General features: G+C 71.3%; 50 protein-coding genes and 1 pseudogene (1 of these 51 running past the window's edge). 23 read left to right on the forward strand and 28 right to left on the reverse strand.

Annotated features, from left to right (window positions below; all coding sequences use genetic code 11):
* Nucleotides 1–119 precede the first annotated feature (119 nt).
* Nucleotides 120–623 carry an FBP domain-containing protein gene (locus ABCR83_RS16815; protein WP_462695835.1) on the forward strand — a complete coding sequence of 168 codons (504 nt, stop codon included), beginning with the start codon at nt 120–122 and terminating at the stop codon, nt 621–623.
* 123 nt (nt 624–746) lie between these two features.
* On the forward strand, nt 747–1,328 hold the full coding sequence (locus tag ABCR83_RS16820; protein WP_462695836.1) for a hypothetical protein: 582 nt from the start codon (nt 747–749) through the stop codon (nt 1,326–1,328).
* Between the two features lie 132 nt (nt 1,329–1,460).
* On the opposite strand, the gene ABCR83_RS16825 is transcribed toward ABCR83_RS16820, so the two are convergent.
* Nucleotides 1,461–1,895, reverse strand: a complete 435-nt coding sequence (locus ABCR83_RS16825) for a hypothetical protein (protein WP_462695837.1) — start codon at nt 1,893–1,895, stop codon at nt 1,461–1,463.
* Nucleotides 1,895–3,034, reverse strand: a complete 1,140-nt coding sequence (locus ABCR83_RS16830) for a molybdopterin-dependent oxidoreductase (protein WP_462695838.1) — start codon at nt 3,032–3,034, stop codon at nt 1,895–1,897. The genes ABCR83_RS16825 and ABCR83_RS16830 overlap by 1 nt, the downstream gene beginning before the upstream one ends.
* A gap of 106 nt (nt 3,035–3,140) precedes the next feature.
* Between ABCR83_RS16830 and ABCR83_RS16835 the strand changes: the two genes are divergently transcribed.
* The 6 genes from ABCR83_RS16835 to ABCR83_RS16860 all read left to right on the forward strand — a co-directional run bounded on the left by ABCR83_RS16835 (nt 3,141) and on the right by ABCR83_RS16860 (nt 8,232).
* Nucleotides 3,141–4,712: a glycosyltransferase 87 family protein gene (locus tag ABCR83_RS16835; protein WP_462695839.1), complete on the forward strand. Its 1,572-nt coding sequence runs from the start codon at nt 3,141–3,143 to the stop codon at nt 4,710–4,712.
* Complete coding sequence (locus tag ABCR83_RS16840) at nt 4,651–4,818, forward strand: hypothetical protein (RefSeq protein ID WP_462695841.1); 168 nt, start codon at nt 4,651–4,653, stop codon at nt 4,816–4,818. Before ABCR83_RS16835 ends, ABCR83_RS16840 begins: the two co-directional genes overlap by 62 nt.
* Before the next feature lie 363 nt (nt 4,819–5,181).
* Entirely contained in the window at nt 5,182–6,033 is an 852-nt protein-coding gene (locus ABCR83_RS16845; RefSeq protein WP_462695842.1) for a helix-turn-helix domain-containing protein, read from the forward strand.
* A 60-nt stretch (nt 6,034–6,093) separates the two neighbouring features.
* On the forward strand, nt 6,094–6,366 hold the full coding sequence (locus tag ABCR83_RS16850; RefSeq protein WP_462695843.1) for a hypothetical protein: 273 nt from the start codon (nt 6,094–6,096) through the stop codon (nt 6,364–6,366).
* A 121-nt stretch (nt 6,367–6,487) separates the two neighbouring features.
* Complete coding sequence (locus tag ABCR83_RS16855) at nt 6,488–7,405, forward strand: radical SAM/SPASM domain-containing protein (RefSeq protein ID WP_462695844.1); 918 nt, start codon at nt 6,488–6,490, stop codon at nt 7,403–7,405.
* A 20-nt stretch (nt 7,406–7,425) separates the two neighbouring features.
* Nucleotides 7,426–8,232: a protein kinase gene (locus ABCR83_RS16860; protein ID WP_462695845.1), complete on the forward strand. Its 807-nt coding sequence runs from the start codon at nt 7,426–7,428 to the stop codon at nt 8,230–8,232.
* Between the two features lie 77 nt (nt 8,233–8,309).
* Here ABCR83_RS16860 and ABCR83_RS16865 read toward each other — a convergent pair whose 3' ends face one another.
* Nucleotides 8,310–9,758 (reverse strand): amino acid permease, encoded by a 1,449-nt coding sequence (locus ABCR83_RS16865; RefSeq protein WP_462695846.1) that lies wholly within the window; start codon nt 9,756–9,758, stop codon nt 8,310–8,312.
* 89 nt (nt 9,759–9,847) lie between these two features.
* Nucleotides 9,848–12,199, reverse strand: coding sequence for a GH92 family glycosyl hydrolase (locus tag ABCR83_RS16870; RefSeq protein WP_462695847.1), 2,352 nt, complete (start codon nt 12,197–12,199; stop codon nt 9,848–9,850).
* A 430-nt stretch (nt 12,200–12,629) separates the two neighbouring features.
* Here ABCR83_RS16870 and ABCR83_RS16875 point away from each other — a divergent pair, with 430 nt between their 5' ends.
* Together ABCR83_RS16875 and ABCR83_RS16880 are read left to right on the forward strand one after the other, a co-directional pair.
* Entirely contained in the window at nt 12,630–14,099 is a 1,470-nt protein-coding gene (locus ABCR83_RS16875; protein WP_462695848.1) for a prenyltransferase/squalene oxidase repeat-containing protein, read from the forward strand.
* 40 nt (nt 14,100–14,139) lie between these two features.
* Nucleotides 14,140–14,877, forward strand: coding sequence for a (2Fe-2S)-binding protein (locus ABCR83_RS16880; RefSeq protein ID WP_462695849.1), 738 nt, complete (start codon nt 14,140–14,142; stop codon nt 14,875–14,877).
* Nucleotides 14,878–14,959: 82 nt separating this feature from the next.
* On the opposite strand, the gene ABCR83_RS16885 is transcribed toward ABCR83_RS16880, so the two are convergent.
* Nucleotides 14,960–15,946 carry an ArsR/SmtB family transcription factor gene (locus ABCR83_RS16885; RefSeq protein ID WP_462695850.1) on the reverse strand — a complete coding sequence of 329 codons (987 nt, stop codon included), beginning with the start codon at nt 15,944–15,946 and terminating at the stop codon, nt 14,960–14,962.
* Between the two features lie 67 nt (nt 15,947–16,013).
* On the opposite strand from ABCR83_RS16885, the gene ABCR83_RS16890 reads away from it, so the two are divergent.
* A complete protein-coding gene (locus tag ABCR83_RS16890) occupies nt 16,014–17,261 on the forward strand; it encodes an MFS transporter (RefSeq protein ID WP_462695851.1) in 1,248 nt (415 codons plus the stop codon).
* On the opposite strand, the gene ABCR83_RS16895 is transcribed toward ABCR83_RS16890, so the two are convergent.
* Complete coding sequence (locus tag ABCR83_RS16895) at nt 17,237–19,222, reverse strand: transglycosylase domain-containing protein (RefSeq protein ID WP_462695852.1); 1,986 nt, start codon at nt 19,220–19,222, stop codon at nt 17,237–17,239. The two genes, ABCR83_RS16890 and ABCR83_RS16895, sit on opposite strands and share 25 nt — an antisense overlap.
* Before the next feature lie 378 nt (nt 19,223–19,600).
* On the opposite strand from ABCR83_RS16895, the gene ABCR83_RS16900 reads away from it, so the two are divergent.
* Nucleotides 19,601–20,035, forward strand: a complete 435-nt coding sequence (locus tag ABCR83_RS16900; protein WP_462695853.1) for a hypothetical protein — start codon at nt 19,601–19,603, stop codon at nt 20,033–20,035.
* Nucleotides 20,036–20,155: 120 nt separating this feature from the next.
* Here ABCR83_RS16900 and ABCR83_RS16905 read toward each other — a convergent pair whose 3' ends face one another.
* The 3 genes from ABCR83_RS16905 to ABCR83_RS16915 form a co-directional block, all read right to left on the reverse strand.
* On the reverse strand, nt 20,156–22,312 hold the full coding sequence (locus ABCR83_RS16905; RefSeq protein WP_462695854.1) for a zinc ribbon domain-containing protein: 2,157 nt from the start codon (nt 22,310–22,312) through the stop codon (nt 20,156–20,158).
* On the reverse strand, nt 22,309–22,944 hold the full coding sequence (locus ABCR83_RS16910) for an IS607 family transposase (RefSeq protein WP_462695855.1): 636 nt from the start codon (nt 22,942–22,944) through the stop codon (nt 22,309–22,311). The genes ABCR83_RS16905 and ABCR83_RS16910 overlap by 4 nt, the downstream gene beginning before the upstream one ends.
* A 221-nt stretch (nt 22,945–23,165) precedes the next feature.
* Nucleotides 23,166–24,233 (reverse strand): trypsin-like serine peptidase, encoded by a 1,068-nt coding sequence (locus tag ABCR83_RS16915; protein ID WP_462695856.1) that lies wholly within the window; start codon nt 24,231–24,233, stop codon nt 23,166–23,168.
* Between the two features lie 609 nt (nt 24,234–24,842).
* Between ABCR83_RS16915 and ABCR83_RS16920 the strand changes: the two genes are divergently transcribed.
* Both ABCR83_RS16920 and ABCR83_RS16925 read left to right on the forward strand, forming a co-directional pair.
* Nucleotides 24,843–28,886, forward strand: a complete 4,044-nt coding sequence (locus ABCR83_RS16920; RefSeq protein WP_462695857.1) for a Pls/PosA family non-ribosomal peptide synthetase — start codon at nt 24,843–24,845, stop codon at nt 28,884–28,886.
* Nucleotides 28,887–28,949: 63 nt separating this feature from the next.
* Entirely contained in the window at nt 28,950–30,338 is a 1,389-nt protein-coding gene (locus ABCR83_RS16925) for an aspartate aminotransferase family protein (protein WP_462695858.1), read from the forward strand.
* 2 nt (nt 30,339–30,340) lie between these two features.
* Here ABCR83_RS16925 and ABCR83_RS16930 read toward each other — a convergent pair whose 3' ends face one another.
* Nucleotides 30,341–31,150, reverse strand: a complete 810-nt coding sequence (locus ABCR83_RS16930; protein WP_462695859.1) for a class I SAM-dependent methyltransferase — start codon at nt 31,148–31,150, stop codon at nt 30,341–30,343.
* Nucleotides 31,151–31,470: 320 nt separating this feature from the next.
* Between ABCR83_RS16930 and ABCR83_RS16935 the strand changes: the two genes are divergently transcribed.
* Together ABCR83_RS16935 and ABCR83_RS16940 are read left to right on the forward strand one after the other, a co-directional pair.
* Nucleotides 31,471–32,106 (forward strand): hypothetical protein, encoded by a 636-nt coding sequence (locus ABCR83_RS16935; protein WP_462695860.1) that lies wholly within the window; start codon nt 31,471–31,473, stop codon nt 32,104–32,106.
* Nucleotides 32,061–32,336 (forward strand): annotated as a pseudogene (locus tag ABCR83_RS16940) (SixA phosphatase family protein); the annotation flags it as partial. The gene ABCR83_RS16935 and the pseudogene ABCR83_RS16940, both read left to right, overlap by 46 nt.
* Before the next feature lie 27 nt (nt 32,337–32,363).
* Here the strand turns inward: ABCR83_RS16940 and ABCR83_RS16945 are convergent.
* The 7 genes from ABCR83_RS16945 to egtA all read right to left on the reverse strand — a co-directional run bounded on the left by ABCR83_RS16945 (nt 32,364) and on the right by egtA (nt 38,221).
* A complete protein-coding gene (locus tag ABCR83_RS16945) occupies nt 32,364–32,579 on the reverse strand; it encodes a dodecin (RefSeq protein WP_462695861.1) in 216 nt (71 codons plus the stop codon).
* A gap of 121 nt (nt 32,580–32,700) precedes the next feature.
* Nucleotides 32,701–33,282 carry a DUF1707 domain-containing protein gene (locus ABCR83_RS16950; protein ID WP_462695862.1) on the reverse strand — a complete coding sequence of 194 codons (582 nt, stop codon included), beginning with the start codon at nt 33,280–33,282 and terminating at the stop codon, nt 32,701–32,703.
* Between the two features lie 71 nt (nt 33,283–33,353).
* Nucleotides 33,354–33,836: a universal stress protein gene (locus ABCR83_RS16955; protein WP_462695863.1), complete on the reverse strand. Its 483-nt coding sequence runs from the start codon at nt 33,834–33,836 to the stop codon at nt 33,354–33,356.
* Nucleotides 33,833–34,807: an L-histidine N(alpha)-methyltransferase gene (gene egtD / locus ABCR83_RS16960; RefSeq protein WP_462695864.1), complete on the reverse strand. Its 975-nt coding sequence runs from the start codon at nt 34,805–34,807 to the stop codon at nt 33,833–33,835. The genes ABCR83_RS16955 and egtD overlap by 4 nt, the downstream gene beginning before the upstream one ends.
* A gap of 50 nt (nt 34,808–34,857) precedes the next feature.
* On the reverse strand, nt 34,858–35,601 hold the full coding sequence (egtC, locus tag ABCR83_RS16965) for an ergothioneine biosynthesis protein EgtC (RefSeq protein ID WP_462695865.1): 744 nt from the start codon (nt 35,599–35,601) through the stop codon (nt 34,858–34,860).
* Nucleotides 35,601–36,929 carry an ergothioneine biosynthesis protein EgtB gene (gene egtB, locus ABCR83_RS16970; protein ID WP_462695905.1) on the reverse strand — a complete coding sequence of 443 codons (1,329 nt, stop codon included), beginning with the start codon at nt 36,927–36,929 and terminating at the stop codon, nt 35,601–35,603. Before egtB ends, egtC begins: the two co-directional genes overlap by 1 nt.
* On the reverse strand, nt 36,926–38,221 hold the full coding sequence (gene egtA, locus ABCR83_RS16975; RefSeq protein ID WP_462695866.1) for an ergothioneine biosynthesis glutamate--cysteine ligase EgtA: 1,296 nt from the start codon (nt 38,219–38,221) through the stop codon (nt 36,926–36,928). Before egtA ends, egtB begins: the two co-directional genes overlap by 4 nt.
* A gap of 170 nt (nt 38,222–38,391) precedes the next feature.
* Between egtA and ABCR83_RS16980 the strand changes: the two genes are divergently transcribed.
* Nucleotides 38,392–39,693, forward strand: a complete 1,302-nt coding sequence (locus ABCR83_RS16980; RefSeq protein ID WP_462695867.1) for a cytochrome P450 — start codon at nt 38,392–38,394, stop codon at nt 39,691–39,693.
* Here ABCR83_RS16980 and ABCR83_RS16985 read toward each other — a convergent pair.
* From ABCR83_RS16985 to ABCR83_RS16995, 3 genes are all read right to left on the reverse strand, one after another.
* Complete coding sequence (locus ABCR83_RS16985; RefSeq protein WP_462695868.1) at nt 39,671–40,426, reverse strand: bestrophin-like domain; 756 nt, start codon at nt 40,424–40,426, stop codon at nt 39,671–39,673. The genes ABCR83_RS16980 and ABCR83_RS16985 overlap by 23 nt on opposite strands.
* A gap of 37 nt (nt 40,427–40,463) precedes the next feature.
* A complete protein-coding gene (locus ABCR83_RS16990) occupies nt 40,464–41,093 on the reverse strand; it encodes a hypothetical protein (RefSeq protein ID WP_462695869.1) in 630 nt (209 codons plus the stop codon).
* A 95-nt stretch (nt 41,094–41,188) separates the two neighbouring features.
* Complete coding sequence (locus ABCR83_RS16995; protein WP_462695870.1) at nt 41,189–42,835, reverse strand: acyl-CoA dehydrogenase family protein; 1,647 nt, start codon at nt 42,833–42,835, stop codon at nt 41,189–41,191.
* Between the two features lie 168 nt (nt 42,836–43,003).
* On the opposite strand from ABCR83_RS16995, the gene ABCR83_RS17000 reads away from it, so the two are divergent.
* From ABCR83_RS17000 to ABCR83_RS17010, 3 genes are read left to right on the forward strand one after another with little or no spacing between them, the layout of a single operon-like run.
* Nucleotides 43,004–43,702, forward strand: a complete 699-nt coding sequence (locus ABCR83_RS17000; protein WP_462695871.1) for a response regulator — start codon at nt 43,004–43,006, stop codon at nt 43,700–43,702.
* Complete coding sequence (locus ABCR83_RS17005; protein WP_462695872.1) at nt 43,699–45,171, forward strand: ATP-binding protein; 1,473 nt, start codon at nt 43,699–43,701, stop codon at nt 45,169–45,171. The genes ABCR83_RS17000 and ABCR83_RS17005 overlap by 4 nt, the downstream gene beginning before the upstream one ends.
* A complete protein-coding gene (locus ABCR83_RS17010) occupies nt 45,168–45,689 on the forward strand; it encodes a hypothetical protein (RefSeq protein WP_462695873.1) in 522 nt (173 codons plus the stop codon). Before ABCR83_RS17005 ends, ABCR83_RS17010 begins: the two co-directional genes overlap by 4 nt.
* 70 nt (nt 45,690–45,759) lie before the next feature.
* Here ABCR83_RS17010 and ABCR83_RS17015 read toward each other — a convergent pair whose 3' ends face one another.
* The 4 genes from ABCR83_RS17015 to ABCR83_RS17030 form a co-directional block, all read right to left on the reverse strand.
* Nucleotides 45,760–48,030, reverse strand: coding sequence for a heavy metal translocating P-type ATPase (locus ABCR83_RS17015; protein WP_462695874.1), 2,271 nt, complete (start codon nt 48,028–48,030; stop codon nt 45,760–45,762).
* Between the two features lie 194 nt (nt 48,031–48,224).
* Entirely contained in the window at nt 48,225–49,229 is a 1,005-nt protein-coding gene (locus ABCR83_RS17020; protein WP_462695875.1) for an acyl-CoA dehydrogenase family protein, read from the reverse strand.
* Nucleotides 49,226–50,365 carry an acyl-CoA dehydrogenase family protein gene (locus ABCR83_RS17025; RefSeq protein ID WP_462695876.1) on the reverse strand — a complete coding sequence of 380 codons (1,140 nt, stop codon included), beginning with the start codon at nt 50,363–50,365 and terminating at the stop codon, nt 49,226–49,228. Before ABCR83_RS17025 ends, ABCR83_RS17020 begins: the two co-directional genes overlap by 4 nt.
* A 2-nt stretch (nt 50,366–50,367) precedes the next feature.
* Nucleotides 50,368–51,192 (reverse strand): enoyl-CoA hydratase, encoded by an 825-nt coding sequence (locus ABCR83_RS17030; protein ID WP_462695877.1) that lies wholly within the window; start codon nt 51,190–51,192, stop codon nt 50,368–50,370.
* Between the two features lie 45 nt (nt 51,193–51,237).
* On the opposite strand from ABCR83_RS17030, the gene ABCR83_RS17035 reads away from it, so the two are divergent.
* The 3 genes from ABCR83_RS17035 to ABCR83_RS17045 are packed head-to-tail and all read left to right on the forward strand — an operon-like array spanning nt 51,238 to nt 53,837.
* Nucleotides 51,238–52,044 carry an SDR family oxidoreductase gene (locus ABCR83_RS17035; RefSeq protein ID WP_462695878.1) on the forward strand — a complete coding sequence of 269 codons (807 nt, stop codon included), beginning with the start codon at nt 51,238–51,240 and terminating at the stop codon, nt 52,042–52,044.
* Between the two features lie 14 nt (nt 52,045–52,058).
* The gene (locus ABCR83_RS17040) at nt 52,059–52,667 is read left to right on the forward strand and encodes a TetR/AcrR family transcriptional regulator (RefSeq protein WP_462695906.1); all 609 of its coding nucleotides are present in this window, start codon (nt 52,059–52,061) and stop codon (nt 52,665–52,667) included.
* 9 nt (nt 52,668–52,676) lie between these two features.
* Nucleotides 52,677–53,837, forward strand: a complete 1,161-nt coding sequence (locus ABCR83_RS17045) for an acetyl-CoA C-acetyltransferase (RefSeq protein WP_462695879.1) — start codon at nt 52,677–52,679, stop codon at nt 53,835–53,837.
* Nucleotides 53,838–53,864: 27 nt separating this feature from the next.
* On the opposite strand, the gene ABCR83_RS17050 is transcribed toward ABCR83_RS17045, so the two are convergent.
* The 4 genes in view from ABCR83_RS17050 to ABCR83_RS17065 are tightly spaced (at most 24 nt apart) and all read right to left on the reverse strand, a layout consistent with a single transcriptional unit that may run on beyond the window.
* Entirely contained in the window at nt 53,865–54,719 is an 855-nt protein-coding gene (locus ABCR83_RS17050; protein WP_462695880.1) for an SCO6745 family protein, read from the reverse strand.
* A gap of 24 nt (nt 54,720–54,743) precedes the next feature.
* Nucleotides 54,744–55,799 (reverse strand): NAD(P)H-dependent flavin oxidoreductase, encoded by a 1,056-nt coding sequence (locus ABCR83_RS17055; protein WP_462695881.1) that lies wholly within the window; start codon nt 55,797–55,799, stop codon nt 54,744–54,746.
* Nucleotides 55,796–56,497: a CoA-transferase subunit beta gene (locus tag ABCR83_RS17060; RefSeq protein ID WP_462695882.1), complete on the reverse strand. Its 702-nt coding sequence runs from the start codon at nt 56,495–56,497 to the stop codon at nt 55,796–55,798. The genes ABCR83_RS17055 and ABCR83_RS17060 overlap by 4 nt, the downstream gene beginning before the upstream one ends.
* Nucleotides 56,494–57,263 carry the 3' portion of a CoA transferase subunit A gene (locus ABCR83_RS17065; RefSeq protein WP_462695907.1) on the reverse strand. The gene runs 79 nt beyond the window's last position, so 770 of the gene's 849 nt are visible here — the last part of the coding sequence; its start codon lies beyond the right edge, outside the window — the gene reads right to left on this strand; it ends in the stop codon at nt 56,494–56,496. Before ABCR83_RS17065 ends, ABCR83_RS17060 begins: the two co-directional genes overlap by 4 nt.

Raw genomic sequence — 57,263 nt, forward strand, 5'->3', positions numbered from 1 at the left:
GATGCACCGCACCAGACACCGCAGGGCCCGCACCGACCCATCGGACACCCCCTAACGGCACCGGGCGGCAGCCGATATTGAGATGCGGGCCGGCCGGGGCGGACCTAAGGTCAACCCTCGTGGAACCGCTCAATGAGAAACAGATCCGCTCATCCTTCGTAAACTGCACCAAGGGCGAAGCGGCGCGGCTGCGGCTGCCCATCGATTTCGCCGAACTGCCCTGGGAGGACCTGGACTTCCTGGGCTGGGTGGATCCCGGAGCGCCGTTGCGGGCGCATCTCGTGCTGCCCCGGGCGCAGGACCCGTTGGGTATCTCACTACGGGTGCCCTCCGCGAGACGCGTCAGTGCCGTGAAGTCCAGCATGTGCCAGATATGCCTGACAGCCCATGCCTCCACCGGGGTCACCTTGCTCGCCGCCCCCTTGGCGGGCGCCCGGGGCCGCGAGGGCAACACGGCCGGCATCTATATCTGCGCGGACCTCGCCTGCTCCCTGTATCTGCGGGGCAAGCGGCAGCCGAAGCTGCGTTCCGTGCCGTATGAGGAGTCCCTGACCCTGGATGAGCGCCTTGCGCGCATGTCGGGCAACCTGGATTCCTTCGTGGCCAAGATCACCGCAAAGTAAGCCTCCGCGCCGGAGGGTTGGACAGGGTCCCGGGGCCGCCGTCAAAGAAGTTTCGGGGGTCCGGCGGACTCCCTATCGTTGCCATGGCCAATCGGAACACCGACAACACCCGGAGAACCGGCCATGCGCAAAATACCCACTCTGTTCCGTCGCGACCCGGGCGACCGCCGGTATGTCCTGCCCGAGGTGACGCCCGGCTGCGCATGGGTGCTCGCCGGTGAAGGCGCACCCACCCGGAAGTACGACGGCACCTGCGTCATGCTCGACGAGTCCGGCCGGTGGTGGGCCCGGCGTGAGGTGAAACCCGGCAAGGCGGCCCCGGCCGACTACCGACCGGTGGAGACGGACGAGTTGACCGGCAAGACCGTCGGGTGGGAGCCGGTCGGCCAGTCGGGATTCGCGAGGTTCCATGCCGAGGCGCTGGCCGCGGCGGAGGAAGCCGGCACCCGGGGCCCCTGGCCGGCGGGGACGTATGAGCTGATCGGCCCGAAGATCAACGGCAACCCGGAGCGGAGTGCCGGGCACCGGCTGGTGCGACACCAGGACGCCGAGGTCCTCACCGTGCCCGGGCTGACCTTCGAGGGCATCCGGGAGGCCGTGCTGCTCCAGGCCCGGCATGGGGTGGAGGGCATCGTGTGGCACCGGAACCCGGGCGACCCGGACACCGAGATGGCGAAGATCAAGGCCAGGGACTTTCCCCGGTGAGCGCCTGGCCGACGGAGTCGGCGCCCCGGTCTTGAGGCGAGCCGGTCAGGTCTGCGGCCGCGCGGCGAGCGCGTTACCCCGCCAGTACGGTCGGTACGCCGTCGGCCTCGGTGGCCGATGCCGCGGCCGCGATCACCGTGGCCCGCGCCGTGGCCGGCTCCGTGCCCGCGGCATCGCCGCGCCGCGCCGCCACCACCGGCCCAGGCAGCCAATCGCCGTTCCCACCAGCACAGTTGTGCCCACCGCGATGGCCCAGTCGCGTGGATAGTCCAGCGGCAGCACCGACGGGTTCTGCACCGGCCCCGGCCGGAAGAGCACCGGATAGGCCACGGCCGTCAACGACGCCGCCACCAGCAGCGTCCCGCGCACCACCCGCCGTCCGGGCAGCCGGGCCACGGCCAGGCCCACCGCCAGCGTCAAGGGCGCAACCACCGCGTCATGCGCGATCAGGGCGCCGGCCAGCCAGCGCGCCACCGCCCAGGGATCCTGCGCGTCCTCGCCGAACAGCAGCACCCACCCGCCGAATCCCATCAGCCCGACCCCGGCCGCACCCAGGACCACCCGCATCACAACACCTCCAGCCGGGAAACCCACTTGGTCTGGAGCACCCCGGGCCGGTTGGGGGCGATGATCCGCGCCGGCCGGCCGTGGTCCAAGGTCAGCTCCGCGCCATTGAGGCGCAGGGCCAGCAGGGTGAGCGGGTCGCGGGCATAGGTGTGGGGCATCACCATCACCCGGTACGCACCCCGCCGCTCCAGGGAGGTGACGCGGACCAGCGCGCCCGGCGGCGCGCCCGCGCGGTCCAGCAGATCGCGGATCCGTACGCCCGTCCAGCGGGCCGACTTGCTCCAGCCCTCCACACAGGCGATCGGCAGGGTCACCTCGTGCTGCGGCAGCGCGCGCAGCTCGTCCAGGGTCAGCAGGTAGGGGCGCGGTCCGTCGACCCGCAGCCGCCAGCTCCCCACCGCCTCCTCGGCCACGCCCGCGCGCGCCGCGGTCCGGTTGACCGGCAGGCCCGACGGGCCGTGGCCGGGATGGCGGGGAGCCAGCAGGTCCAGCCGGGCCAGTGGGGTGAAGGACTGGCCCACGGTCGTCACCGTCACCGCGCCCACCGCCACCCCCGTGGCGGTCAGCAGCGAGCGCCGGTCGACGGCGTCCCGTGCCGGAAGAGACCGCGTGCCCGGCGAGCGCAGCCGCCAATGAGCCCTGATCTCAGGGAACTTGACCGCCAGATGCAGCAGCAGCGAACCCAACAGCAGCCAGGCCACCGCGAAGTGCACCGGTACGAACGAGAACGGCCAGGGATACCACTGGGCCGTGTTGAACAGCCCGCTGAAGAGTTCAAAGACCGCCGAAGCGACCAGCACCGCCACCGACAACCGCTCCAGCGCATGCCCCACCGACCGCACCACGGGTCGGGTGAACAGCCGTGGATAGACCGTCCACAACTTGACCAGCAGCAGTGGAACCGCCGCGATGCCGCTCGCCACATGCAGCCCCTGGCTCACCCGGTAGCCCCAGACCGGGCGGCTGGGCAGCGCGTTCGCCAGGGCGTGCGGCGGGTGTTGGAGGACATGGCTGAGCACGCCGGTGACAAAGCACACCGCGACCGCCACCCCCAGCCACCGGCCGATCGCGGTGGCCGTCCGGGCGTCGTGCAGCGGGCCGGAGAAGGAGGGAAGGCGTGCGGGTTTCATGCCGTCCATCAGACCGTGCCCACCGGCCCGGACGGGTCGGCGGGCACCTTACGAAACGCGGACATCGGGCCCGTACCCCTCCGCCGCGCGCCCTCCCGGTGCCAGGCTGAACGGCGTGATCCACCGCACCGTCGTCGCCGCCGTGCCGCTCGCCGCCCTCACCGCCGTACTCGCCGGGACCATCCGCAGCGACGGCTACACCACCGGCCCCGTCACCCTCGTCGGCTGGTACGCCGCCGCCTGGGCGCTGTTCGGCGTGGCCGTCCTGGCGCTGCGGAAGGTCCCCGCCCGGCAGGTGGCGCCCCTGGTGCTGGCCGGGGCCGTCGTCGTCGCCGCGACCGGGCTGCTCGCCGAACCGCGCACCAGCTCGGACTCCTACCGCTACGCCTGGGACGGGCGGGTGCAGGCCGCCGGTATCTCACCGTATGACCACGCACCCCAGGACCCGGCGCTCCAGCGGCTGCGCGACGGCTGGCTGTTCCCCGAAGGCGCGGGCTGCGCGGGCCCCGAGCGGTTCCGGGTCCCGCCGGAAGGCGGGCACCCGGTGGCCTGCACCCGCATCAACCGGCCGTCCGTGCACACCATTTACCCGCCCATCGCCGAGGGCTACTTCCTGCTGGTCCACGAGCTCTCCCCGCCCGGCGCCCGGCACAAGCCGCTCCAGGCGGGCGGGGCGGTGCTCGCCGTGGCCACCTCGGGGCTGCTGCTGTACGCGCTGCGGCGGCGCGGCCTGGACCCGCGCCATGCGGCGTACTGGGCCTGGTGCCCCGCGGTGCCCGTCGAGGCCGTCAACAACGCCCATGCCGATGTGCTGGGTGTGCTGCTGACCGTGGCCGCCTTCGCCACCCTGGCCGACGCGGCACCAGGCACCCGGCGGGCGCTGGGCGGTGCGCTGCTGGGCGCGGGCATCGCCGTCAAACTGCTGCCCGCCGTCACCCTGCCCGGCGCCCTGGGGCGGGGGCGGCGCGGTGCCCTGGCCGTACTGCTGCCCGCCGTGGCGGTCGTGGCGCTGGCCTATCTGCCCTATGCGCTGATCTCACACGGTTCGGTCTTCGGCTACCTCGGCGGCTATGCGGAGGAGGAGGGATACCAGGACGCCGCGGCCCGCAATCGCTACGCCTTGCTGCGGCTCGTCCTGCCCGCCTCCTGGGCGCTGCCCGCGGCACTGCTGGGGCTGCTGGCGGTGGCCGGGTATGTGCTACGGCGCGGTGACCCCGAACGGCCCTGGCGCGGCGCGCTGTTGGTGACCGGGGCGGCGTTCCTGCTGCTGACGCCCGGGTATTCGTGGTACGCGCTGCTGCTGGTCGCCCTGGTGGCGCTGGACGGGCGGTGGGAGTGGCTGGGGATCGCCATGGCCGGGGCGGCGAAGTATGTGGGGGGCCGGGCGGTGGGGGATCCCGATCTGCTGGGGACGGTTGCCTATGGGGTGGCGGGAGCGGCGGTCGTGGCCGGGTGGGCGGTGCGCCGCCGAGCGGTCGAATGGGCGTCCGGTGAATCCTGTCCTTCCGGGGCAGCGGGCGATCACGCCCATCGGCCCCGGTTGCCGCCTCCGCCCGCCGAGGCAGGCTGGAATCATGCCCGAGCTCCCCGAGGTCGAGGCCCTCGCCGTCTTCCTGGACGGGCGGTTGACCGGCCGCACGGTGGAGCGGATGCTGCCCGTCGCCATCAGCATGCTCAAGACCCATGACCCACGGCTGAGCTCCCTCGAGGGGTGCACGGTCACCAGAGTGCGCCGCCACGAAAGGAAACGACCCCGTAGTGCCTGGCGGCCAGCAATGACATGGACCCGTTGACGCGCCTTACCGCGATCCAAGATCCTCTTAATGGTCTAGACCTCTAGGCCGCCGTGGGGGCTCTTTCATGTGTGGCGGGGGCGCTCGAAGCACCCGTTGCGCGCTCCCTTGACGCACCCCGGGCACTAGGGCGATCGTCATGCAACTGATCGCAACGGGCTCGACACGGGGGGCAGTTAGGGCACTACTGTTCATCGGGATCGACCCCAACACTGAAGACGAGAAGTGCCCGGCGGCATGGGTGGACGTCGACATGAAACCCGAGCCGGACATCCTCTTCCAGCGACTCGGTATGGGCGCGTGGCATCCCGCATGAGGAGTACAAGGTCTAACCAACCCACGGCATCACCGGACAGCCAGATCATGCCCACCGTTCCTTCGTCCAGTGCCCAGGCAGCCCGCGAAGCCCTGGCAGGCCGGCTCAAAGAGATCAGGCGGGACGCAGGACTCACCGGGGGTGATCTGGCTGTCCGCTGCGGCTGGCACAAGGCCAAGTCATCACGGATCGAGAACGCCAAGACGGCTCCGTCGGACGCCGACATCCGTGCCTGGTGTGCCGCCTGCGGCGTCGAGGATCAGGCCGCCGACCTCATAGCGGCGAACCGTGCTGTTGAGTCCATGTACGTGCAGTGGAGGCGCCTTCACGGGAACAAGACGCTTCGGCACATCCAAGAGGGTCGTGTGCCTCTGCACGAGCGCACCAGGCTTTTCCGTACGTACAGTTCCGACCTCGTCCCCGGGTTCCTTCAGACCGAGGGATACGCGACGGCAGTCCTTCAGTCGGTCGTCTGGTTGAGGGAACTCCCGGATGACATCCCCGAGGCGGTAGCTGCCCGCCTCGCACGAGCACGCGTACTCCGCGAAGGAGACCACCGATTCGTCATGATCATCGAAGAAGACGTCCTTCGACACCAGATGGGCGACGCCGAGACCATGGCCGCACAGCTCGGACACCTTCTATCGGTGATGTCTCTGCCTTCGGTCAGCCTGGGCGTGATCCCCTTCAAGGGGCAGCGTCCCATCTGGCCCGTGGAGACGTTCAACGTCTACGACGACGAACAGGTGAGCGTCGAGCTGCTGACTGCCAAGGTCACCGTGACCGCCCCGGGCGAGGTTCGTGACTACCTCAAGACCTTCGCCGAGCTGCAAAAACGAGCCGTCTACGGCGCTCGGGCACGGTCGCTGATCGCCGCCGCGACCGAAGCCCTCGGGTGAGATCTGCAACTCACTGCAACTTTCTGGCACTTGCCGCCGCAGCGTCCCTACCGTCTCCGCATGACCACGGACACCGAAGCAGCCGCACAACAAGCCAACGTCTTCATGGAGGGCAAGAAGAAGGCCGATGACGTCGCCTTCATGCTCGGGCAGGTGCTCAAAATGATGGGCATCACGGTGGGCGACCAGGACTCCTGGCCCCAGCTGATGGGGCGTGCCTCGCTCAGTGGCGAGCCGTCCGTCTTCCTGGGAAGCGTCCCGTTGCCCACGGCCAAGAAGATCGCGAACGCGCTGGTCTGTGCCGAGTCGGTGCGTCGGTCGCAGGACACGTAGACCGGATCATGGCGCACGGGTACGTGCCACGAACTCCCGCCCGGTCGTCCTCGTGGCCGTTGATGGCCGGGCGGGTCAGCAGGTGCACGTCGATCCACTTCAACGAGTGAAAGGGAACGGCATGGCGACAGCATTACCCGTCGAGCGGACCACAACTCGGTTTCTGTGGCTGGACTTCACGCGGAAGTGTCAGCTCTCGTGCACGCACTGCTACAGCTCGTCGGGGCCTGATGGCGACCACGGCGCGATGATCCGGGACGACTGGTTCAAGGTCTTGGACCAGGCCGCCGAGGTGGGCGTCGAGCGTGTCACCTTCATCGGTGGAGAGCCGACCATGTACCCGCACGCGATTGAGATCGCGGACCGTGCTCTGACGCTCGACATGAGCGTTGAGGTCTACAGTAATTTGGTTCACGTGTCCGACGCATGGTGGACGTTGCTCCAGCGTGCGGGCATGTCCCTCGCCACGTCGTACTACTCGAACAAGGCTGTGGAGCACAACGAGGTCACCCGTCGTCCGAGCCACCCCCGGACCCGCTCCAACATCATCAAGGCGATCGAACTCGGCGTTCCGATCCGAGCCGGCATCGTCGGAGACAACGAGCAGATCATCGAAGCAGCGAAGGCCGATCTGGAGTCGATCGGCGTCTCTCGGATCGGGATCGACCGCATCCGAGAGTTCGGACGGGCGTGCGGTGGCCAGGAGCCGGACGTGTCGAATTTGTGTGGGGGGTGTGGTGACGGCAGGGCCTCGATCGACCCGACCGGCACGGTCTCCCCGTGCGTCTTCTCCACCTGGATGGGTGTCGGCAACGTCCGCGAGGACTCGCTGACCTCTATCCTGAGCGGTCCTACTCTGGCTGAGGCCCTTGACACCCTCCGAGCCGACTGGGGGAAGAAAGACAAGGACAACGACGACCAGGGTCAGAACAAGCCGTGCACCCCTGACTGCGTCCCGAAGAACCCGTGCGACCCGAGATGCGAACCGAACGATGCGTGCCGTCCGGGAACGCCAACTACTTGCCGACCCAGGGTCTAGCGGGTTCGAAAGGAACTGATTTGACTGAACTGCCCGACGGGCACTTCCGAGAGCTGATCCGCCCGTACACTGGCGAAGTCGCTCAAGTACATGTTCCGAAGCAGGGGTTCACCACGGAGTTCGCTGCGGTTATCGGCAGTGAGAAGGGGTCGTTCTTCGTCAAGGCCATGTTCAACCGGCCGGGAGGACGACGGGACTCCATCCTTCGGGAGCGGGAGATCAACCCCTACGTACAGCCTCTCTCGCCCCGACTGCTGTGGAGCATTGACGGGGACGACGCCGGGTGGATCATCCTCGGGTTCGAAGTCATCGACGGGCGCGGCCTTGACTTCGAGCCGGACTCGTCGGATCTCCATATCGCCGTGGACCTTCTCAACCGTGCGGCGAGCCTGGAGTTGCCCGACGTCGCACGGGACTGGCGGGAAGACCGGTGGGACCCCTACGTGGGCAGCGAAGACGAGCTGGCGTTCTTCCATGGTGACGCTCTGCTGCATACCGATATCAACCCGTCCAACTTGGTGGTAGGGGATGGGGGCGCATGGCTTATCGACTGGTCATGGCCCACACGCGGGGCAGCGTTCATCGACCCGGCCTGTTTCGTCGTGCAGCTGGTGTCAGCCGGCCACAGCCCCGAGTCCGCCGAAGGGTGGGCGGCCCGCTGTACCGCGTGGGCGAACGCGGACCCCAAAGCGATCGACGTGTTCGCCGCGGCCGATCTGCGTATGCACCGTGCTATCGCCGACCAGCGTCCCGATGAGGCGTGGCTCACGGCCATGGCGGATGCTGCTCAGGCATGGGCTGACTACCGGGGCGTCTCGACCAGCTGAGGTGTTGGGGCCCACCTGCCAGACGGGCGGACAGCCGCCGGCCGACCGGCGGCTGTCCCGGCTGCTGAAATAGCTGCTCAATCCTGCGGAATCCCGCGGGAGTCCGCATGCGCGAGCTCGGAATGCCGGTAGGAGTACGAGAAGTACACCGCCATGCCGATCACAAACCACACCGCGAACCGCACCCAGGTCTGCCACGCCAGATAGGTGATCAGCCAGATCGAGGCCGCCACCCCGATCGCGGGCACCACCGGAACTCCCGGACAGCGGAAGGAGCGTGGCAGGTCCGGCCGCTTGTAGCGCAGCACGATCACCGCGGTGCACACCACCGCGAAAGCCAGCAGAATGCCGATGTTGGTCAGCTCGGCGGCCTCGCCGATGGGAACGAGCCCGGCGATCACCGCGGAGGCCCCGCCGACGATCCAGGTCACCCGGGTGGGGACGTGCCGCGTCGGATGGGTCTTGGCGAACCACTTCGGCAGCAGTCCGTCCCGGCTCATCGCGAACCACACCCGCGTCACACCGAGCATAAAGGTGAACATCACCGTGAGAATGCCGATGATCGCGCCGACCGCGATGACATCCGCGATGCCGCCCAGCCCCACCGACTTGAAGGCGGTGGAGAAACCGCTCGCCTTGTCGATGTCCTGATAGTTCTGCATGCCGGTCAGCACCAGACAGGCCAGGACGTACAGCACCATGGAAATGGCGAGGGAGAGCAGGATCGCCCTGGGCATATGGTGCTGGGCGTCCTTGGATTCCTCGGCCGCCGTGGACATGGCGTCATACCCGAAGACCGCGAAGAAGACCGTCGCCGCACCGGTGAACGCACCGCTGACACCGAAGGGGAAGAACGGGGTGTAGTTGCCGCTCTTGATGTGGAAGAAGCCCACGGCGATCACCATCAGCACCACCACGACCTTCAGCCCCACGACAATGGTTTCAAAGCGGGCCGCGTTCTTGATGCCGAGGGTGAGCAGGTAGGCGATCAGCAGGCACAGCACCGCCGCGAAGATGTCGAACCGGTGCCCGTGCCCGGTGCCCGGCGCGCCCAGCATCCAGTCGGGCAGATGGGCGCCGGTCTCCTTGAGCAGGAAGTTGACATAGCCGGAAATGCCGATGGCGACCACCGAGACGATCGCCGTGTATTCGAGCAGCAAATCCCAGCCGATGAACCAGCCGCCGATCTCGCCGAGCACGGCATAGCCATAGGTGTAGGCGGAGCCGGCGCGTGGGATCAGGCCCGCGAACTCCGCGTAGGAGAAAGCGGCGGCCGCGCTTGCGACGCCCGCGATGAGGAACGAGACCAGCACGGCCGGGCCCGCCGTGCCATTGGCGATGGTGCCCGCCAGGCTGAAGATGCCCGCCCCGATGATGCCGCCGACGCCGATGGCCGTCAGCTGCCACAGGCCCAGGGTGCGGGTCAGCCGCTGCGCGGGCCCGCCGCCCTCGGCCGTCTCCGCTTCCTCGATCGTCTCGATCGGCTTGCGGCGCAGTACGCCCTGACCCGCTCTCAGCCCGGCCATCGCGTTGTCCTCTCGTCGACGCTGACCGCCGATCATCATGGCCGAGCGCGGGCGGCGACGGAAGACGCCGTCCCGGCCCGGCCGTCCCGTCAGCCGATGGCGGGTACCGCCGCCGACCGGGCGGTGCCCCAGGGGGACGGCCGGGAGCCGACGGTGAAGTCCAGCCGGTCACCGTCGCGGATCGCCGCCGTCGTCAGATAGGTACGGTCGAACTTGCGTCCATCCAGCCGCGCCGATTGGATGTACCGGTCGGACTCCGAGGTGTCCCGGGCGGTCAGGGTGAAACGCCCGCGCGGATACCAGCGCCGGTCCAGGCGCAGGTCGACACGGTCGAAGACCGGAGTGCTCAGCCCCCACATATCCGTCCCCGACTGCACCGGGTAGACGCCGATGGCCGACAGCACCATCCACGCGGACATGGTGCCCAGGTCGTCATTGCCGGGTACGCCGGCGGGGGTGTCGGTGAACAGGCCGATCGCGGCATGGGTCACATCCGGTGTCTTCCACGGCTGGCCGGTGGCGAGGTAGGTGTACGGGGCGTTCAGGTCCGGCTCGTTCTCCGGGTTGTACTTGTCGGCGTTGTAGTAGTCGTACGGGCCGTGGACCCACACCTCGCGCGCGGTGCGGTCCGGGTCGGCGAGCAGCCGGTCATAGGCGAAGAAGGAGTCCAGCCGCCGGTTCGCCGCGTCCCGTCCGCCGATCAACTCGACCATGCCGGGCAGGTCCTGGGGCACCAGCCACTGGTACTGCCAGGCCGTGCCCTCGTGGAAGCCGGGGCTCTTCGCCGGGTCGGCGGAACCGGTGAACGCGCCCTGCGCGTCGCGGGGCCGGAAGAAACGGGTGCTCGGGTCGTAGATCCTGCGGTAGTTGCGCGACCGGGCCGCATAGCGCTCGGCGTCCGCGCGGTGTCCGAGATCATGGGCCATCCTGGCGAGCGCCCCGTCGGCGAGCGCGTACTCAAGGGTGGCCGAGGCGCCCTGATCGGCGTCGGGCTCGCCCGGCTTGCGCCGGACCTCATGGGGCAGCAGCGGCACATAACCGTTCCTGATGTAGGGCACATTGGCGCTGCGGCCGACCGCCGGGGAGTCGGCCGGGGGCACTCCGTCCGCGTTCTTCCGCAGCGCCCGGTAGGCCTCCTCCTCGTGGCCCGCCAACAGCCCTTGCGCATAGGCATGGGTGAGGAAGGGCGTCACCGGGTCGCCCGTCATCACATTCGTCTCGACCGTGCCATAGCCCCACTTGGGCAGCCAGCCGCTGTCGGCGTCGACGCGCAGCACGGACAGCGCCATGTCCCGCGCCTCGCGCGGGGCGAGCAGGGACAGCAGCTGGGCCTGGGTGCGGTAGGTGTCCCACAGCGACCAGTTCTGGTAGTACGTAAAGCCGTTGGCGCGGTGGATCCGCTGGTCCCAGCCGGTGTAGCGGCCATCGGCGTCGCTGCCGATGTTGGGGTGGAGGAACGCGCGGTAGAGCGAGGAGTAGAAGGTCCGGCGCAGCGTCCCGTCCCCGCCCCGGACCCGCACATCGCGCAGCCGCCGTGCCCAGGACTGCCAGGCGGCCTCGGCGGTGCGGTCGAAACTCGCCTCCTCCGTACGGAGGTTGAGCTCGGCGCCCCGGGCGTCCACATAGCTGATCGCGGTGGTGGCCTCGACCTCCCGGTCCCGGGTGGTGTCGAAGCGGACCCAGGCACCGGAGCGGCCGGCGCCGGCCGACGCCCGGGGGCTGCCGCTCAGGCGGTTGCCCTCCCAGGTGCCATAGGCGGTGAAGGGGCGGTCGAAGCGGGTGAGGGTGTGCAGGGTGTACGGGCGGGTGTCCTGGCCGCAGAAGCCGCGCCCGGTGATGGTGGCGCGCACCGTGCGGTCGTCCACGACCTCGATGGCGCTGGAGACGGGCTTGTGCAGGGACTGCCCGGAGTTGAGCAGGACGTTGGCCTTCTCGGTGGCCGGGAAGGTGTAGCGCTGGCGTCCGGTGCGGGCGGTCGCCGTCAGCTCGGCGGTGATGCCTCCGTAGGAGGCGAGCCGGACGCGGTAGTAGCCGGGGTGGGCGGTCTCCTCGCGGTGGCTGAACTCGGCCGCGTAGCGGGCGTAGTCGGTCTCGGTGACCTCGCCGGTGGTGGGCAGCACGGGCAGGTCGCCGCCGAGGGCGCAGCCCACGCCGGACAGGTGCACGGTGCTGAAGCCGCGGATGTGGCTCTCCTGGTAGTCGTAGCCGGTGTAGTGCCCGGTGTCGGGGGAGAGTTGCACCATGCCGAAGGGCACGGTGGCGCCGGGGAAGGTGTTGCCCTCGTTGGCGGTGCCGATGAAGGGGTTCACCAGGGTGGTGGGGTCACCGGCCGCGGCGGCCGGCCGTGGTGGCGCCAGCGCGGTGCCGCCCAGCGCCGCCACCAGGGCGAGCGCGACCGTGCAGGAGTGCCGCAGCGGGGATCCGGTCCGTCTCCACCTCATCGTCCACGCCCTTCATCGATGCTCCGGCCCTGCGCTGACATCGTTGTCAGGCCGAGGCTCGCCCGGGGGGCTTGGGGAGTCAAGGACGCGCCGAATGGTGGGCGTGGTCCTCCGGTCGCCCGGCCTGTCCTTTTCCGTCACATGACGCTACGTCAGGCAGGGCTGTCGGTGTACAGTACCGGCATTCTGTTCGAATGCCGCCCCGACCGGTGGCGCACCGCCGGGTTCCCCGCCGGCCTGGCCCGAGGCCGGCCCGCCGACCGTCGTCGCCGTCCTGCTCGGCGCCCTGCCCGGCCGGCTCGCCCCCGCACCCCCGACGCCCGTCCCGCAGGAGGTCACCGCGTGATCCGCAGCGGACCGCCGGGCGGTATTTGACGCGTCGGTAACCTTTACCTCCGGCTTCCCGCGCTGAACTCCCAAGGAGAACCGTATGTCGCCATCCGTACGCCCCAGAGCGGCCCTCACCGTACCCGCGGCGCTGCTCGGGGCGGCCCTGCTCCTCACCGGCGGCGTCGGCCTCGCCGTCGCCGATGAAACGCCCAAGGAGGAGCCGAAGGCCACTGTGCCGCTGCCCAACTCGGCCGAGGCCGCGGCCTCCTGGGCCGCCTCCCAGTTCACCGCGAGCGCCCACGCCAACCGTGACCATGGACTGACGGCGGACATTGTGATAGGCCTGGCGGCCTCCCACACATCGGGCAAGACCGCCGAGATCGCGACCAACTGGCTCAAGAACAACGCCGGTGAGTACATCACCCATAACGTCAAGGGCGACGTCAACGCCGGAGGCACCGCCAAACTCGCGCTTGTCGCCGCGATAGAAGGCCGCAATCCCGAGCAGTTCGGCCACTACAACCTGATCGAGCTGTTGCTCGGCACACTCAAGGAGAACGGCCGCTTCGCCGACAAGGCGAAGACGGACAACTCCAATCAGTTCACCCAGGCCCTCGCCATCCTGGCGCTGAAGCGGGTCGGCAAGGTGCCGGACAAGGCCGTGGATTTCCTCGCCAACTCCCGGTGCGCCGATGGCGGGTACCCGCTCCAGCTGAAGGACGACCCCGCCGGGAAGTGCACCACCTCGGACGCCGACAGCACCGGTATGGCCGTGCAGGCCCTCCTCGCCGCCGGGAGGACGAAGGATGCCAAGCCGGCGCTCGACTGGCTGGTGAGCAGGCAGCTCCCGGACGGGAGTTTCGCGTCCAAGGGTTCCAGGGGGAATTCCTACAGCACCGCCCTCGACGTTCAGGCGCTGATCGCCGGAGGCCGGACGAAGGCGGCGGAGAAGGGCCTCAAGTGGCTGCGCAGCGTCCAGATCGGCTGCTCCGGCAAGCCCGAGGACCGCGGTGCGGTCGGCCATGACAAGCCCGTTGTGGAAGAGGACAAGACGCTGCGCGCCACCGCACAGGCCATCCCGGCCCTGGCGGAACAGTTCCTTGACGAGATCGACGGGACCAAGTCCCACCCCGCGCAGCATGTGATCGAGTGCTCCTCGGAGGGCAACACCTCGGGCAGCACGGGCAGTTCCGGAAACAGCGGAGGCATCAGCGGCACGGGCGGTACATCCGGCACCTCGGGCACGTCCGGCACGCCCGGCGCCAACACGGGCGGAACCGGCACCCCGGCACCCAGCCCCTCCGCCTCGGGCACACCCACCCCCTCCACCTCGCCCACCGCAGAGACCGGCTCCGGCGGCTCGAGCGGCACCGGCACCTCGGGCACCGACTCGGGCTCCGGTGGCACCGGCTCCAACTCCGGCAGCGGCAGCTCCGGTACGGGCGGCAACGGCAGCCTCGCCGCCACCGGCATGCGCACCGCCTACCCCGCTGCCCTCGGCGCGGGCGCCCTCCTGGTCACCGGCGCAGCGGCCGTCACCCTGGCCCGCCGTCGCCACCGCGGCGCGTAACCACTCCCTCCGATACCCGACCGAAGGAACCACCCGTCCCATGCGCCTCCATGAACTCGCCGCGGTAGGGCCGTTCTTCGCCCTCCGCACCGAGGACGAGCCCGGAGGCGGCCCCGGGGAGCCCTATGAGCCCGGCTATTTGCCCCTGGCGGATCCGCGGGCGGTACGGCTCCGGGTGGACACCGTGGCCGAACGGCTGGCGACGGACGACCGGCGGGTCGCCGCGTCCGTCGCCTTCCAGGGCATCGCCGGACGCCTCCTGTCCATCGCCCTCGGCTCCGCCGTACTGACCGGCCGGGTCATCGACCTCTCGACTGACACCCTGCAGTGGCACCCCGCCCGCACCGCCCCGGACGACCTCTGGCTGCCCCGCCCGGCGGCTCTCCCCCCGAACGGTGACGCGGCCGGGCAGATCGTGACCACGGTCCTGCTCGGCCGCCTCGTCCCGCTCCACCGCGCCATGGGCACGGTGGTCGCCATCTCCGCACAGCTGCTGTGGGGCAACGCCGGTTCGTCCCTCGCCGGTTCGCTGCGCGTACTGCACACCTGGTGCCTGGACCAGGGTCGCCCGCAGGACGCCTCCCGGGCTGTTTCTCTTGCCCGCACACTCTTCCGGCACCCACTGCTGTGCAACACGGGGACCCTGCGCACGGAGGGGAGTCCGTCCTTCGTCCGCCGTACCTGCTGTCTTTACTACCGGGTGCCCTCGGGCGGTGGCATGTGCGGCGACTGCGTGTTGAGGCATCCGCCTGCGCGGGGACCCAAGGCGGAGCGGTGAGGAACTGCAGTGTCCGCTGCGAAGGTGAGCCCGTGGCCCGGTCTGTCCGGCGAAGCCCTGACCGGGCCGGCAGGACCACCGCTCAGGTCTCGCGCCTTCCGGCGAGCAGGTCGCCGGTCTCGGTGCGCCGGTAGACCACGCGTCGGCCGACTCTCGTCCCGGCGACCAGGTCCGCGTCGCGCAGGACGGCCAGATGGCCCCCGATGGTGCCGAGCGACTGGTTGAGCTGCGCGGCCAGTTCGCTGCTGGTCGCGGGGTGCGCAAGCTCGTGGAGGATGGTCGCGCGGCCGGAGCCGATCAGCCGGGCGAGGGCGCGACCGGGCCCCGGGCGCGGGATCTCCGTGGCATATCCGCGGGCCGGATACACCTGGGCGTACTGTCCCGGTGGCCCCTCGCACAACCAGGTGCCGCTCGACATGCTCACCGGTACGAACAGCATCCCCTCGTCGCCGATGATGCGGTCCGGGCCGGTCCGGGCCGGGTTGCCGAAGCGGATCGCATCGGCGCCCACCCAGGTGCTGTGGCGGCTCATGTGCTGGAGAGCGCGGGGCCAGCCATAGGCGGCCAGCAGTCCCGCCCGGTAGGCGACATCCCGCTCCAGGAGTGCCCGGCGGCGCGGCCAGTCCGGGGAGACATGGGACTCCCACACCCGCCTCAGCAAGTCTGCCGTCCTGGCCGCCCAGCCCTGGCCGGACAGCCAGCTCAGGTCGTGGTGCTGCCAACTGTGTGCGACCGACTTCTCCAGCCCCGCGCGCACCTCTTCGTCGGGCACCCGGGCGACCTTCTCCAGCTCACCGGTGAGGGAGGTGCGCATCCCGCCCGACGGCGGGATGGCCACAAACTTGGGCAGCCATTTGGTCGAGCCGAACAATCCGGCCAAGCCCTTGGCGAAGGGATCCGTGTCAAGAGCGGCGAGGAACGCGCCGTGGTGACGGGCATGCCAGGAGGCCAGCCAGGGGCCGGGGCACGGCTTGCCCAGCACGTTCATCGTCCCCAGCGTCTCCGCCAGCGGGGACAGCGCGAACCGGGAACGGGACAGGGCCAGGGAACTCAACCGCAGCAGCGTCATCCTCGCCTCCTTTCGCCTGCTGGCGAAACAATAGTGTCCGTCCGGGCGGCCTCCAAGACTCTGGCCGGTGCGCAGCTCACCCCTCTTGAGACAGATGGCCTTCCGCTGGTTCTTCACCGGCCAGCTGGTGTCCCTGCTCGGCAGTTCCATGGCCCCGGTCGCCTTGGCCTTTGCGGTTCTGGACGCCTCGGGCAGCACCGGCGACCTCGGCACCGTGCTCGCCGCCCGGATGGTGCCGCTGCTGGCATTCCTGCTGGTGGGCGGGGCCACGGCCGACCGGTTCCCGCGCCGGACGGTGCTGCTGGCCACCAACCTGGGCTCCGCCCTCAGCCAAGGCGGCGTCGCCGGGCTCCTGTTGACCGGCCACTACGCCCTTCTCCCGGTGGCCGCACTGGAAGTCCTGAGCGGTGTCCTCGCCGCGTTCAGCACACCGGCCTTGCGTGGTGTGGTGCCCCAGCTCGTGGACCGGGAGCGGCTCCGGCAGGCGAATGCGCTGCTGGGGTCGGTGCGCAATGCCACAAAGATCCTCGGGCCGAGCCTGTCGGGCCTGCTGGTGGTGGTCGTGGGCAGCGGCCCGGCCATCGCCTTCGACGCGCTGACCTATCTGCTCGCGGCCGGGTGCCTGGCCCGTCTCCCCCTCGACACCGGCGCGGCCGCGCATCGGACACCCCCTGGGGCCGCCTCCCTGCTGACCGACATCCGGGACGGCTGGACCGAGTTCCGCCGCATCCGCTGGGTATGGATGGGGACCTTGTCGTTCGGCGTGATCAATCTGGTGCAGACCGGCACCTGGCAGATCCTGGGGCCTGCGCTCACCAAACAGACCGATTCCGAGGCGACTTGGGGATTTGTACTCAGCGCTCGCGGCGTCGGCCTGCTGGCGATGAGCGTGCTGATGTACCGGCTGACGGTCAAGCGCCTGCTGGGGCTCGGGCAGTTGACGAGTGCGCTCGCTGGGCTGCCCCTGCTGGTGCTCGGTGCGCAGCTGGGTGCCCCATGGCTGATCACCGGGGCCTTTGTTGCGGGGCTGGGCGTCTCCGTCACCGGCATTGCCTGGGACACCTCGCTGCAGGAGCATGTCCCCGCCCATGTGCTGTCACGCGTCTCGGCCTACAACGACCTGCTGTCCTATGTCGCGATCCCGGTCGGGCAGATGTGCGTGGGCCCGCTTGCCCGGGCGTTCGGCGGCTTCCGGGTGGCGATCGCCGTCGGCATGGTCTCCGCCGTGGCGGCCGTGGCTCCGCTGGCCTCCGCCGCCGTTCGCCGGTTGCCGCACGCCCCGGCCGGCCGTCAGGACGGGACGGATTCCATATAGGTTCCCCAAATGCGGGGCGGGAAGGTGTTCCCGCGCTGTTCCTTCCTGCCGCCGACATCCGACATCGGCAAGAGCTGTGACTTGTCCGGGCTGGTGCGGAACATGGTCACGGCCGTGGACAGGTCCTTGGCGCAGCCGATGAACCAGGCCGACTTCAGGCGGTCCTGGTCGCCGGTCCGGCCCGCCGCGAAGGGGCCGAGGCGCTTGGCCGTGGCGGCGTCCATATCGCGGATGCTTTTCACGCCCACCTGGCGCAGCACGCCGGAGACGTCCGCCGCCACGCCTTTGTCCAGCGCGCGCCGGGCCGGTGCCCGGTCGAAGCCGTCGACGGGTTCGCCGTCCTTGAGGAGTCTGGTCACCGAATAAGGAGCGTTCTGCATGCCCCGGTTGGCGAAGGTGCCATAGGCGCCCGCCATTCGTATGGCGCTGGGTGTCGATGTGCCGATGGGGAAAGTGTGTTCCAGCTTGACCATGCTGTCCTTCAGCAGACCGGAATCGACGGCGGTGTCCCGGACGCGTGTCAGTCCCACATCGTGGCCGAGCCGTGTGTAGGTCGCATTGCCCGAGTCGACCAGCGCCTGGCGGAGGGTGGGGTGTGATTCATCGGGCTGGGTGAAGCCGGGTTTGCCGGGGTCGGGCTGCAGGGTGCCGTTGCTGTCGTAGTAGCTGTCCGGGCGGACGTCCTGGGGCTTGCTGTCACCGTCCTGGTTTTCCGGGCGTGCACCGTGCTGGAGAGCGGCGGCAAGGACGAAGGGCTTGAAGGCGGATCCGACCGGGACGCCGGCCGTATCGGCGTTGTTGGCGAAGTGCTTGGTGGCGTCGGGGCCTCCGTAGAGGGCGATCACGGCACCGTCCGAGGGGCGTACGGAAGCGGCGCCGACCTGCACATCGGTGTCCGAGGACGGGCGCTTCCCGGGGTCGATGTCGTGGTTCAGCACGTCCTCCGCCGCCTTCTGCAGCTGCTGTGTTCTGGCCCTGTCGAAGGTGGTGTGGATCCGGTAGCCGCCATGGGCGAGGTCCTGGTCGGTGAGGTGGGTGCGTTGCTTGATGTATTTGTTGGCGACGTCGACGAGATAGCCGGTCTGGCCGGAGAGGCTGGTGGAGTTGGACTGTTTGCGGGGCTCGGGGAACGTCCGGTACCTGTCGCGCTCGGATGGGGACATGAGGCCCACCTTCACCTGCCGGTCGAGGATCCACTTCCAACGGTCCTGAGCGCGCTCGCGGTTCTTCTCGCCAAGCGCTGGATCGTACTGGTCCGCCCCCTTCAAAAGGGCGGCCAGAAAGGCGGATTGGCTGGGATCGAGCTCTCTGGCGGGGATGCCGTAATAGGCTTGCGCCGCGGCCTCTATGCCATAGGAACCACGGCCGAACCAGCTGGTGTTGAGGTAGCCCTGGAGAATCTCGGGCTTGCTCTTCTTCTGGTCCAGCTTCAGCGAGATGACAAACTCCTTGACCTTGCGGGTGACCGTCTGCTCCTGCGAGAGATAGGTGTTCTTCACATACTGCTGGGTGATGGTGGAACCGCCCTGGGTCTCCTTCCCCTGGATCCCACTCACCACCGCGCGCACCAGCCCCTTGAAGGAGACTCCGGAATCCCGGTAGAAGCTTTCGTTCTCCGCCGCTATCACCGCATCCTGGGTGCACTTCGGTACGTCGGACAGCTGGACGATGTTCCGGTTGACCGGCCCCAGGCTCACCATTTGTGAACCATCCGCCCAGTAGTAGGCGTTGGCGTCCTGGCGGGCCGCGTCATTTACGTCGGGTATTTCCACGCTCACATAGACATAGGCGAACAGGGCGCCGAGGCCACCGAGGAACAGCGTGGTGGTCCCCAGGACCAGCCGCCACGACGGCAGCCAGCGGCGGATGCCGCGCCGGCCCCGACGCGGATAGTCGATGAAACGTCTCCCGGCCTGGCCCACCGTGCGGTGATGGCGTGGCTTGTGCCGGTTTATGCCCATGGTCCCATTGCTCCTTGGCGGGGCGTCAGCCCTCGCATTTCTGACCGTACTTGGACGGAGATGAAGCGTGCCGTGACCAGGTTGGCGTGCTTGTATGAGCGTTTCGTGACAACGGGTCGCGTGGGCGGTGGTCGCTGCTCGACTGTGACCCGTTTACTCGCCTTGGTCCGTGATGTCGTATAGGGGTCGCATAGGGGTAGGGGCCGGCCGGGCCCGCAAATCCTACGGGCGTACCTACAGATCATCCGGGCGAGGGAATCCGGCCGGATTCCCTCCCCATCGGTGCTCTGTTGGCACCAGGATTCGTCCCCGTACCAGCAGATGCGGTGTCCGTGGATCTGCTTTCTCCCCACGGAGCCCAGAGCGAGGAGAACCAGCATGTCCCAAGCCTTGATGCGTCGTATCGCCGCGGTGGTTGCTTCGGCGGCCCTGCTGTCCGGGGCCGCCGCGGCGACCGGCGGCGAGGCGTTCGCCGCCACGACCGGTCACCACCCGGTCTGCCATGGGCAGTGCGGAGACCATGGCAAGGGCGACGACAAGGGCGACCACGGCAAGAAGCACGACAAGAAGGGCGAGCACGGAAAGGGCGAGCACGGGAAGGGAGATGACAAGAAGGGCGAGCACGGGAAGGGCGACTGGGACAAGGGATACGACAAGCACAAGGACCAGTGGGACGCCCACCACAAGTGCTGGAAGCGCTGGGACGCCGAGTCCCACAGCTACGCGCAGTGGGACGAGCGCGAGCACTGCTGGAAGCGTATGCACCAGGGCCACTCGCAGAAGTGGGACGTGAAGCACCACTGCTGGAAGTGACCTCCGGCCATCGGGCCGGCCGCCGCTGACCGGCCAGGGCGTTCCACACCGTACGCGGTGTCCCGTGGGATGTCCTGGCACGGCGGGCGTGACGGACTTGCGAGGCCGGGGCAAGCGTCTCTAGAACTCTGTGTGTGCCTGTGGTTTCCAGGCTTTTCGGGCGCGGCGTGGCCGTCTGCGGTTGCTGCCCGGTGGTCCGAACCTTGAGGTGAGGGGGTGGACTTCGGTGGCGTGCAGGTGGTGGAAGCCGGTCCGCTCGGCGGCGCGGGTGCGTCGTCGGCAGGTTCTGCGTGAGAGCCGTACCCGGCCGGGCCGGAGGAGTTCTTCTTCGGTCCGGCCGGCTACGGGTACTCCATGACCTGGCACCGGCGTGCATGCTGCTGGTGTCGTGGTGTCATGCCCCGCCGGACGCTGGACTGTCCCCGGGGTGAGGACGGTGGCGGGGACCGTACGCGCATCGGGCATACGGCGGGAAGTCTCTGGGCCCGGGGTCGGGTCTGCGGCGGCATGCCGGGCACCTCGGTGCCGGGGGCCGCTCGGTTGGGTGGGGGTGGGGTGCCCCTTGCCCGGGGTGGTCTTCGGCCCGCGCGGCCGGGGCGGGGTCGCCTCTGCGTGGTGCTGGCGGTGCAGGCGGCGGGTGGTCTTCTTCGGACGCCGGACCAGGGCCACGGTGCCGTCCACCATGGTGCGGATGGTCCGGGTGTGGGTGGCGCGCTCGGTGGTGGTGTGGCTCTGGGCGAGCAGACCGCGGGAGACGATCCGGCGGGCAGCGGCGTGATCGCGGTCCATGGACAGCCCGCAGCCCGCGCAGTGTGCCCACTTCCAGCCCCGCTCGTGAAGCCGGTCGGGGGCCGGGTGGTGGGTGAGTTCGCCGAGGCAGCCGGGGCACAGCTTGGAGGTGCCGCGGGCCGGGACGGTGGCCACCGCGACTCCCGCCTTCGCGGCAAGGTGCCGGATCGCCTCGGCCACGGTGCCGCGCACCTGCCCGGACAGCCGGGCGTTGCCTCGCCGGTGGCCGCGGGTTTCCAGGGTGGCGAGGTCTTCCAGGTAGATGACGGTCACGCCGAGCGCTACCGCCTGGTCGACGGCCCAGCGGGCCGCCGCCCAGGCCAGCGCATCGTTCAGATGCCGGATCCTGGCACACACCCGCTCGTGCTCGGCCTCCAGCACCCGGGCCCGATCGAGGTGTTCGCCCCAGGCCAGGTGTGGGGCGCCGAGCCCGTCGGCCAGCGCGCGGTAGTGATCGCGTTTGGCGGCGAGGTGCTCGCGGATGCCGCGCAACCGGTGCAGGGCGGCGCTGATCACCGTGGCGTCGAAGACCAGGGGCCGCCCGTCGGTGACCACCCGGCGGGTCTGCCCTTTTCCGGTCAGGCGGCCCAGTGTTCCGGTGAGCAGGGTGCTCACGCCCCAGTCGAAGCCGAGGGCCACGGTATGCCCGCTCGCCTTGGTGAGGGGAGCGGGCCCCGAGTGCGGCAGGTCGACGGCGATCCTCCCGGCCGGGGTGGGGCGCAGGGTCGGGGTGTGCAGCACCGCATCCGGCGCGATGGTGCCGGGCAGCCGGATGTCGATCACATGCCAGGCCCAGTCGCGGCCCGTGGCAGGAACCGCGCACAGGGGGAGTTTGACCCGCAACCGGGCGGTGACCTCATCCACTCGGGCCAGGGTGACCTGCTGGCGGTCCATCGCGGCGAGGAGCACCTGCGGGGCCACCTGCGGCGGGCCCTCCAGTACGCACAGCCCGGCGGGCAACTGCTGGTGCTTGGCCACGAATTGGCGGATCTGCCGGGTTCGGTTGCGGATTTCGGCACCGCTCACCCCGGCGGGCAGCAGTTTCCGCAACGCCGCCCATTCCTCATCGGTGCGCCGGCCCGGATCGGCGGGCCAGGTGGCAAGGACGGTGGCCACGATGCTGCGCCGGTGCAGGGCCAAGCGCAGGGTGCGGGCCGCGTACTCCTCCGCGCCTCGGCGTACCCGGTCCGGGACATACACCCCCGCCGGAGGCGTGACAGTCTGCGGCCAGTTCAGGCGGCGCATCGCCATCCACCCCTTGGACGGCAGCGTCTCACCCCGCTCGTCAACCCCGGCGGCCAGCACGTCCAGACAGTCCTCATCCCACCGGGCGGCCACCAGAGCGCCGGTCAGCTCCCGGCTCAACTGGGCAAGAAAACCTACCCGTTCCAGCAGGACCCGCTGCCCGACCCGCTCACTACTGCTTTCGAGCACACCCCGGAAGGCACTACACGTCGCCGTCGCCATCAGCCTAGCCACGATCTTCACCCCGCAACTCCGGCCCCGGGGGCAGGATGCTTCATGCGGCCCCCGGCTTCGGCCAGAAGCCGCCGACGCGCCTCACGTGAGCGCATCCCGTACATGCGGCCGGCGAAGGTGGCCACCAGTGCCATGAAATCGTCCAGCAGCTCCTCCATCCCCCCGGCCGTCCCCTTGGCATGCAACACCTCGACCGTGACGCGGTGATGGGCCAGAACCTGGATCAACCATCCCGCGCCGAAGCGGGCCAGCCGGTCACCGTGAGTGACCCGCACATGGGTGAAGTCACCCTTCGCGGCCCGCTTCAACATCCGATCAAGCCCCGGCCGTGACTCCCGCAGCCCCGAAGCACGGTCCTTGAAGACCGCGACCACTGCCCCCGAGGCGGATGCCCGCAACTCGGCCTCCTGCGCGGCCAGCGACGACTCCTGCCCGTTGGTGCCAGAAACCCGCACATACAGCGCCTCACGCCGCCCGGCCGCATCCGGACAGCCAGTCAAAGCGTCCAACGCCTCGCTGGAAAAGCGCCGTTCGCGCCCCACCCACACCACCGGAACCCTGCCCTCGTTCGCCCACAGCCGCAGCGTGCCAGGGTGCACACCCACCCGCCGCGCAGCCACCGCCAACCGAAGAAGTTCCATGCCGAGGAACCTACGGCCCCACGCGCACTCACCACCCCAAACCAGCATGAACATCACACCATCGCTGGAAGCAGGGTGGAATCACCCACAGATCCACCCGCGCTCTGCTAGGCAGCATCCACAAGGATCCCTAAGCAAAACCCTCAACAGCTGGAGACCCTGGCTCCCCTCCGGCCCCGGCCTCGCAACCGGACCCCCCCGACCGCTCAGACCCTGACCGCTCAGATCAAGTGCCGGACACCGGCCCTCTCCTCCGCCGGGTGGTAGGAACCCGGGGTTCGGTGGACCGCCCGGCCCGCATCGGCGTCCTCGTAGAGGTCCTGGGCGTCCTTGCCGTAAAAGGGGGAGTAGCTCACATCGTCGGCGTTGGCGTCATTGCCTCCTCCGTTGTAGCCGCCGACGTTCCCGATGACCCGCCCGGTGCGGGTGGACGGGTTGAAGCCGGAGATCCACGGGCCGCCGGACACCCCCGCGTAGAAGCCCCCGCACACCATCTGCATCTGGTGGAAGCCGGGCAGTCGGCTGGTCGGCGCATCGCAACGGACAGCCTGGTGGTTGCTGTTGACGACGGGGTTGCCCGGATAGCCGATGGCGGTGACGTTGTTGTCATAGCGGGGAGTGGGGGCGAACGTCAGGGCCCCCGTGACGTTCTCGACCCTGCCCCTGCCATTGGATCCGACGCGGACGAAGGCCAGGTCCAGATCCGAGGTGGCCTCCTTGGTATTCGCCTGGTAGCGGGGATCCAGATAAAGGGCTGAGACCGGGAAGACCCCATGGGGCTGGTGGGTCGCCGATGAACCGTATCGGTACTCCGGGACAAAGATCGCGTGTTGGGCCGTCACCAGCCCCAGGGCGCAGTGACCCGCCGTCAGGACCAGGCTCCGGCCGCGGCTGTGCACCACGCTGCCCGAGCAGTAGGTCGTCCTGCCGTTGATGGGTGTGCCGTCGAAAAAGAACGTTCCGACCATGGGCAGCCCGTCGAAGTGCCGGGCCATGCGGGCGAGCGAAGCGGCCTGTGTGCGGTGCCGGGCGGCCGCGGCCGGTGTGACGGCCGGGAGCCGGCCGCCCGGCGGGCCCATGGGCACCGCTGCCGCCATCCGCTGCGCGGTCCAGTATGTCTCCTCCGCCTTGGTGCGCGCGGGCCCGGGCGGTGCGGGAAGGGCGGGCGCCGATATGAGGCGGGTTCCGGGCGGGGGGACCGGCGAGGAGGCGCGCACCGCCGTCGTCGGCTCCGCGCCGAGCGCGCCGACGCCGAGCAGATCCGCACACAGTGCGAACGTCAGGACCATGAGACCTGGTGAACGAGCCGGCACGGTGACTCCCTGAAGGAAAGAAGAACAAGCCCAGCCGCCTGCCGACGTACGAGTGCTGAGCTTGGAGGACGCAAGGGTAAACGCCGCCGGGGCTTTCGGGGCACGGGTGAGCGACTGTGTGGCCGACGTCCTTAAAGCCATGCCAGGCAATACGCCGACCTGTTGTTGATGCGGTGTTTACAGCCCCGCAAAGGAGCGGGACACACTCTTTGCCCGGCCGGTCCGGCAGTTGGCGAGAACTGGCCGGATCGCCCTGAGGCAGTTGAATCGGTTTGCCCCTTGTGGGGGCGGGGCGGCTGGGCATGGAGTGGCCTGCTGTCCAGTCCAAGTGCCGCAAGACTCTGAGGGTTTCGCTTCTGCCTCATCCGTAGCGAGGGGCGGGAGGGCGGAAGCGGGGGGTCGGCTTTGGCCGGAATCTTGCTGTCCGCCCGGGGGGCGGGGGCTTAACTTTCGACGCGCCTTGTTAACGCGACGGTCCGTGGGTAAAGGCGGCCGTTGCCTGTTCGAAGGCATCGAAAAATTGCTCGAAGCGCTCGAAAATGAAATTCCCAAGGGGGGCAAGTGGCCGACACCAGAGTGAATGCGGTGCGACCTGCAGCGGTGCGTGACGTCAATTCATCCGGCGTGGAGCGGGTGGAACGGGACGGAGTGGCGGGGCACGTCCGCTTTCTTCCGGAATTCTTCGAGCAGACCTGCGACCGGACACCGGACGCCGTCGCCGTCGTCTGCGAAGGGGAGCGGCTGACCTATGCGCAACTCGACTGCCGGGCCAACCGGTTGGCGCACCTGCTCAAGGAGCACGGGATCGGCGAAGGCAGCACCGTCGGGATACTCCTCGACCGCTCCCCGCGCAGCTATGTCGCCCTGCTCGGAGTGCTCAAGACGGGGGCGGCCTATGTGCCACTGGATCCGTCCTTCCCCGCCGACCGGGTCGCGTTCATCGCCCGGGACGCCGAGCTGAGCGAGTTGCTGAGCAGCTCCGCACTGCGTGACCGCACCCGCGACGCCGGCTGCCCGGTGCTCGAACTCGATCTCATAGAAAGGCAGATGGAAAGGCAGTTGGTGCGGCAGCAGCCGGTGGACCGGCTCCGGCCGCTGCGCGACCCGGCATCCCTGTGCTACATCATCTACACCTCCGGCACCACCGGGCGGCCCAAGGGCGTCGCCGTCAGCCATGCGAACATAGTCAACTTCCTCCGCGTGGCCACCCCCGTCTACCAGGTGCGCGGCCAGGACCGCGTCTACCAAGGGCTCTCCCTCGCCTTCGACTTCTCCGTCGAGGAGATCTGGCCGACCTGGATCGCCGGAGCCACGCTCTACGCCGGACCCGGCGACGACCGACGCGTCGGCCGGGGGCTGACCGACTTCCTGGCCGAACACGCGATCACCGTGCTGTGCTGTGTGCCGACCCTGCTCACCACCATCGAGGACGAACTCCCCGCCCTGCGCAGCCTGCTGGTGAGCGGTGAAGCCTGCCCGCGCGACCTGGTGCACCGCTGGTCCCGCGGCGGACGGCGCATCCTCAACGCCTATGGGCCCACCGAATCGACGGTCACCGCGACCTGCGGAGAGCTGCGCCCGCACCAGCCCGTCACCATCGGCCGCCCCCTGCCGACCTACCGGGTCTATGTGCTCGACGAGCGGCTGCGCCCCATCCCGGACGGCGCCGAGGGCGAGATCTGCGTCGGCGGCCCCGGAGTGGCCGTCGGCTATGTCAACCGGCCCGAGCTGACCGCCGAACGCTTTGTCACCAATCCCGTGACGGAGGACCTCGCCGCCGTCCCCCGCCTCTACCGCACCGGCGACCTCGGCCGCATCACCCCCACCGGAGAGATCGAATACCTGGGCAGGGTCGACACCCAGGTCAAGATCCGCGGCTATCGCATCGAATGCGCCGAGATCGAGCAGATCCTGCGCGAGGACCAGGCGGTGGAGAATGCCGTGGTCGTCCCCCGCGAGGTGAACGGAACGGCCCAGGACCTCGTCGGCTACCTCACCCTCACCGGCCGCCGCACCCGCCACGACGACGAGCTGCGCGAGCGCCTGCACACCGCACTGCGCCGCAGGCTGCCGGACTATATGATCCCCGCCTTCGTCGAGATCCTCGACACCCTGCCGCTGCTCGCCGCCGACAAGGTGGACCGCAGCAGGCTCCCGGCACCCGCATCGCCCCCCTTCGGGCGCCGCCGCACCGCACACACCGCCCCGCGCACCGGGCTGGAGCTCCAACTGGCCACCGTCTGGCGGGAGATCGTCGGCGGCGATGTCTCCATCGACGACGACTTCTTCTGTGACCTGGGCGGCCACTCCATGACCGCCGCCCGGCTGGTCTCCCGGCTGCGCGGCGAACCCGGGCTACGGGACGTGGCCATGGGCGACCTCTACGCCCACCCCACCATCCGCGCGCTCGCCGCCTTCCTGGAGAGCCGGGCCACCCCCGGCGCGCACCGGGAGCGGCCCGCCGTCCCCGCGCCACTGCCCCGGCGGCACCCGACCGTCCGGGTGTGGGCCTGCGGGCTGGCCCAACTCGGCGCCCTGTACGCCTGGTCGGCCCTGCTGGGCCTGCCGCTCCTGGTCCTCTTCTACCGGCTGTGCGTCACCCTCGACATACCCGTGCAGGGCATCGGTGGCACCGGCCCGCTCGCCACCCTGGCGCACCTGGACTACGGCGAACTCGTCCCCGCCAACCTCGCCTGGCTGCTGGTGGACATCCTGGTACTCCCGGTCCTGGGATCCCGCCTGCTGATGGCCGGAGTGAAACCGGGGTGGTATCCACTGTGGGGCAGCACCTACCTACGGTTCTGGCTGCACGGCAAGGTACTGGCGATGTCGCCCCTCGCCCTGCTGGCCGGCTCCCCGCTGCTGCCCCCCTATCTGCGGCTGCTCGGAGCCCGGGTGGGACACGGCTGTCACATCGCCGTCCCGCCCGCACTGCCGTCCCTGGTGACCCTCGGCGACGAGACCAGCATCGGCTACGGTGCCCGCATCCAGCCCTTCGCGGTCGAGGGCGGCTGGCTGCGCCTGGCCCCCGTCACCCTCGGCACCGGCAGCCACCTGGGCACCAATAGCGTCATCATGCCGGGCGCCCGCCTCGGTGCCGGAGCCGCAGTGGGCGACCAGTCGCTGGTACCCGCCGACGACACCGTCCCCGACGGCGAGTACCGGTCCGGCTCACCCGCCGTGCCCCGGGGCGGCAAGCCCGCGCTGCTCACCGAGCTGGAGGCCGCCGCCGACCGACGCCGCGGGCCCCGGCACGTGCCGGCCTGCTATGCGCTGGGTGCGCTGCTACTGGCCCTGGCCCCCGTGCTGGTACTGATCCCCAGCACCGTGCTCACCGGCTATGCGGCCATGACCGGCGGACTCCCCTGGGCCCTCGCGGCCATGGCGGTGGCCGGGCCACTGGTCCCGCTCACCACCTGCCTGTTCGTACTGGCCGTCAAGCGCGGCCTGCTGCCCCGGGTCCGTACCGGCATCCACTCCGAGCGCAGCCGCTCCGGCGCGGCCAAATGGGTCGCCGACGGCATGATGACACTCAGCCTGACCGCCACCCACGCCCTCTACTCCACCCTCTATCTGGTGCCCTTCCTCCGGGCCTTGGGCGCCCGCACCGGCCGCTGGGCCGAGGTGGCGACCGTGAGCTTTGTCGACCCCGAGCTGCTGGAGATCGGCGAGCGCAGCTTTGTCGCCGATATCGCGGTCGTCGCCCCGGCGGTCTTCCACCGCGGGCAGTTCGCCCTCGCCCCGGCCACGGTCGGCAACCGCAGTTTCGTCGGCAATGGCGCCCTGGTGCCGGGCTCCTCCCGGCTCGGCGACAACAGCCTGCTGGGTGTGCACTCGGTGGCACCGGCCGGATCGATCGAGGCCGAGACCACCTGGCTGGGCTCGCCCGCCCTGTTCCTGCCCCGCCGGGAGGACAGCCAGAACTTCCCGGCCAAGTACACCTATGCCCCCACCCGGGGGCTGATCGCCGCCCGGCTGGTCATCGAGTACTTCCGCGTCACCCTGCCCGCCACCATCGGCGGACTGAGCCTGCTGGGCCTGCTGTATGCGATGCTGTCCGTCGCCCGCAGCATGCCGCCGCTCGCCCTGCTCGCCCTGGCCCCCGCACTGCTGCTCGCCTCCGCGCTCGCCTCCACCCTGGTGGTCGTGGCGCTCAAATGGCTGGTCATCGGCCGCTATCGGGCCCGCACCGAACCACTGTGGAGCATCTGGGTACGCCGCACCGAGCTGATCACCGGGCTGTTCGAGAACCTGGTCGTCCCCTCCCTGCTGAACGTCCTCACCGGCAGCCCCTGGGTCGCCCCCGTGCTGCGCCTGTTCGGCGCCCGCATCGGACGGCGCACCTGGCTGAACACCACCTACCTCACCGAGTTCGACCTGGTCGAAGTCGGCGATGACGCGGCCGTCGGCGAGGCGACCTCGCTGCAGACCCATCTGTTCGAGGACCGGGTGATGAAGATGTCCAAGGTCCGCGTGGACGCGGGCTGTTCGGTGGGCACCCGCTGTGTCGTCCTCTACGACGCACGGGTGGGCGCCGACGCCTCGCTCGATGCCCTCTCCCTGGTCATGAAGGGCGAAAACCTGCCCGCCCGGACCCGCTGGCGCGGCATCCCCGCCCGCCCCTGCTGACCCGCACCGCCTCGTCCGTCACTCCCTTCCAGCGCCTCCTTCCGCCACACCCGGAGTTGAACCATGACAGCCCAGTCGGCCGCCATCGCCACCAGCATCTGGCATGGCCCCCAGGTCCACGGCGAACTGCCCGGCCCCCGCTCGGCCCTGTTGCTGGACCGCCAGCAGCAGTGGGAATCCAACGCCCGCACCTACCCGCGCCGGCTGCCCATCGCCATGGCGGAGGGCTCCGGCCCCTGGGTCAGGGACCTGGACGGCAATGTCTTCATCGACTTCCTGGCCGGCGCCGGGGTGCTCTCGCTCGGCCACAACCACCCCGCCCTGGTGGCCGCGGTGACCCACCAGCTCACCGGGCTCACCCATGGCCTGGACTTTCCCACCCCGGCCAAGGACGCCTTCATCGAAGCCCAGCTGTCGATGCTGCCACCGGCGCTGCGCGACCGCATGAAGATCCACCTGTGCGGCCCCACCGGCGCCAACGCGGTCGATGCCGCCGTCAAGCTGTGCAAGACCGCCACCGGACGCGGCGACATCGTCTCCTTCCAGGGCGCCTTCCACGGCAGCAGCCATGCCGCCATGGCGCTCACCGGACTGGTCGCCCAGAAACAGCCGGTGCCCAATGGCATGCCCGGCACCCACTTCTTCCCGTACTCCTACTGCGGCCGCTGCCCGCTGGCCCTGTCGCCCGACAGCTGCCGGACCAACTGCGTGGCGTTCCTGGAACGTTCCCTGCTCGACGGCAACGGCGGCGTACCCAAACCGGCCGCCGTGGTCATGGAACTCGTCCAGGGCGAAGGCGGTGTCATCCCCGCCCGTCAGGAATTCGTCACCCGGGTAAGGGAGTTGACCCGTCGGCTCGACATCCCCCTGATCGTGGACGAGGTCCAGACCGGCTGCGGTCGCACCGGCACCTGGTTCGCCTTTGAGCAGTACGGCATCGAGCCCGATGTCATCGTCGCCTCCAAGGCGCTCAGCGGCATCGGCACCCCCGTCGCGCTGATCATCTACGACCGCCGGCTGGACCTATGGGCCCCGGGAGCCCACACCGGCACCTTCCGCGGCAACCAACTCGCCTTTGCCGCCGGCACCGAGACCGTCCGCATCTTCCACGACGAGGACATCCTCGCCAACGTCCGCTCCCGCGGCGCCCAGATCGAGCGCAGGCTCGCCGAGCTGACCGACTGCCCCTGGGTGCGCGAGGCCCGTGGGCTCGGCCTGATGTGGGGCATCGAACTGGCCTCACCCGCCGACGGCCGCCCCGCCTCCCGACTCGCCGCCGCCGTCCAGCAGTACGCCCTGCGGCACGGCCTGATCGTCGAGCTCGGGGGCCGCGAGGACTGCGTGGTACGGATGCTGCCGCCGCTCAATGTCACCGAGGACGTGGTCGACACCGCCTGCACGATCCTGGTGGACGCGATCGAGAAGTCCTGTGCGTCGGCGGACCCGTCATAGGGTCAGGGCCCGGGCCGCTGCCCCTGCACCGAGTACATCAGGCATGAACCGGCCAGGAAGTCGGGGTGGTTCATGACGGAACGCGCCGCCTCCAGCTGACGCTCTGTCATGCCGACGGCGAGAAACCGGTCGCGCAGGTGCCGGGTGTTGTGGATCTGCAGGGCCGTTCCCGGTGAACCGGCGCGCCACTGCTGGACATCGGGCTGGGCGTCGATGTGGACGAGGCCCGCCCGGTGCATGGCCGTGGCCGCGGTGCGGCCCCAGGGGAGATCGACGCCGACGGATCGCAGGACGCGGAGTTTGGCTTCGAGGTAGGTGCGGTAGGCGGTCTCGGCGGCGGTGCCGGAGGAACCCAGAGGGATCAGCGGGCCATAGGTGGTCTCGTCGAATTCGTCGAGCTGGAGCCAGCCTCCCGGGCTGAGCGCCGCCACCAGGCGTCGGAGCACATCGATGCGCTCGGGGAGGTGCAGCAGGACCAGGCGCGCGTGGATGACATCGAACGCGCCCTCGGGGAGCGGATCGGTGGTGATGTCATGGGTGCGGACCCGCAGCCCCGGCGCGGCGGGGATGGGCCGGGGCTTGATGTCCGTGGCCAGTACCGAGCCCGTCGGGGCCACCCGCTCGGCCAGCCAGCGGGCGACGCTGCCGCCGCCCGCTCCCACCTCCAGACAGTGTTTTCCCGGGGCGATGGGGAGCCGGGACAGCCGGGAGGTGGTGAAGGGGTCGTACGCGGCGGCCAGGCAACGGTGTTGCTCGGCGGCGTGCTCGTTCTCGTTGTCGAAGGCGTAGCCGGGCACAGGCGTTGAGGTCATGGTCATCCCGGGGGTCGTCGTCGGCCGGGTCACGGAGAAGGCTAGCAACGAAGGGGGGCCCGCCCGGTACGGTTGTCGATCCTTGCCGGGGGCGGGAGACTGGAGAGATCGGCGGACGAAAGGCTCACCGGATGTCTGGAACGGGCGGTCTGCGCGTACTGCCGATGGATCGGCCGGAACCCGCGGCGGTCCTGCGCCTCGTCGATGCCCGGACGCGGCGGGAGGTGGAGGTCGAGCCCGGGTACCGGCGTCCGCTCCGGGTCGTTGTCCGAGCGGCGCAAGACAGGTCCGGGGAGCCGTCGGACCTTCGGGTGCGCCTGGTGGCCGACGTCCTCGTGCGGACCGCGGAGCTGTATGGCGGGCAGGCGCTGCTGGGGGTCGTCCACCCCGGGCCCGGGGCGGAAGCCCTGGAGGAGCGGGCGGCGGTCCTGGGCATGCGCCCGCCCGCGGCGGCCGGCGCTCCGGAGGCGGTCGCCGGGGCTCTGGGCGGTCCGGGTGATGTGTACATCACGGCCGGGCGGGAGGCGTCCGGGGCGGCGGTTGTCGTCGGGGTCGGGGCGGTGCGGCCCTACGATCAGCCGGGGCCCGTGGGGCTGGATCCGCTGGCGTTGCGGCTGGCCCTGCTGGGGCATCCCTACCAGGAGCCCGTCGGTCTCACCCAGGGCGAACTCGCCGGAGCGCAGCGGACCTTGCTGCGGTGGCGGCGCCTGGTGGCCGGCTGGGCGCAGGCGCCCTCGAAGCCGATGTGCGCCGAGATCCTGGGCCGGGCCATGGAGGGACTGATGGAGAATCTGGGCGTTCCGGCTGCGCTGGATGCCTTCCGCCGGCTCGAGGAGGACACCGGCCTGCCCGATGGGTCCAAGTTCGAGACGTTCGGCTATCTGGACCGCGTTCTCGCGCTCGATGTCGCGTGCGAGGTCGGCCGGGTGGCCGGGCATGGACCGGTGACGAGATGACGGCGCGGCCCCGGCGCCGGCTGTGCGAGGCCGACTGCCTGCCCGATCTCGTGCTGTGCTCCACCGCCCGGCGCACCCGCCGGACCTGGGAGCTGGCCGCCGCCCAGCTGGGCACCCCGCCGCCGGTACGCCACGATCCCCGCCTGTACCGGGCGGGCGTTCCCGAGCTGCTGGAGGCCGTCCGCGAAGTCCCGGACGAGCTGGGGACGTTGCTGCTGATCGGGCACAACCGGTCACCGCTCCCGGAGAAGCACGGCCTACTCCGCGTCCTCCAGCCGGAAGCCCACCTTGAGGCCCACCTGGTAGTGCGCGATGGAGCCGTTCTCCAGGTGGCCACGGACCTGGGTCACCTCGAACCAGTCGAGCTCCCGCAGGGTCTTCGCGGCGCGGCCGATGCCATTGCGGATCGCCGCGTCCAGGCTCTCGCCCGAGGAACCGACGATCTCGGTCACCCGGTAGGTGTGGTCGGACATGCCTCTCCCTCTCGCCGGAGCCCCTCTCCACGGTGCCTCAACGGCCGCGGACGCGCGCGGGAGGCGTGGCGTCCGGGGGACCGGTCACCAGCGGTGCACCAAGACCCCTCCGGCGTTCGGTTCAGCGTGGATGGCGGATCTTCACGGTGCCCGAGACGGTCTGGGCGAAGACCCTCAGCACCGGCCCGGTGCCGTCATGGACGCCCTCGGTCTTGTTCTTCACCTGGCCGGAACCCGTGCTGACCGACTCCATCCGCACCAGCCAGCCGCGGGGTACCACCGCGATGATCGAACCGGACCGGGTGGAGACGGCTTCCAGCAGCACCTCGGAGTGGGAGCAGGACGCCTGGGTGAAGTCGACCAGGACGCTCCCGGTGTGGCAGCGGACGCGGACCACGGGCGGTACGGTCCACGGACCCCGGTGCCGCACCCGGCCGTGGACCGTTTCCAGGGTCAGCACCGTGGCCTCGCGGACCGTGGGTGATGCGGTGGGCAGGTCGTTCAGCAGCGAGTCGAGATCTCCCCGATGCCGGGCGACCAGGGCCTGGCCGGTCCGCCCCGTGAACTCGTCCAGGGTCAGCAGGCCGTGCTCGACGGCCTGTTGGAGCTTTTTGACGGCCTGGTCGCGTTCCTGGTCGGACACCCGGAGGTTTGCGGGGGCGCTCGCTTCCCGCTCGGGGGCGCTCGCTTCGTGTTCGCTCATGGGGGCGATGCTATGTGCGGAGCGGCGCGGACCGTATCCTTCCGCAGGGCAGTTGTCCCACCCGGCCCGCTCTACGGCACCACCGTCACCGGCCACCGGCCCGCCTTCACCAGCCGGACCGCCACCGAGCCGATGAGTCGGTGGCCCGCCTGCTCGGAGGCACCGACGATGACGGCGTCGGCCTTGAGCTTGTCGGCGGTCCGCACCAGGCCCGTGTAGGGGTCGCCGCGGAAGGTGTGGAACTCCCAGCGGATGTCGAAGACGCCGCGCAGCCGTTCCGCGGTGTCACGGATCTCGGCGAGCAGTTCCTGGGCGACTTCCTCGGTCACCTCCGCCATGGGGGCGCCGACGGCCACACCACCGGCCACTATCGGCTGGATGTAGACGAGGGCGAGCAGGGCGTGCTGCCGACGGGCCAGGCCCGCCGCGTAGGCCGTGGCGCGCCAGGAGGTGTCGGAGCCGTCGACGCCGACGACGATGACCTTGGGGCCGTCCGTGCCGCGTTCGAAGCCGGACGGGAGGGCGGAGTTCTTCTGTTCCTTTTCTTCGTTCACGCCGGGAGGTTAACCGGCGCGGCCAGGGACAAGGCGAATCGTCCCTGCGCGTCCGTCCACCAGTGGGTCAGCCCGAACCCGGCCGCCGCCAGTTCGTCCCGCACGCCGTGCCGCCGGAACTTCGCGGACACCTCGGTGCGCAGCTCCTCGCCCGCCTCGAAGTGGACCGCGAGGTCGAGCGCCTGGATCTTCGCCACCACCGGCCCGCGGGCGCGCAGCCGCATCTCGATCCACTCCTCGCGGGCGTTCCAGAGGGCGACATGGTCGAAGTCCGCCGGGTCGAAATCGGCGCCGAGTTCGCGGTTGATGACGGAGAGGACGTTTTTGTTGAAGGCGGCCGTGACACCCTGGGCGTCGTCATAGGCGGCGACCAGCACCCGCTCGTCCTTGACCAGGTCGGTGCCCAGCAACAGGGCGTCCCCCGGGGCGAGTTCGGAGCGCAGCCCGGCGAGGAAGCCGGCCCGTTCGGCGGGCCGCAGATTGCCGATGGTGCCGCCGAGGAAGGCCAGCAGGCGTGGCCCGGGGGTGTCGGGCAGGGCCAGTCCGTACTGGAAGTCGGCGACCAGGGCGTGCACGGTGAGCGCCGGATGCTCGGCGAGCAGGGTGCCGGCCGCGCCGCGCAGGGCGGTTTCGCTGACGTCCACGGGGACGTAGTGGTCGAGCGCGGGGAGGGCGCGGATGAGGTGGCGGGTCTTGTCGGAGGAACCCGAGCCCAGCTCGACGAGGGTGCGGGCGCCGGTGGCGCGGGCGATGTCGGCGGCGTGGGCGACGAGGATCTCGCGCTCGGCGCGGGTCGGGTAGTACTCGGGCAGCAGGGTGATCGCGTCGAACAGCTCGCTGCCGTGCGCGTCGTAGAACCACTTCGGGGGGAGCTCCTTGGGGGAGCGGGTCAGTCCTTCGGCGACGTCCGCGCGCAGGGCGGCGGCGGTCGCGTCGAGCGGGAGGGTGCGGGAGAGTGCGAACGGGCTCACGAACGGCGCTCCTTGAGCGGATGCGCGAGGCTTCTTGCGGAAGCGAGGGCTCAGCGCAGGGGGGACAGGGTGACGTCGGTGCGGTCGGCGGTGAGGAGGGTGCGGTCGGGGACCTCGGTCCAGCGTGGATCGTCGTCGTATGGCTCCGAGGCCACGACGATCCGGCCCGGCGGGTCTGCGAGGTACCAGAGGGTGTCCCCCCAGGAGGTGGCGGCGATGGCGGCGCCGTCGGTGAGCAGCAGATTCAGCCGGGAGCCGGGTGCCGCCTGGTCCAGTGTGGTGACGGCGCCCGCCAGGGCCCGCCCTAGGGGGTCACCGCCGAGCAGCCGGTGCCGGACCAGTGCCCAGACGAAGGCGGAGTCGCAGCGCGCCTCCAGCCGCAGCAGTGCGCCCGGCGGCAGCAGGGTGGTGAGTGCGGCGGCGGAGTCCGGCCAGCCGGTCAGCGCCCCGTTGTGGCTGAACAGCCAGGGGCCGGTGGTGAAGGGGGCGGTGGCCGCCTCGCCGTCCGCACCCGGCAGGGTGGCGTCCCGGATCGAGGCGAGCAGGGCCCGGGTCCGGATCACCCGGGCGAGATGGGCGAACGACTCGTCGGCCCAGATCGGTCCGGCCCGCCGGTAGCGGGCGGGCAGCGGGTCCTCCGGCGCGTACCAGCCGATGCCGAAGCCGTCCGCGTTGACCGTGCCGTACCGCTGCCGGCGCGGTGCCCAGGACTGGCGGACCAGGGAGTGCGGTGGCGTGACGACGCTCTCGTGCAGGGGGGAGTCCGGCCCCAGCACGGCGAGGTGCCGGCACATCAGCCGCTCTCCGCGTCGCGGGCGGTGCGGAAGCCGGCGAAGATCTGCCGGCGGACCGGCAGATCCCAGTTGCGGAAGGTGCCCCGGCAGGCGACCGGGTCCACGGCGAACGAGCCGCCGCGCAGCACCTTGTGGGCGGTGCCGAAGAACACCTCGGAGTACTCGCGGTAGGGGAAGGCCCGGAAGCCGGGGTAGGGCAGGAAGTCGCTCGACGTCCACTCCCAGGTGTCGCCGATCAACTGCCGTACCCCCAGCGGGGATTCCCCCTTGGAGTAGCCGCCGACCGGGGCCGGGCGCAGATGGCGCTGGCCGAGGTTGGCATGCTCGGGGGTGGGATCCTCGTCGCCCCAGGGGTAGCGGCGGGAGCGGCCCGAGACCGGATCGTGGCGGGCCGCCTTCTCCCACTCGGCCTCGGTGGGCAGCCGCCGCCCCGCCCATGCGGCGTAGGCCGCGGCCTCGTACCAGCTCACGTGCAGCACCGGTTCCTCGGGCGGTACGGGCTCCACCACCCCGAACCGCCGCCGCAGCCAGGTGCCGCCCTCGCGGTACCAGAACAGCGGGGTGGCCAGTTGGTGGCGGCGCACCTGCTCCCGGCCCGCGGGATGCCACCAGCGCGGGTCGGCATAGCCGCCGTCCTCGATGAAGCGCAGATACGCGCCATTGCTCACCGGCAGCGTGTCGATGTGGAAGGCGGGTACGAAGCGCTCATGGGCGGGCCGCTCATTGTCCAGGGCCCATGGCTCGGCCGAGGTGCCCATGGTGAACGGGCCGCCCTCGATGCGGACTTCCGAGGGCAGCAGGGCCGCCTCCGGTCCGGCCGGCGGCGGTTCGGGAGCGGTGAGGACGGCGGGGCCGCTGCGCAGCTGGTGAGTGATGAGCATGGTCTCGTCGTGCTGCTGCTCATGCTGCGCGATCATGCCGAAGGCGAAGCCCGCCTCGAGCAGCGGCCCGCCGCCCTCCAGGGGGGCGCCGTGCAGGACGTCCAGGGCCCGGCCGCGGACGTCCGCGGCATAGCCGCGGGCCTCCTTCGGCGACAGCAGGGGAAGCGAGGGCCGCTCGGCGCGCGGATGCCGGAAGGCGTCGTAGAGCGAGTCCAGTTCGGGGCGCAGCGCCGGCCGGCCGCCCGCGGCGCGCAGCAGCCACAGCTCCTCCTGGTTGCCGATGTGCGCCAGGTCCCACACCAGCGGGGACATCAACGGCGAGTGCTGGGCGGTGAGTTCACGCTCGTCCACGCAGTCGGTGAGCAGCCCGGTGCGCTCCCGGGCGGTGCGCAGGGCGTCGGCGGCGCGCTGCCGGAGGGCGCCGGGGTCCCGGCCGGGGGCGGTCACGAGGGGCACCCCTCGACGGTGCCGCGGCCGTTGACCCGGTCCAGCAGGTCGTCGGCGGGACACCGGCCCCGGCCCACATAGCGCGCGGTGAACTCGTCGACGGCGTCCAGGACGCGGGACGGGGCACCCAGCCGGGGGAGTGCCTCGCGGGCCGCCGCGAAGCAGGTGACGGCCGCGGCGTACAGCTCGGGGTCGGACAGGCCGTGCCGGGCCGCCTTGCGCCACAGCGGATTGCGGGGGGTCGGCTCCCTCCCGGCCGTGTCGGCGAGAGCCTTGACCGCACGGTAGGCGGTCTCCGAGGCCGCCGGGTCGTCGAAGAGTGCGGCGGTCACCGCGAGCGGCACCAGCCAGCCGTCCTCCCCGGGCTGCGCGTCGATCATGCGCAGTTCCAGGTGGCCGCGTGGCCGGATGGGCGGGAACAGCGTGGTCAGGTGGTAGCTGATGTCGCCGATGGTGACGGGCCGCGGCCGGCCGGTGCGCAGCCAGTCGCGCAGCACCAGCCCCTCCATGGGCTGCCAGGGCTCCCGTTCGCTGCGGATGAACATCACCTGCGCGTCCAGGGCGTACTCCGTCCAGGCCGTGCGGGGCTCGAGGTCCTCCGCCGGGGCGAGGGTGCGCCCGGGGTCCATCTGCGCATAGGTGGCCTGGCGGGTGGACCGCCAGCCGGTGGGCTTGCCCAGGTGCAGCGGGGAGTTGGCGAACGCGGCGGCCAGCACGGCGCCCAGCAGGTGGGCCAGCCGCCAGCGGCGGCCGTAGCCGAGCGGGCCGGGGCCCTCGTGCCCGGCGTCGACGCAGACCTGGACGGAGGCGGTCCGGCACATGATGGTGCGCCCGGCTCCGTTCCACCGGTCGTAGTAGATCTCCATCGCGTTGTAGCGGGGGGTGGCCACGATGCGGCCCGGCTGGAACCAGGGCTCCTTGCCATAGCCGGCGAGGAAGAGCCCGAGGTCACGCAGTTCGGCGCGGGCCAGGGAGAGATCGGCGGCGACGTCCGTCACACAGGCGGTGAGGGAGTCGGCGGGCTGTGAGCTGAATTCGATCTGGCCGCCGGGCTCCACGGTGAGCAGGGAACGCAGCGGCAGTGCGTGCAGGCGGTCGGCGGCGGCCGCCAGCCGGGACGGATCCACGGGACGGACGGGGTCGCGCAGATCGTGGACGAGCCATTCCAGTTCGACCCCGAGAAGGCGGGGTGGGCCGGTCTTGAAACAGATGCCACGCACCAGGGCCTCGGCCTCGTCCTCACCGACCGTTCGGGTGGAGCCCTCGCCGTAGGCCTTGCTTTCGTCGGTCACGCTCGGCGCCCTTCTGTCGAATTCCCCATTGCCCTGTACCCCCAAAGGCCGCCCGGCACTCGACCCGGATGTGCGGGGGGCCGGAACCGGTCACCCCGGGAACGCGCGGAGCGCCGAGGCGTGGGCCACCCCCTTGACGCGGACGCCGGAGGGGGACGTACGGTCCGGGCGTGAGAGCACCCGAGGCGACCGCTGCCGTGTTCGACCCCGAGACCTACGCCCGGGGCGTCCCCTACGACCTGTTCCGGGAGCTGCGCGAGCGCAGCCCCGTGTGCCGGGTGCCGGAGCCCGCCGTCGGTTCCTGGCCCGCCGGCCCCGGCTACTGGGCGGTCTTCCGGCACGCCGACGTCAAGCGGGTGCTGCGCGGTCCCGAGGTCTTCTCCTCGCACCTGGGCGCCACCCAGCTCCGGGACCCGGACAGTGCGGAGGACCTGGAGTTCGTCCGGGCGATGATGCTCAATCAGGACCCGCCCGCCCAGCTCCGGCTGCGCCGCATCGTCGCCGCGGCCTTCACCCCGCGCGCGGTGCGGGAGCTTGAACAGGTCATCGAGACCCGGGCGAACGCGCTCATCGACGCGGTGGTGGACCGGGGCGAGGCGGACTTCGTGGAGCTCGCCGCGGATCTGCCGGTGTGGACCCTCGCGCATGTCCTGGGCGTGCCGGAGGAGGACCGGCGGCTGCTCTTCGACTGGTCGAACCGGATCATCGGCTACCAGGACCCGGACCACGCGGGGACGAGCACCGCCGACCCCGCCTCGCTGAGCCCCCTCGGCCGCGCCGCCCTCGCCCTGCGCCCGGCCTCGCTCACCCGGCCCGACGGTGCCCCGCTCAATCCGCGCTCCCGGGCGGCGCTGCCCGACATGTTCGCCTATGCGCATGCGCTGGCCGGCCGGCCCCGGCCGGGGAGCGTGCTGGCGCGGATGGGTGCCGCGGGACTGACCCGCGAGGAGTTCGAGAACATGTTCTTCCTCTTTGCGGTGGCCGGGAACGAGACACTGCGCAATGGCATCCCCGGCGGGCTGCTGACCCTCCTCGACCACCCGGAGCAGTGCGCGATGCTGCGGGAGCGAAGGGAGCTGACGGCCTCGGCGGTGGAGGAGGTGCTGCGGTACTGGCCGCCCGTCATGGACTTCAGGCGCACCGCCACCCGGGACACCGAGCTCGCGGGCCGGCGCATCCGGCGCGGCGAGAAGGTCGTCGTCTACCACGCCTCCGCCAACCGGGACGAGCGGGTCTTCCCCGACCCGGACCGCTTCGACATCACCCGCACGCCCAACGACCACGTCAGCTTCGGCTTCGGCCCGCACCTCTGCCTGGGGGCCCATCTCGCGCGCACCCAGCTGCGGGCCATGCTGCGGGCCGCGCTGGACCGGCTGCCCGGTCTGGAGCGTGCGGGCGAGGCCGTCCGGCTGACCTCCAACCTCCAGAACGGCCTCAAGCACCTGCCGGTCAGCTGGCGAACAGCTCGGTGAACGGGCCGGTGGCGGCGGCGGCTTCATGGCCGAAGGGTGAGTTGAAGTCCCAGATGAGGAAGAGCAGGAAGGCGATCAGCGCACTGTAGAGCCCGGCCAGCAGCAGCTCCCGCGGCGAGCGCCGGATCTGCAGGGTGAAGATCAGCCCCACCGCGACCAGCGCCCCGCCGATCAGCCCGAACCACACCACGCCGGGCATGGTGTCGTCGGCGTTCTGCGCCCGGGCGTTGCGGGCGGCGTTGGCCGCGCCCACCTGGTCCAGCAGCGGCTGGTACGACTGGCTCTCATGGTCGTTGCGCGGGGTGTAGGAGGTGACGTCCGCCCGTACCCGGTCCAGCAGTTGGGCGCCCTGGTCGGTGAGGTGCTGCTGCTCGAGCATCACGGGCCACTCCCGGTGCACCACATAACTCACATAGGTGTGGACGTCCTGGCGGGTGCGGTCGCGGGCCTCGGGCGCGTACGCCTGGACCCGCTCGGAGACCTCGTGCAGGGCCTGGGCCTCGGCCAGCACCGTGGTCTGCGCGGCATTGCGTGCCTCCCAGACGCCGGCGATGGCCAGGCCCAGCACGATGGCATAGACCACGCCGACCATCATCGTCATGTACTCGATCACATCGGGGGTTTGGGAGGGGTCGTCGTCCTTGCCGCGCCTGCGCTCCCTGAGCACGGTGATGCTCAGCACGACGGCGATCGCGGCGGCCATCGCAAGGGCCAGAACCAGCCACTCGGACAAGGGGGAACCTCCGGGAGTCGGGCGGTGCGGTGCGGGGTCAACGGCCGCCGCGCCCGCCGCCGGAGCGCGGGCGCAGCATGGCGGCGGCGAGCACGGCCGGGGCGGTGAGCAGCAGGGTGAGCGTCACCAGCGAGGACCCGCCCCGGGGCGGTTTGCCGGCGGCCTGGTGGTAGGTGCGCAGCGGGCGGGGGCCGGGCGGGGGCGGCGGGGTGGGGGACGGCGCCGGGCTGCTGGGCCCGGGCGGCGGGGGCTGCGGGACGCGGTGCGGTGCGGGCCGGTGTGGTGCAGGCCGGTGCGGCCCGGGCTTCGGCGGCCCGGGCTTCGGCGGTACCGGCCCGGGGGACGGCTTCGCCGGTGGCGGCAGGCGCGGGGGCGGCGGGGGTGCCGGGGTGGGCGAGGGGGTGGGCCACCGGCAGAGGATGGCCATGGCGGCGTCGTCCCCGGAGCGGGAACGGGCGGTGAGGCACCCCGGTCCGAAGCCGGTCAGTGGGGCACCGGGGTCCGGGGTCCCGGTGCCGGCCTCCATGGATCCCGCCCCGCCCCGGATCCGGACGGTGGCCGGGGGAGGAGCGGTGGGGGGCCCGTCGGCCGGACCGGCTCCCGCCGTCGCCAGCACGGCCACCAGGGCCACACCCACCGCTCGTCCCGCTCGAAGCCATCCGCTCACGACGGAGATGGTGCGGTGCCCCTTCCGCCGCTACCCGGCACTCCGGGCGGATTCCGCCGATGGGATGAAAATCGGCCGGTGGGCGGTCGCGAGGTTTACCGCGAGTCCTTCTCTGACGCCCGTTCGAGGATGGGCCCCAGGTCCGTACCGGGCGGCAGGGTGCCGAATGCCTGTCCCCAGTCACCGCCGAGCCGGGAGGCGCAGAAGGCGTCGGCGACGGCTGGGATGCTGTGCCGCACCAGCAGGCTGCCCTGCAGGACGAGGGTGAGCTGCTCGGCGAGCCGGCGGGCGAGCAGCTGGGCGCGGTGCGGTTCGCCGAGGGTGCCCAGCAGTTCCCGTACCCGGGCGGCCGCGGCGTCGAGCCGGGCGTCCGCCCCGGCGGCCGCCCCGACCTCGGCGAAGTAGGCGTCCAGCGCGGCCGGTTCCCTGGTCAGCGCGCGCAGCACGTCCAGCGCCGCGACATTGCCCGAGCCCTCCCAGATGGACAGCAGCGGCGCCTCCCGGTAGAGGCGGGGCATGCCGGACTCCTCGACATAGCCGTTGCCGCCCAGGCACTCCAGTGCCTCGGCGGCGTGCGCGCTGCCGCGCTTGCACACCCAGTACTTGCCCGCCGCCAGCCCCAGCCGCCGCAGCGCCCCCTCCGCGGCGTCCCCTTCCTCGGACCGGTCCAGCGCCGCCGCGAGCCGCATCGCCAGCACCGTCGCCGCCTCGGATTCCACGGCGAGGTCCGCCAGGACATTGCGCATCAGCGGCTGGTCGATCAGCTCCGCGCCGAACGCCCGCCGGTGTGCGGTGTGGTGCAGGGCCTGGCGCAGCCCGGCCCGCATCCCGGCCGCCGAGCCGAGGACGCAGTCGAGCCGGGTCATGTTGACCATCTCCACGATGGTGCGCACCCCGCGCCCCGGCTCGCCCACCGGCCAGGCGACGGCCCGCTCGTACTCGATCTCCGCCGAGGCGTTGGAGCGGTTGCCGAGCTTGTCCTTGAGCCGCTGCAGCCGCATGGCGTTGCGGGTGCCATCGGGCAGCACCCGGGGCATCAGGAAACAGGTCAGCCCCTCCGTTGCCTGGGCCAGCACCAGGAACAGATCGCTCATCGGCGCGGAGGTGAACCACTTGTGCCCGGTGATCACATACGAGCCGTCGCCCGCCGGCTCGGCCGTCGTGGTGTTGGCCCGGACGTCCGAGCCGCCCTGTTTCTCCGTCATCGACATCCCCGCGATCAGACCCCGCTTGCCGAGCGGCGGGCGCAGTCCGTAGTCGTAGCTGCGGGATGCGAGCAGCGGCTCATAGGCGGTGGCCAGCTCGGGCTGGGCGCGCAGCGCGGGCACGGCGGCATAGGTCATGGAGATGGGGCAGCCGTGCCCGGGCTCGGCCTGTGCCCAGGCGTAGAACTTCGCCGCGCGCACCAGGTGGGCGCCGGGGCGGGCCTCGGCCCAGGGGGCGGCGTGCTGTCCGCTCTCCACGGCCGCGGTCATCAGCTGGTGCCAGGCGGGGTGGAAGTCGACCTCGTCGATCCGGTGGCCGTACCGGTCGTGGGTGCGCAGCACCGGCGGGTTGGCCTCGGCCATCCGCGCCCAGTCCTGCACCTCCGGCGAACCGGCCCGGGCCCCGAGCTCGCGCACCTGTGTCTCGCCCCAGCCGCCGCCGTCCCGGCGCAGGGCCTCCAGCAGCGCCGGGTCGTCGGTGGTGGTGAAGCCGGTCAGGGGTGGGGCTTGGTTGAAGACCTCATGGGTGGCACTCACGTCGACCTCCGGTCCAGATTGACGGGGTACGGACAAGCGGTGCCGGTCATTATCCTCGGCCGCCCCGGGCCCGGGTGGGCACATGGGGTTTATGAGGAATCGGTGACAGTTCTGGCAGGCGACAGATGGATGGCGCAATCATGTGCTTAGCCGATCGATACTGTCCGTATGTCACGCGTGCTTCTGATCGAGGACGACCGGGCCGTCAGGGAAGGGGTCACCCTCACCCTGCGCCGCCGCGGCCACGATGTCGAGGCCGCGGCGACCGGCGAGGCCGGGCTCGCCGCGCTCGGCGCCTTCCGGCCCGACCTCGTCCTGCTGGACCTGATGCTCCCCGATGTGAGCGGCTTCGAGGTCTGCCGCCGCATCCGCGCCACCCAGCAGATCCCGATCATCATGCTCACCGCGCGCGGCGACGACATAGACGTGGTCCTCGGCCTGGAGGCCGGCGCCGACGACTACATCGTCAAGCCCGCCCGGGGCGAGGTCCTCGAGGCCCGCATCCGCGCCGTGCTGCGCCGCGCCGCCCCGGTCGACGGCGCCGAGGCGGCCCCGGCACCCCTGGCCGCCGAAACCCATGGCGACCTGGCCATCGACCGCTCCGGACTGCTGGTGGCCAAGCACGGCCAGGACCTCACGCTCGCCCCCTCCGAGATGAAGCTGCTGCTCCACCTGTCCGCCACCCCCGGCCGGGTCTTCAGCCGCCAGCAGCTCCTGGAGCAGGTGTGGGAGCACAGCTACCACGGCGACGCCCGGCTGGTGGACGCCTGTGTCATGCGGCTGCGGATCAAGGTCGAGGACTCCTCCCGCACCCCCCGCTACATCCAGACCGTGCGCGGCTTCGGCTACCGGTTCGGGCCGCTGTGAGCGAGCCGGTGATCCGGTCCCGCCGCTTCGCCCCGCTCACCCTGGTACGTGGCCTGCGAGCCCGGCTCGTGGTGGCCTTCCTGCTGGTGGCCGCGCTGAGCGCATTCATCACAGCGGGGCTGACCTTCCGCTCCGCACGCACGGCGATCCTCAAGCACACCCAGGACGCCGCCGTGGAGACCCTGCGCAGCCAGGTCAACTCGCAGGCCCCCGACCTCCCTTCGCCTCCCAAGCGCGAGGACCTCGTGAAATTCACCCAGAGACTCGCCCGGGCCGGCGTCACCCAGCACTGGATCTTCTACGCCCGCTACCAGGACGGGCCCCTTGTGCCCGCCGTCCCGGTGGGCCCGGGCATCCCGGACGGGGTGGCCGAGAAGGTCAAGGCCGGCATCCCCGCCATCCAGCGCATCGACAAGGACGGCAAGCCCTGGCTCGCCATCGGCCTGCCCGTCACCTACAGCAACGACACCGGAATGTCCGGCCTCAAGGTCTTCGCCCAGGTGCCGCTCCGCGAGGACGAGGCCAACGTCCAGGCCCTGGTCGACGCCGCCCAGCAGGGAGCGCTGCCCGCCGTCGCCTTCGCCGTGATCCCGGCCCTGCTCGCCGCCCGCGGCGTGCTGCGGCCGGTCCGCGCCCTGCGCCGCGGCACCCAGCGCATCACCGAGGGCGCCCTGGACACCCGGCTCGAGGTGGCCGGACGCGATGAACTCGCCGAACTCTCCCGGACGTTCAACGGCATGGCCGCCGCCCTGGAGAAGAACGTTGCCGAGCTGCGCCGCATGGAGGCCAACTCCCGGCGCTTCGCCGCCGATGTCTCCCACGAGCTGCGCACCCCGCTGGCCGCGATGACCGCCGTCGCCGATGTCCTCGACGAGGACGCCGCCGGGCTCGACCCCGACACCGCCTACGCCGTGCGCCTGATCAGCGAGGAGACCGTCAAGCTCGCCCGGATGGTCGAGGACCTGATGGAGATCTCCCGCTTCGACGCGGGCGCCGCCGCCCTGCTCCTCGACGAGGTCGACGTCGCCGAGACCGTGCGCAAGACCCTCCAGGCGCGCGGCTGGCAGGACAAGGCCGAGGCCGACCTGCCCGAGGGCGTACGGGCCCGGCTGGACACCCGCCGCATCGACGTCGTGGTCGCCAACCTCGTCGGCAACGCCCTGCGGCACGGCGGCGAGCCCGTGCGCGTCTCGGTGCGCGTCGCACCGCACGACCGGGACCCGAGGCTGCTGATCGAGGTCGCGGACCGGGGCAAGGGCATCGGCCCCGAGGTGCTGCCGCACGTCTTCGACCGGTTCTACAAGGCGGACGCCGCCCGGGTCCGCTCCGAGGGCAGCGGGCTGGGGCTCGCCATCACCCTGGAGAACGTGCACCTGCACGACGGGACCATCCGGGTGGCCAACAGACCTGAAGGAGGAGCGGTGTTCACCGTCGACCTCCCCCTGCGCACCGGAGGCGAGGACGCGTGAAGGCACGAAGCGCCGCGATCGCGGCACTGCTCATGGGCACCCTGGCGGGCTGCGGCATCGAGTCGACCGATGTCATCGAATTCGGTCAGCCCGCGACCGGCGTCAAGCGGCCCGGAACGAGGGCCTACCAGGCGGTGCTCTACTTCGGTGCCTTCGACGGCATCGCACGTTCGGCCCGTCCCGCCAAGGCCCCGGTGACCGCGGAAGAGGCCGTGCTGCTGTTGCTGAAGGGCCCCAACGAGGCCGAGACCCAGCGCGGTTACTACTCCGAGCTGATGTTCAAGCCGGGCTCGGGGGTGTTTGTCAGCACCGGCCGGAACGAGGTCGACATCCGGTTGCCCGTCGACGTCGGCCGCCTCAGCAAGACCGCTCGCGACCAGTTGGCCTGCACGGCCGCCAACAACGTCGTCCCCGGCGACATGCCGCCCGGCACGGCGAGAGTGAACCTCATCGGCGGCGGACGGACAGTGCCGAACCAGCGCTGTCCCTTCCCCGCTCATCCCAACGCGGCGCCCTGACCGCCCTGCCGGGACGGCGGCAACGAGTGCGGGGCGGATCCGAGGATCCGCCCCGCACTCGTCCGTTCGCTCAACTCTGGTCCGCCGCCCGGAAGCCGCGCAGCCGCAGGCTGTTGCCGACCACGAAGACCGAGGAGAAGGCCATCGCGGCCCCGGCGATCATCGGGTTGAGCAGGCCGGCGGCGGCCAGTGGGAGCGCGGCCACGTTATAGGCGAAGGCCCAGAAGAGGTTGGACTTGATGGTCCCCAGGGTCCTGCGGGAGAGCCGGATCGCATCGGCCGCCGCCCGCAGGTCGCCGCGGACCAGGGTGAGGTCACCGGCCTCGATGGCGGCATCGGTGCCGGTGCCCATGGCCAGCCCGAGGTCGGCCTGGGCGAGGGCCGCGGCGTCGTTGACGCCATCGCCGACCATGGCCACCGAACGCCCCTCGGCCTGCAGCCGCTTGACGACATCCACCTTGTCCTGCGGCAGCACCTCGGCGATCACCTCATCGATGCCGACCTCGGCGGCCACCGCCTCGGCGACGGCCTTGTTGTCACCGGTCAGCAGGATCGGGGTGAGGCCCAGCGCGCGCAGCCGGCGGACGGCCTCGGGGCTGGTCTCCTTGACCGCGTCCGCCACCTCCAGCACCGCCCGGGCCGCACCGTCCCAGGCCACCACGATCGCGGTGCGGCCCGCCGCCTCGGCCCCGGCCTTGGCCTCGGCCAGCTCCCGGGGCAGCCGCATCGCCCACTCGATGAGCAGCTTCTCCCGCCCCACCAGCACCGCGTGACCCTCGACCATGCCCTGCACCCCGAGGCCGGGCAGGTTGGCGAAGTCCTCCGGTACCGGCAGCGGACCGACCCGGCCGGCCGCCCCCGCGGCGACGGCCTGTGCGATGGGGTGCTCGGAGGAGTGCTCCAACGCGCCTGCCAGCCGCAGCACTTCGGCCTCATCGGTGCCGGCCGCGGGGTGCACCCGGAGCAGGGTCATCCGGCCGGTGGTGACGGTGCCGGTCTTGTCCAGGACGATGGTGTCCACGCCACGGGTGGTCTCCAGCACCTCGGGCCCCTTGATCAGGATGCCGAGCTGGGCGCCCCGCCCGGTGCCGACCATCAGGGCGGTGGGCGTGGCCAGCCCCAGCGCGCAGGGGCAGGCGATGATCAGTACCGCCACGGCGGCGGTGAAGGCCGCCGTCAGGCCCGCCCCGGTGGCGAGCCAGAAACCGAGGGTGCCCAGCGCTAGAGCGATCACCACGGGGACGAACACGGCGGAGATCCGGTCCGCGAGCCGCTGGGCCGCGGCCTTGCCGTTCTGGGCCTCCTCCACCAGCCGTGCCATCCGGGCCAGTTGGGTGTCCGAGCCGACCCGGGTGGCCGCCACCACCAGACGCCCGCCGGCGTTGAGGGTGGCGCCGGTGACCGCGTCGCCGACCCCGACCTCCACCGGGACGGACTCACCGGTGAGCATCGAGGCGTCCACGGCCGAGCTGCCCTCGACGACCGTGCCATCGGTGGCGATCTTCTCGCCGGGACGGACCAGGAAGCGGTCTCCGACGGCCAGCTCCTCGGTGCGGATCAGCACCTCGCGCCCGTCCCGCAGGACGGTCACCTCCTTGGCGCCCAGCTCCAGCAGCGCCCGGAGCGCGGCCCCGGCCCGGCGCTTGGCACGGGCCTCGAAATAGCGCCCGGCCAGGATGAAGGCGGTCACCCCGGCCGCCGCCTCCAGATAGATGTTGCCCGCCCCGTCGCTGCGCGCGATGGTCAGCTCGAAGGAGTGCGTCATGCCCGGCATGCCCGCGTCCCCGAAGAACAGCGCCCACACCGACCACAGGAAGGCGGCCGAGGTGCCCACCGAGATGAGGGTGTCCATGGTGGCGGCGCCATGGCGGGCATTGGTGACGGCGGCGCGGTGGAAGGGCCAGGCCGCATAGGTGACCACCGGCGCGGTCAGGGTCAGGGACAGCCACTGCCAGTACTCGAACTGCCAGCCGGGCACCATGGCCAGCACGATCACCGGGACGGCCAGCACCACGGCGGTGATCAGCCGCTGCCGGAGCAGGGTCAGCTCCTCCGCCGCCTCGTCCTGCCCGGCCGGAGCGCCGGGTGTGCGGGGCGCGGGCGGCGCCGCGGTGTAGCCGGTGGCCTCGACGGTGGCCACCAGGTCGGCCACCGCGAGGTCCGTGCGATAGGTGACCTTGGCCTTCTCGGTCGCGTAGTTGACGGTGGCCGTCACGCCATCCATGCGGTTGAGCTTCTTCTCTATGCGCGCGGCGCACGAGGCGCAGGTCATACCACCGATGGCGAGTTCGACCTGGGCGGTACCCGTGGTGTCGGTGGGACTGGATGTCGTGGTGGTCATCACTGCTCCTCGAGACTGCGTGCGTCCGTTATACCCCGAGGGGGTATCGCGCCGTGATGCATGTATACCCCCCTGGTGTATCTGCCGCAAGGGGTTCAGTCTCGTTTTTGATACCCCTATGGGGTATATACCCGGGCGGCGGTATCGACCCACGGCACCCACGGCACCCACGGCACTCCGGGAAACAACGGCCCCTAACCGCCCAACACCCGCGCCCTGCACTCCGACGGCGCCCCCCACGCATACCGCAGCGCCCTCGCCCTGCCGATCCACAGCGACAGGTCGTACTCCGCGGTGTAGCCGATCGCCCCGTGCACCTGCAGCGCGGTACGCGCGGCCGCGTACGCGGCCTCGCACGCGGCGACCTTGGCCGCGGCCACCTCGGCCGACGCCGACCCCTCGGTCCCGCAGCCCGCCAGGGCCACCGCGGCCCCGTACAGCAGGGGCCTGGCGAACTCCAGCCCGATGAACACGTCCGCAAGCCGGTGCTTCACGGCCTGGAACGAGCCGATGGCCACCCCGAACTGCACCCGCCGCCGGGCGTGGGCGACCGTCCGGTCCAGCAGCGCATACCCCACCCCCAGCGCCTGCGCGGCGGTGGCGAACGCCGCCCAGTCGGCGGCATGCCCGGCCGCTCCCCGCAGCGCGGGGCCCGCCGCCAGCAACTCCCCGCCGTCGCACGGCCGGGCGAGCCGCCGAGCCGGGTCGAGGGACGGCGGACCCGGCTCGACGGCGCCCGCCAGGCGCAGCTCGCCCCCGGTCGCCACCAGCACCGCCTCCGCCACCTCCGCATCCAGCGCATACGGGCCCACCGCCGGCACGGCCAGCGTCAGCACGGCCCGCCCCGCGCAGACCCGGGGCAGCCACCGCCCGGCGGGGCCCGGCAGGCCCCGCCCGGCCAGGTGCCCCAGCAGCGCCGCGGCCGCCACCGTCTCCACCAGCGGACCCGGCACACCATGGCGGCCCAGCTCGACAAAGGCCACGGCCACTTCCACCGGAAGCGGCCCCACCCCGCCGTACTCCTCCCCGGCGCTCAGCGCGAAGACGCCCGCCCGCGCCGCCCGTTCCCACAGGTCCAGGCCCGGGCCCGGCTCGCCGCGCGCCCACGCCCGGATCGCCGACGGGGTGTCGGCCGCCCCGAACATCGCGTCCAGCGTCCGGCCGAAGGCCGCCTGCTCGGCGTCCAGGCAGAACCTCATCCCCGGCGTCCTTTCGGCAGGCCGAGCAGCCGTTCGGCGATGATGTCGCGCTGGATCTCATTGGTGCCCGCGTAGACCGGCCCGGCCAGGGCGAAGGTGTGGCCGTCCGGCCAGCTCCCCGCCGCGAGTTCACCCTCCGCGCCCAGCAGATCCAGGGCCGTCTCATGCAGATCCAGGTCCAGCTCGGACCAGAAGACCTTGGTCAGGCTGGCCTCCGCGACCCCGCCGTCGCCCCGCGCCGCCCGCTCGTAGCCGTACAGCCGGTAGGCGCGCGCCCGGATCACCGCATCGGCCACCCGGTCGCGCAGGGCGGTGGCGCGCGGGTCGCCGGTGGCACGCCACAGGGCGGCCAGCCGCTCCGCGGCGGCGGTGAACCGGCCGGGGCTGCGCAGCGTCAGCCCGCGCTCCTCGCCCGCCGTGCTCATGGCCACCCGCCAGCCCTGCCCAGGCTCGCCGAGCACATCCGCGTCGGGCACGAAGACCTCGTCGAGGAAGATCTCGGCGAAGACCGGCCTGCCGTCCAGCCGGGCGATGGGCCGTACCGTCACCCCGGCGGCGTCCAGCGGGAACATCGCATAGGTCAGCCCCCGGTGCGGTCGCTCCGCGCCCGGGTGGCTGCGGAACAGGCCGAAGGCCCGGTCGGCGAACACGGCCCGGGACGACCAGGTCTTCTGCCCGCTGAGCAGCCAGCCGCCCGCCGCGCGCACCGCGACGGACCGCAGCGAGGCGAGGTCGGAACCGGCCTCCGGCTCGGACCAGGCCTGCGCCCAGACGGTCTCGCCGCTCGCCATCGCGGGCAGCAGCCGGGCCCGCTGCTCGGCGGTGCCGTGCTCGAGCAGCGTGGGACCGAGCAACTGGACGCCGTTCCGGCCGACTCGGACGGGGCCGCCGGCCGCGTGGTACTCCTCCTCGAAGAGCAGCCACTCCAGCAGCGAGCACCCCCGGCCGCCGTACTCCACCGGCCAGCGGACCACCGACCACCCGGCGTCATACAACTCCCGCTCCCACTGGCGGTGTTCGGCGAAGCCCCGGGCCGTCTCCGGCGATGCGAGCGGGGCGGGCGGCACATGCGCCGCCAGCCAGCCGCGGGCCTCGGCGCGGAAGGCCCGTTCCCCGGCGGCCGGTTCCAGGTCCACCGCTAGGAACCCTTCATCGCGCGGATGTCCATTCCGCCCAGCGCATCGGCGGAGGTCTCCGCATTGTGCGCATGGGCCAGATGGTGCAGCCCGAAGGCCGAGTCCAGCCCGGCGTGCAGCCCTTGCAGGTCTTCCGCCTGGTTGACGGCGCGCTTGGCCAGCGCGAGACCCATGCGGGGCATCCGGGCGATGCGGGTGGCCAAACCGAGCGTACGGTCGGCGAGTTCGGCCCGCGGTACGACCAGGTTGACCATCCCGACCTCGTAGGCGCGCCGCGCGCTCATCCGGTCGCCGGTGTAGAGGAACTCCTTGGCGATGCGGGGCGGCATCACCCAGGGGTGGGCGAAGTACTCCACACCCGGGATGCCCATCCGCACCACCGGGTCGGCAAAGAAGGCATCCTCGCTCGCCACGATCAGATCGCACACCCAGGCCAGCATCAACCCACCGGCCACACAGGCGCCTTGAACCGCGGCGAGCACCGGCTTGGGCAGCTCCCGCCAGCGCCGGCACATGCCCAGATAGACCTCGGACTCCCGGGCGAACCGCTGCTCCGCCCCCGCCTTGTCCGAGTGGTCCCACCACAGGCCCGCCCGGCGCTCGAAGGGGAGATGGGCGTCGCGGCCCGGGCTGCCGATGTCATGACCCGCGGAGAAGTGATCGCCCGCGCCCGCGAGGACGACCACCTTGACCCGGTCATCGGCCGCGGCCGTGGCGAACGCGTCGTCCAGGGCGTAAGTCATCGCGGAATTCTGGGCGTTGCGGTACTCGGGCCGGTCCATGGTGACCGTTGCGACCGGGCCGTGCCGCTCATAGCGCACTGTCATCGCCGATCCTTCCCTAACAAGTGTTTGGTAGGTTAACGTACGGCCATGAGCAGCGTCGAGGACTCCCGCGCCGCCCCGCCCCGCTATCTCCCCGGCCACGAACTGCTGTTGGGCCGGACCGCGGTGGTCACCGCCGCCGCCGGCACCGGCATCGGCGGGGCGACGGCGCGCCGCTTCCTCGAGGAAGGCGCCCGGGTGGTCCTCGGCGACGCGCACCCCCGCCGCCTCGCGGCGGCGACCGCCGCGCTCGCCGCGGAGTTCGGCGCCGAACGCGTCGCCGGAACGCCCTGCGACGTCACCGACGAGGCACAGATCACCGCCCTGCTCGACCTCGCCGGGGAACGGCACGGCACCCTCGACATCCTGGTCAACAACGCCGGACTCGGCGGCACCGCGGAGCTCACGGAGATGACCGACGAGCAGTGGGACCAAGTCATCGCCACCACCCTGACCGGCACCTTCCGCTGCACCCGCGCCGCCCTGCGCCGGATGCGGGCCGGCGGCACCGGCGGCACCGTGATCAACAACGCCTCCGTGCTGGGCTGGCGCGCCCAGCGCGGCCAGGCCCACTACGCCGCGGCCAAGGCCGGGGTGATGGCTCTCACCCGCTGCGCGGCCATGGAGGCCGCGGCCTATGGAGTGCGGGTCAACGCCGTGGCGCCGAGCCTGGCCCTGCACCCGAACCTGGCCAGGGTCACCACGCCCGGCCTGCTCGCGGAGCTCGCCGGCCGGGAGGCCTTCGGGCGGCCCGCCGAGCCCTGGGAGGTGGCCAATGTCATCGTCTTCCTCGCCGCCGACTACTCCTCGTATATGACCGGCGAGACCGTCTCCGTCAGCAGCCAGCGCGCGTGACCGACAATGAAACCGTGCCGACCAGCAAGAAAACCACCGCCCATCCGGACGGTCGCCGCCGCGAACTGCTCGCGACCGCCGCCGAGGTGTTCGCCGCCCAGGGCTACCGCGCCACCACCGTCCGCCGGATCGCCGACCAGGCGGGCATCCTCGCGGGCAGCCTCTACTACCACTTCGACTCCAAGGAGTCGATGCTGGACGAGATCCTCACCACCTTCCTGGACGAACTGTGGGCCGGCTACGACCGCGTGCTCGCCGCCGGCCTCGGCCCCCGGGAGACCATCGAGGCCCTGGTCACCGAGTCCTTCCGGGAGATCGACCGGCACCGCGCCGCCGTCGCCGTCTACCAGAAGGAGGCCCGGCACCTCACGGACCACCCGCGCTTCGGCTATCTCGCCGAATCCCAGCGCAAGTTCAAGGCCGCCTGGCTGGGCACCCTGCAACGCGGCGCCGCCGAGGGCGCGTTCCGCGCCGACCTCGACGCCCGGCTCGCCTACCGCTTCCTGCGCGACACGGTGTGGGTCGCGGCCTCCTGGTACCGGCCGGGCGGACAGCACGGCCCGGAGGAGATCGCCCGGCAGTATCTGTCCATGGTCCTGGACGGCATCGCCGTACAACCGTAGGAGCCCGTCATGACCGAGGCATTCATCGTCGGCGCGGTACGCACCCCGGTGGGCCGCCGGGGCGGCGGCCTGGCCGCCGCCCACCCGGCCGACCTCGGCGCCCATGTCCTCACCGCGCTGCTGGACCGCACCGGCATCGATCCGGCCGCCGTCGACGACGTCGTCTTCGGCTGCCTCGACACGGTCGGACCGCAGGCCGGTGACATCGCCCGGACCAGCTGGCTGGCCGCCGGACTGCCGGAGTCCGTACCCGGCGTCACCGTCGACCGGCAGTGCGGATCCTCCCAGCAGGCCGTCCACTTCGCCGCCCAGGCGGTGCTCTCCGGCACCCAGGACCTGGTCGTCGCGGGCGGAGTCCAGAACATGTCACTGATCCCCATCGCCTATGCGAGCCGCCGGGCGGCCGAGCCACTGGGGCTGACCGAGGGCCCGTTCGCCGGATCCCTCGGCTGGCGCGAACGCTATGGCGACCGGCCCGTCAGCCAGTTCCACGGCGCCGAGCGGATCGCCGAGGAATGGGGCATCTCCCGCCGGGAGATGGAGGAGTACGCGCTGCGCTCGCACCGGCAGGCGGTACGGGCGACCGACGAGGGCCGCTTCGACCGCGAACTGACCGCCTTTGGCGAAGTGTCGGCGGACGAAGGCCCCCGCCGGGACACCTCCCTGGCGAAGATGTCCGCCCTCCCGCCGGTACTGCCCGGCGGCCGGCTCACCGCGGCCCTCTCCTCGCAGGTCTCCGACGGCGCGGCCGCCCTGCTGATCGCCGGCGAACGGGCCGTGCGACAGCATGGGTTGACGCCCCGGGCCCGCATCCACCATCTCTCGGTACGCGGCGAGGACCCCATCCGGATGCTCACCGCACCCATCCCGGCCACCGCCCACGCCCTGAAGAGAGCGGGCCTGACCATCGGTGACATCGACCTGGTCGAGATCAACGAGGCGTTCGCCCCGGTGGTCCTGGCCTGGCTGCGCGAGACCGGAGCCGACCCCGGCCGGGTCAATGTCAACGGCGGCGCGATCGCACTGGGGCACCCGCTCGGCGCGACCGGGGCACGACTGATGACCACCCTGCTGCACGAACTGGAGCGCACCGGCGGACGGTTCGGACTGCAGACCATGTGCGAAGGGGGAGGGCAGGCGAATGTGACGATCGTCGAGCGGGTGTGGTGAACACCAGGGCTGTGCATACCCTCCGGGTCAGGGCCGGGGATCCGGCAGTGCCATGGGATTGGGGAACCGGAGCTCCGCGGCGCAGGCACCGGCCAACGGCTCGAGCAAGCCGGACAGTTCGCGCACATCACCGGCCGACAGCCGCTGCCAGGGACGCGCCGCCGCCCGGTCCGTGGCCTCCTCGACCGCCGAGTACACCCGGCGCCCCTCGGCCGTGGCCGAACCGTCCGCCGCCAGCAGCCCCCGCCCGGCCAGCCGCCGCCCCGCCGCGCTCCACTCCTCGTCCGTCCACCCCCGGTAGGGCTGGAGCTCGGAGCGCGGCACATCGACGCCCGCGCGCAGCACGAGGGCCTCGCAGCCGTCCAGCCCGGCGGCGACCAGGGCCGCGACATGGCCGTCGCCGCGGTGTTCCCGCAGCAGGGTGGCTGCATGCCACAGCCGGTCGAGCGGATCGACCGGGAAGCCCAGCGCCGAGTTCGCGGCGGCGAGCACCCGCCCGCTGTGGTCCAGATCCTGGGCGTGCTCGCGAAGCAGCCCGGCCGCCTTCTCGGCCTCCCGCTCCAGCCCGGAGAGCAGCCGGACCAGCGCCGCCCGGGCGCCCGAGCGCCGGATGCCGAGCGCCTGCCCGGGGGAGACGGTCTCCCACACCGAGGGCAGCGCACGGGCGACGGTATCCGGTGCGAAGCCGAAGAAGGCGGCCGTCACCGGCTCCGGGCCGATCGGCCCGAACGGCGCGGCGCGGCCCGCGAAATAGCCCCGGCGCCAGCCGCGCAGCCCGGCCTGCTCAAAGGCCGACAGCGCCTCGGGGGCGAAGTAGGTGACGGCATGGACCGGTTCGAACAGCCGCCAGAGGGCACGGGCCGTCGCTGCCGCGTCATTCATCGGGAACCTCCGTACGCAAGGACCTCACACAAACTCGCGCAAGCCTCGCAGAGTCTCCCACGCCTCCGCCATGATCCGTTCGATCAATTCGGCGCAGGACGGCAGATCCTCGATGACCCCCGCCACCTGCCCGGCGGCCATCACCCCGAGATCCGTACGGCCGTCCACCATGGCCGCCCTCAGCAGCATCGGGGTGTTGGCGGCCAGCAGCACCTGACCCCAGCCCAGCCCCTTGGCGCGCCTGACGGCCAGCCCGTCCCGGATCATCCGGCGCCGGCTCAGGCCCGAGACCCGGCGGAAGGCGGCGGCCCGCCGCAGCGCCGGCAGCAACGCCGAGGCGCGCCCGGCCCGTTCGAGACTGCTGACAAAGGGGGTGCGAAGCATCCGGTGGGGGAGGCCGTCCACCTTCCTGGTGACGGTGATGTCCCCGACCGTCGCGGCGAGATAGGCGGCCTTCACCGCCGCCGGAACCGTACTGTCCGCGGTGAGCAGGAAGCGGGTGCCCATCGCGATGCCCGACGCGCCATAGGCGAGGGCGGCCACCAGGCCACGGCCGTCGTGGAAGCCGCCCGCCGCCACCACGGGGATGTCCACCGCATCGACCACCTGCGGCAGCAGCACCGTGGTGGCGACCTCGCCGGTGTGGCCGCCGCCCTCCCCGCCCTGCACCAGGACCGCGTCCGCACCCCAGGCCGCCACCTTCTCGGCATGCCGCCGGGCGCCGACGGACGGAATGACCACCACCCCGGCATCCTTGAGCCGGACGATCAACTCCCGGGAAGGAGCCAGCGCGAAGGAGGCGACCCGCACCCCTTCGCCGATCAGGAGGCCGACGCGGTCCGCCGCGTCGCCCGCGTCCGCGCGCAGATTGACGCCGAAGGGCGCGTCCGTGCGCTCCTTCACCTCCCGCACTGCCGACCGCAGTTGGGCGAGGGACATGGTCGCCGAACCCAGCACACCGAGTGCTCCGGCCCGGGCCACCGCCGTCACCAGCCGGGGCCCCGCGACCCACCCCATGCCGGTCTGCACCAAGGGATGCCGGACGCCCACCAGCCGGGTCAACGCGGTGTCGAGCGTCATCCGCCCACCTCCCCGGCCCGCCGGCCCGCCGGGTCGATCACCTCGCGGATCAGCCGGAGTTCCCCGGCCGTGGGCTCCCGGGTGACCGGCACGGCGGCGGGCACGGCGAGCGGAAACCCGGTGGCCGCCCGCACCTGCTCGACGGTGACACCGGGGTGCAGCGAGCGGACCCGCATCGCATGGTCCGGGGTCTCGAAGTCGAGCACGGCCAGGTCGGTGATCACCCGGCGGATGTGCACGGACCGGCCCCGGTCGTAGCCGACGCCGCACACCATGTCGACCCGGTCCACCAGCACCCTGGGGGAGTGCCGGGGAATCCAGTAACTGGTCGGATGGTTGAGCGTATTGACCGGAGCGCCGCGCACGCCCAGCAGTTGGCGCGTCGGACGCCGCCAGTCGCCGATGCAGCTGATGTTCTGGTTGCCGTACCGGTCGAGCTGGCTCGCACCCATCATCACATGCCGCTTTCCGCCGGTGACCAGGGCCAGGTGCCTGCGGTAGGGCAGCCAGCCCTCCACACTGCCGTCCTCGGCGACCAACATCGCCTCACCATCCGTCAGTAGCAGCTCCGGCGCGAAGGTGAGCCTCGCCAGCCGCGCCCCGATCGTGGGGATCACCCCCATCGGGCCGGCCAGGATCTCGCCGTCCCCGCGCCAGGCCTCCGCGCAGGCCACGACGCACAGTTCGGCCCTGGTCATGCCCGGCCGCCATGGAAGGCGGCGACCGCGGCCCGGTAGTCGTCCTCGTCCCCGGAGAGGAAGCGGCCGGTGAACTCCCGCCACCGGGCCTCGGATCCGGCGGCCCGTGCGTACGCCGCCTGGAACGCCTCGTCGCGCCCGTAATCCGGTGCGCACGAGGTGAAGTGCGCACCGCCCGGCGCCTCGATGACCCCGGTCACGCAATGCCGCTGCACCAGCAGGGTCTGCGGACCGCCCGCGCCCGCGAACTCGCCGCTCGCCACGCCCCGTTCGCAGGAGACATACGCCTCCCGCGCCGCCTCGCAGAAGAGATCGTCGAAGTAGGGGTCCGGCCCCAGGTACTGGGCGTTGCCCCGCCGGTCCGCCCGGTTGAGGTGGACCAGGGCCGCGTCCAGGGTCAGCGCGGGCACGGCGACCAGCTCCTCCGCGTCCTCGTACGGTGAGACCACCGTCCGCAGGCATGGGTTGACCCGCATCACATCGGACCCCAGCCCCGCCCGGACGGGCAGGAACGGCAGCCGGTGCGCGGCCGCCGTGAGTCCCCACATGAGCATCGCCTCGTCCAGCTCCATCAGTTCCAGCGAGCCCTGCTGACGGGCAGTGCGGAAGTGCGGTTCGAGCGGAATGGAGTCAAGGGTGACAAAGGCGGTGACCAGTCTGCGGATCCGGCCCGCCGCCGCCAGCAGGCCCACATCCGGGCCGCCGTAGGAGACCACGGTGAGATCGGTGAGGCCGGACCGCAGCAGCGCCCGTACCAGAGCCATCG

This window comes from Streptomyces xingningensis (genome assembly GCF_054957865.1).

Coding starts and splice junctions, on each gene's coding strand:
- ABCR83_RS17050 (WP_462695880.1), bottom strand. CDS start 54,719: ATGAATGACGCGGCAGCGACGGCCCGTGCCCTCTGGCGGCTGTTCGAA.
- ABCR83_RS16945 (WP_462695861.1), bottom strand. CDS start 32,579: ATGTCCGACCACACCTACCGGGTGACCGAGATCGTCGGTTCCTCGGGC.
- ABCR83_RS16925 (WP_462695858.1), top strand. CDS start 28,950: ATGACAGCCCAGTCGGCCGCCATCGCCACCAGCATCTGGCATGGCCCC.
- ABCR83_RS16885 (WP_462695850.1), bottom strand. CDS start 15,946: ATGACGCTGCTGCGGTTGAGTTCCCTGGCCCTGTCCCGTTCCCGGTTC.
- egtC (WP_462695865.1), bottom strand. CDS start 35,601: ATGTGCCGGCACCTCGCCGTGCTGGGGCCGGACTCCCCCCTGCACGAG.
- ABCR83_RS16855 (WP_462695844.1), top strand. CDS start 6,488: ATGGCGACAGCATTACCCGTCGAGCGGACCACAACTCGGTTTCTGTGG.
- ABCR83_RS17020 (WP_462695875.1), bottom strand. CDS start 49,229: ATGAGGTTCTGCCTGGACGCCGAGCAGGCGGCCTTCGGCCGGACGCTG.
- ABCR83_RS16830 (WP_462695838.1), bottom strand. CDS start 3,034: ATGGACGGCATGAAACCCGCACGCCTTCCCTCCTTCTCCGGCCCGCTG.
- ABCR83_RS17015 (WP_462695874.1), bottom strand. CDS start 48,030: ATGACCACCACGACATCCAGTCCCACCGACACCACGGGTACCGCCCAG.
- ABCR83_RS17055 (WP_462695881.1), bottom strand. CDS start 55,799: ATGACGCTCGACACCGCGTTGACCCGGCTGGTGGGCGTCCGGCATCCC.
- ABCR83_RS16910 (WP_462695855.1), bottom strand. CDS start 22,944: ATGGAACTTCTTCGGTTGGCGGTGGCTGCGCGGCGGGTGGGTGTGCAC.
- ABCR83_RS17035 (WP_462695878.1), top strand. CDS start 51,238: ATGAGCAGCGTCGAGGACTCCCGCGCCGCCCCGCCCCGCTATCTCCCC.
- ABCR83_RS16895 (WP_462695852.1), bottom strand. CDS start 19,222: ATGGGCATAAACCGGCACAAGCCACGCCATCACCGCACGGTGGGCCAG.
- ABCR83_RS16825 (WP_462695837.1), bottom strand. CDS start 1,895: ATGCGGGTGGTCCTGGGTGCGGCCGGGGTCGGGCTGATGGGATTCGGC.
- ABCR83_RS16865 (WP_462695846.1), bottom strand. CDS start 9,758: ATGGCCGGGCTGAGAGCGGGTCAGGGCGTACTGCGCCGCAAGCCGATC.
- ABCR83_RS16900 (WP_462695853.1), top strand. CDS start 19,601: ATGTCCCAAGCCTTGATGCGTCGTATCGCCGCGGTGGTTGCTTCGGCG.
- ABCR83_RS17045 (WP_462695879.1), top strand. CDS start 52,677: ATGACCGAGGCATTCATCGTCGGCGCGGTACGCACCCCGGTGGGCCGC.
- ABCR83_RS17000 (WP_462695871.1), top strand. CDS start 43,004: ATGTCACGCGTGCTTCTGATCGAGGACGACCGGGCCGTCAGGGAAGGG.
- ABCR83_RS16820 (WP_462695836.1), top strand. CDS start 747: ATGCGCAAAATACCCACTCTGTTCCGTCGCGACCCGGGCGACCGCCGG.
- ABCR83_RS16850 (WP_462695843.1), top strand. CDS start 6,094: ATGACCACGGACACCGAAGCAGCCGCACAACAAGCCAACGTCTTCATG.
- ABCR83_RS16875 (WP_462695848.1), top strand. CDS start 12,630: ATGTCGCCATCCGTACGCCCCAGAGCGGCCCTCACCGTACCCGCGGCG.
- ABCR83_RS16915 (WP_462695856.1), bottom strand. CDS start 24,233: ATGGTCCTGACGTTCGCACTGTGTGCGGATCTGCTCGGCGTCGGCGCG.
- ABCR83_RS17060 (WP_462695882.1), bottom strand. CDS start 56,497: ATGACCAGGGCCGAACTGTGCGTCGTGGCCTGCGCGGAGGCCTGGCGC.
- ABCR83_RS17030 (WP_462695877.1), bottom strand. CDS start 51,192: ATGACAGTGCGCTATGAGCGGCACGGCCCGGTCGCAACGGTCACCATG.
- ABCR83_RS16870 (WP_462695847.1), bottom strand. CDS start 12,199: ATGAGGTGGAGACGGACCGGATCCCCGCTGCGGCACTCCTGCACGGTC.
- ABCR83_RS16845 (WP_462695842.1), top strand. CDS start 5,182: ATGCCCACCGTTCCTTCGTCCAGTGCCCAGGCAGCCCGCGAAGCCCTG.
- ABCR83_RS16880 (WP_462695849.1), top strand. CDS start 14,140: ATGCGCCTCCATGAACTCGCCGCGGTAGGGCCGTTCTTCGCCCTCCGC.
- ABCR83_RS16950 (WP_462695862.1), bottom strand. CDS start 33,282: ATGAGCGAACACGAAGCGAGCGCCCCCGAGCGGGAAGCGAGCGCCCCC.
- ABCR83_RS16930 (WP_462695859.1), bottom strand. CDS start 31,150: ATGACCTCAACGCCTGTGCCCGGCTACGCCTTCGACAACGAGAACGAG.